This window comes from Streptococcus sp. CCH8-H5 (assembly GCF_001556505.1).
Lineage (GTDB): Bacteria > Bacillota > Bacilli > Lactobacillales > Streptococcaceae > Streptococcus.
Map to the genome: position 1 here is coordinate 57,672 of NZ_LSIZ01000139.1, position 44,493 is coordinate 102,164.

Below are 44,493 nucleotides of genomic sequence, written 5' to 3' on the forward strand. Positions count from 1 at the left end.
CAGCATTACGCCTCACATCATCAGGTAGATTGACAGGACCATGAATCTGAGCATCACTGATATTTTTGAAGCCAAACTCAGGAGTGCTAGAACGTCCTAAAATAATAAAGCCCAATTCCTCAAGTTTCTTAACATAATTATCCGTTTCCTTAGCCCGATAACTTGTAAATAGGCGAGAACCCGCTGTTGACGACTCACCAGCTTGCTCCTGACCTAAATCCTTTAGGAAAATTGGGACACCAGCAAAAGGTTTATCTGAAAAGTCTCTAGTTTCTGCTTCTTCTAAAGCTTTCTCGTAACGTTGACTGACGATAGCATTGATTTTAGTATTCGTCTTCTCCGCTTCACTTATAGTATCCTTTACTAGTTCTGGGGGACTGACCGTCTTATTTCGCACGGCCTCAGCCATTGCCGTTGCATCTGACCACTCATTTACTGACATCTTATTTTCTCCCTGTTTCTATTACTTCCTAAATTATACTAAAAAAAACGAAACGCCTGAAACGTTCCGCCTTCAATCATGATATTTAGTCTTGCCAAGTTTCTTGGTTTTCTTTAAATTTTTTCAAGAGTTGAAGTCCGTCTGCTGTGATGTAGCCTTGCACTTTAGCCACTTTGATCAACTCAGTGTAGTTTGAAAGAGTGACCAATTTCACGCCAGCATCAGCGAAGTTTTTCTCAGCTTTTGGCAATTCGTAAGTGAAGATAGCCACAACACCGATAACATCAGCCCCTTCACGCTCTGCAGCTGCTACAGCATCAAGCACTGATCCACCAGTTGAAATCAAGTCTTCAACAACAACCATTTTTTCACCTTTAACCACACGACCTTCGATTTGGTTACCAGCACCGTGATCTTTTGGTTTGCTACGGATATAGGCAAATGGAAGGTTCATCTTGTCAGCGATGATAGCACCGTGAGGAATACCAGCAGTTGCAGTACCAGCAATCACTTCTACTTCAGGAAATTCTTCCTTAATTTTTTCCACAAAACCATTTTCGATAAGTGTACGAGTTTCTGGGTAAGACAAAGTAATACGGTTGTCTGTGTAGATTGGTGATTTGATTCCTGATGCCCATGTAAATGGTTCTTCAGGTTTAAGGTAAACAGCCTTGATATCAAGCAAGTCAGATGCGATTTGTGATGCTAATGTCATAATTATTATCCTCCGTAAAGCGTTTTCTACTCTTTATTATAACCTAATTCAGTCTATTTTCCTATGAAATAAGGTCTTTTTGAAAATTTATTGACCGATCCATTGAGCCTTGATGTCGTGATAAGCTGCTACTGGATCATCAGCTTGTGTAATTGGACGACCAACAACAATGTAATCTGAACCAATTTGGCGAGCATCGGCAGGTGTCATGACACGTTTTTGGTCACCAACCGCTGCTCCTGCTGGACGAATACCAGGTGTCAAACAAACGAAATCTTCATTTGTTGCGTCTTTGATTTTTGCGACTTCGTGTGCTGAGCAAACAACACCGTCAAGGCCTGCTTCAGCAGTCTTTTTAGCATAATGAACCACTGATTCTTGAAGAGTCGTTTGGATATTTTGGAAATCATGCATCTGCTCTTCAGAGGTAGAGGTCAACTGAGTTACAGCAATCAAGATTGGACCATCACCCAAGCCTTCACGCGCAGCCTTCATCATTTCCACACCACCAGCCGCATGCACATTTGTCATATCAACACCAAGGTTAGACAAAACACGCATTGCAGATTTGACAGTATTTGGAATATCGTGAAGCTTAAGGTCAAGGAAAACACTATGGCCAAGATCTTTAACATAGCGAACAATCTCTGGACCAGCCGCATAGTAAAGTTCCATACCAATCTTCACATAGAGCTTTTCATCAGCAGGAAACTTAGCAAGGAATGCCTTCACATCCTCAAAAGTCGGGAAATCAAGGGCAATAACAGGACGATTTTCTCTCATTTCTTATATCCTTTCACACAAAAAACCTCCGCCAGTCAGCGAAGGTTGCACGAAAACAGGGCAGTCCCTACCCTTTAGTGATGCCGTAGCATCTCAGTACACCTTTCTCGCCTCTCTGGACTCGATTAAAGGTTCAGTTCAATTTGTTCTATTATAGCGCTTTTAAAAGGGAATGTCAAAGGGGGATAACACCCAAATATCTATTCAAGCATCTTTATAAGCTCTTCATTTTGTTTGTCATAATAGTTAAAATAGCTTGAATCAATACCCAAACAATCAACAAGAAGCAATCGCAGGTTTTCAGAAAGTTGTTTTAACTTCTTACGACTTAATAATCGCGTATCAATTTCGGACAAACCGTGAGCAACTTTATTTCGTTCACCATTCAAACCTAAAATGCCATTAATCGCTGTCTGAAGCTGAGAATCATATTCATAGAACTCAAGGATATTCAAGTAAGATAACAAATTAAGTGTAGATTGTACTGAAAAAATACGTTCTTCAGTGTCTTCAATACCCCTAGATTTTTTCATTTTCTTATCGATATCGTCTAAAATGGCTTCACAATCAGGAAATTCAGGATTAAGTTTTGGCAGATTGCCATCAAATACAATTAAGCCCTCATGATCTTTTTTGATGGTTTCTTCGATGACAAATTCAGCTAGTGATTTTGCCTTAATTAAGACATCAGCAATATGCTCACGTTCTTTTAAAACATCAATCATCAAATAGTAATTCAAAGCCTTCTTTTGGGAGTCATCGAGAGGAAACGATAGGATATCTGAAAGAATAGACTGATTTTTGAAAACTCGTGAAAAATCGTATAGTTTCTCACGAATATAAGCAATTCTCTTTTTAGAAAGTAATTTATTATATTCTTTTCGATTGATTATGGCTTCTGCTGCTTGATAATCAAAGGAAGCAATTAAACTTCTAAGATGACGTTTGACTAATGCTTGCGTGAACTTCTCAGATTTATCTTTAATACTTCGGTCAACAAAATCTAGACTATTATCTTGATTTTCCACAATAAGAGCATCTATCTCAGTGTCGGTCAGAGGCTTGTATTCTCTGTTTGCTCCTTTTTTAGGAGTAGCAACCTGAATAGCTTGAGTATTATAGTCATTGATACGGTTAAGGGCAAAGAAAGCTGAAATAATTTGTGGTGTACCTGATGATAAGTTTAAGATGATTTCGTCATCGTCATTAGTATACTTCTGAACAATCAGCCCCATAACTTCATACATTTTATCGAAAAGATGGACTTCGTCGTTATTCAAGGTTGTAGAGTCAATTTCAATGATAGGATTATAGCCTTCGATTGAGAGCAAAACCTTATTTATCAAATCTTGTTTGACTAACATTTCTTGACTATATACAAGGACAATCTTGTCAGGTCTATAATTTCTTGCGATATGAAGTAAAGCTGCATCGTGATTATTACTTATAGGATCGGTTGTTCCTACAGCAGAGGTTAAAATTTAAAATTTTGATCACCTCTTTAGTTCAACTTAGTCAATAATTTCTTATTCAAATCCTGATAAAACTTAAAATCACTCTGGCTAAAATGGTATTGTTCTCTCACTAGAGTTTTTAAGGTTTTCATAGCTATACCTAATTGTTTAACTGCATCTGAATCCAAAGGACTTAAGCTGTGGGCAACCTTATTTCTAGAAGAATTCATCTCAATAATTGGAGCAATTGTTCTTCTAAGTTCAAATTCTCTTTTGGTTTTCAAGAGATTACTATAATCATAGAGATTGAGGTAGTATCTCTGATAATCTTCGCTATAATTATCAATTAAACCGTGGTATCTTTTTTCAATATAGTCTTCCAAAATAAACTCAGTTAAGTTTTTAATTCGTATAAAACTCTCACTAACGTTCCCACGTGCTCTTTGCAGTTCAATGGTCAAATAGGCACTAAGAATTTTTTGTTCTTCTTCCTTCAATTTTTTATGACGTAACCCTTTTGGAACATCTTGCTTAGACAGACAGTTGACAACATCACGGATTTCTTCTCGAACACTTTTTAAGTTTGAAGCATCTGATAATTGGTCTAGAATGTCTAGTGCCGCCTTATAGTCAAACTTCTCAATAAAATCTCGAGCTGTTTTCTTCAAGAGAGCCTGATTAAATTTCTCAGCATTATCTTCAATCGTTCGGTCAATAAAATTGACTTTATTATCCTCATTGACTTCGATGAGTTCATCAATGTTCTCATCATTATCATGACCGATGTTCACGTTTGAAGCATGTTCGGGACTCGAAACTTGAACCGCTTTGACATTGATACCATTTAGACGGTTAATCACAAATAAAGCAGATTTGATTTGCGGTGTCGCACTAGAAAGATTCAAGATAAATTCATCTTCTTTAGTATAATATTCTTGCAAAATATCAGAGAATCGTTGAAACATCACATCAAAAATATGAACCTCATTATCACTAATAATGGAATCATGTATTGTGAGTTCAGGCTTGTAGTCAGGAGCAATAGAAAACAGGGCTTTTTCAATATTACCTTGTTTTTCTGCAGTATGTTCCGAAAAAATCAATATAACTTTTTCGGGACGATATTTTCTTGCAATATGAATTAAGGCGCCATCATGAAAATTTCTAAAAGGGTCTGTGTCTCCTACAGCTGATATAAGTACTCTCATTTATCCATCTCCTTAATCAAAAAATTAGCTTTCCCCATTTCATAAAAAGACTCGTGGTTCTTTATTAATGAATGATTACCAGAGGGAATCTTAACCGTTTTAAGAGGTGCTTTTGTGAGCTTAAGAACTCCTTTTTCAACCATTTTAGTTTTCATTCGACTGTATCGTCTTTGCAAAATACCATCAGCCTGTTCAAATAGGGTCTTTGTCCAAGCACCGCTCCCTGCACCTAAATAAATTGGGTATTGTAGATTGGCTTGAATCTTATCATCAGGAAATTCAGATAGGAAAAATGCTTTATAGTCTTTATAAAACGTTTGTGCTCTCTTACCTAATTCTTCAATCAATCTTCCAGCTTCATCAGTGGTTGTTGTAATCTCAAATTCAATTTTTGTTAATGGAGAAATTGATTCTCTGTACAAAGGAAGTGGTTTAGCTTTGTTGTTTTTCGCTGAATAATCCCATTTCTGCACCAAGATAAGACTCTTATTATCAAAAGGCTTACTATCACTTACACGGATTGCGTTAAACAAATCATCGTATTCTTTACCCTTTTTTGGTCCCCAAGGGATAAGGTTTTTATTCTCTTTTGGAAATCTTCCAAAGTCATTTACAGCATTTTCATTATTCCATTTAGGTGTAGTATTCATTAAAATAGTACGAATAGCACCTTTTAATGAGCTACCAGGAATATAGGGATTACCAAAAGCATCACGAATAAACTTATTAACTTCATTAATAGCTCCGGCCGAATTAGGGTTTCTGTCCGATTCTAAACCTGTTTCAGAGATACTATAGCCACCAAATGAACGCTCTGCAATTCGGTTATCATTTAAAAAAGAAATAAGACGATTATTACGTGAGTTTGGACGAGTTTGAATCAGAAATGCTTCAAACTTTTCAGCAAGCCTCTTCTCCACCATTTTATTATAGAATTTCCTCATGTCAGGAAAGTAAAACTTCTTATTTTCATAGATAAATTCTCTAGAGGTATACTTCTCTCCATTACCAATATGAATTGGACCAAGTGTCAGGAGGCTTAATCTAAATGTTCTATAGTCATTTTTCATTTTTATACCTCCAATTTAAAGAAGAGTGGTTTAGCATAATTTAAAACAGCATGCGGGAAATCAAGTGGTCTCACATCAACAATCTGACCTTCAAATGTTTTACTAAAAGTTGAACCAGAAGCAAATTTGTAAAGATCTTGCTTACGATAATTCTCATTGGTAGCATGACTAAATGCAAAACCACTTGATTTAGTTAATAAGTACTGACCATCTTCCATTGCTTCTTCAAGGTCAGTATCTACAGGAAGTGCTGTCGTAAGGGTCATCACTTTATCGGAATGATTCTTAGTCAGTCTATCTGACAATTCAAGTGGGATCTTTTGAATATCTAACTCAAAACGACCATAACCACTTGAACGCTTCCCGCCAAGACCTGAGTACTGAAGACTAGTCATTAACTCATTAAGCAAATCAGATTCGTTTGCGATGACGTAAAGCGACGTATCGTTTGAAAATCGGGTGGTTGCAACCTGATAAAGATTACCATCTGTATGTGGTTGATTTTTTGTCACAGTATCAATAACAGCATGTTCTTCATTTTCAAATAAATCGCCATTGAGATAATCATCAACATTTTTTAGAGCAAGAAATTGCAGTTTCTTAGACAATTTTGCTTGACGTCGAACCTCTTTCACATCAAGTGATTGATCAATTTGGTCATGTTTGGGATAACCAATAGGCTTCGGCAAAAAGGGACCAAATTGAAATGGAAAGGCATCTGAGAGCGTGAAATCGTCTTGGTTTGCTTCGACCAGAAATGCATTAAGTTTCCCCATTTTTAGGGCTTCTAACACTAGGGCTGAAAAGATACGGTCTGCTGAGAATGTTAATTTTGAGCTATCAAGAGTGCCCGAACCAAAATGAGCATTCTGAAAGGTCATGATATACATTTTATAGGTCATATTAGACCTCCGCAGTCAAAAGTTCATTCAATGTGTCAACATCATACTTTCCAAATACGGTAGTAGCTTTGAGGTTTTCAAAAGCAACCTTACCGTAACCTCGAGATCCAGACCCTCCAAGATAATCGAGTTCAAGAAGTTTTAACCCATCTCGAATCACTTTGAAATCTTCCTCAACCTGGTTTTCATTTTCGTCTGTAATCTCATAAATTAACTCGAAATCAAATGTACTGTTACGAATAGCACGTTCAATTTGTCTTGGATTGGCTTCAGCAGTGATTCGATCAATTGTATTTTCAAATTTTACTTCTGTATAACTCCTTACCCCAAGAGAGTCTAGCTCATCAGCGTTTGATAAGAAGGCATCACGAAAAATCAAGCGTCCCATTTTGAATCGTTGATCTTTACTATTTCCAAATAAACGGCTAAGGACATCACTATCGTCGCTTGGTTTCTCAGCTACCTTTTCATTATAAACTTTGGCAAGAAGCGTTCTCATTTTTCCTTTGAGACTTGAACCAGGTATGATTGGTAGGTTGGTAATCGGGTCTTTAATAACCGGTGAATCCATAGCACCAATTGCCGCAAAAGCTGTGCTTCCACCAATATGGAGGCCTGTCTCTAAACGAATTTGAGCTGAAAATTTAATCTTAGCGAATGTCATTAATCTTTACCTCCATAAAACTTGAAATAGGCTACTAGTGCTTCCATATATCTACAAAATCTTTGAAGCGTCTCTCTATCTTTGATTTCCTTAAGAGCATCAAGAATTTGAGCTTTTTCTACCAAATCTTTTACTGCAATCTCTCTACCTGCTTGGTAGACAAATTGTACTCTTAAATAAGCGATACGATCAAGGAGAGCATCATATTTTTTGACCTTACTCTCATCAAAAAGTGTACTAGTTAAGCTCAGCAAGTTTCTTAGTTTACTTGTTGTAAGAAAGAAGGCATCTGGATTCTTTCTGTTCCTAGTATTTCTTTCTAGTTTTAGAATTGCTTTTTCTGCAATATCAACGTAATTCTCATCAGTCAAGATTGTCATATCCTAATCCTTTCTAATCTCATAGATATAGAGAAGCAAGGCTAACTCTGCTTCTTTTCTATCCTTATCATCCTTATTTGTGTACCAAGAATAGAATAAATTCTTAAATGTTTTAAATTTATCCCTGTCTGTTTCACGCGTCAATTCTTCAAGTCGTGTTAAATAATAAGCTAAACGTGCCATATTCATACGATCATGATTTCGAAGCAATTCAATCAGTTTATATATGAAATTCTTACCTCGTTCATCTTGGTGATTAAAGAAATAGCGAATTTGCTCTAACTTATCGTCGTAAATATTAGTGATAAACTGGTCAAATTTAAAGGTATAGTCGGAACTAAAGAGAGAAATACTATCTTTCTCATTGCTTTTGGCTGCTTCTTCTAACTCCCCTGTTTGATGTGCCATCAAGCTAATAGGGGTCTTATCAGCAAACAAACCTATACCAGCTGAGAGTGTTAGCTTTCCATTTGTCCATTTAATGAAGTTCTGACGGAGTTCAACAGTAAATGCAATAATATCTTGCCAAGAACCAATGGCAAAAACATCGTCCCCGCCGGCATAGATGATAGTGAGCTTTTTATCACTAGCAAATTGGTTAATATAAACCTTGAAGAAAAGACTCATGCTTCGAGAAAAAGTGGCTGATCGTGATAAGGTACTATATTGCCCATTTCCCTGTTGAGAGAAGCCGGCCATAAAGGCTGCTCCCAAATCATCTACGTCAAGACGAACAACAGCTAAACGTTTGATACCTAAACCATTTTCATTTTTAGACAAGGCAGCATAATTGTATATTTCATCACACTGGTAATCTCCAACGAAAACATGAGTTGCCTTAACCGTACCAGCCTTGTAGTCATTTTTGACATAAACACGGGAAAACTCTTCATCGCTTAGCTCTTCAAATGCAAGGCCTTTAAGACATGCGTTCGGTCCAATAGGAAGCCCCTCATTTTCAGTAATAATGAAATGATGATGGGCAATCTCTTTAGAAAATTGATACAAGCCTTGACAAATGTCGCACACTTTCTGCTCATGATAAGAAACTAAATTCTCAACGGAATGACAAATCTCGCACTCTCTTTCAGAAGATTTACCGCCCCTGTTCAACAACATAAGGGTTTGATAATCATACCTTGAGATTTTTTTCTCAGAAATCATGCGACTAGCCTTTTGGTAGACCTGTCTATAGCTTTCAGGTGAGTTCAGTTCGCTCATGACATCCTTAGCTGCGAAACTTCCCCAACCAAAGGCAACATATAATCTAGTTTGGAAATTAGCCAATAAAAATTGATTGAATTCTTTTTCAAATTGAACAAGTGTTTCTACCGTTTTTTCAGTATTGGCAAGGATAAAGTAAGCATGTCCCCCACCGACATAGAGCAAGTTAGCCCGATTAAGGCCTTGTTTATCAAGTAAACTATCTGCTATATACTCGCTCATAAAGTCAAGATACAAAGATCTAGCCTTCAATTGTTTAGCAGCACCACTCGTAGCTATATTATAGATAAAGTCTTGGATACCTGATAAGTCAAAGCTAGCAAGGAGAAAAGCTTCTTCCTCATAAAAAGCTGATGCTTTAGTAAACAAGTCCTCCTTATAGTTATGACGACCTTTGTCTTCTAAGTAATCATAGATAGCTAACGCAAAAGCTGCCGTCAGACGGCTATGTTCAGCAAGTGAAATATCAGCGATTTCTTTAGTGTTGGTTGAAGAAGGTACAAAAGAGAGGGTCGCTTCAAATAAATTTAACAAAGAATCAATTTGTGCTTGGTTAAACTCAAATTCTGTCAATTCATTTTTGATACGAGTCGCAATCGCCGCATAATCACCTTTTGAGAAAGGTTCATAGGTTGCCGACGCAAAATTAGGTTCAGATTTCAAGTTTAGAACCGTAGGTTTAAAGTAGCGTTTATCCGTTTGAGCTCCAAAAACGTTAAAAATATCAGCCTGGTTTGTATAGGTATCCCAAATCCTAGCTGATGCTTCCTCATCGCTCTCCTCGTTTGACTGTCTTCTGTCGACACCAGAGGCGATGTTATCAGCGATATAAGTTATGTAAGCTAGATGGTCATTTCCAAGTTTGTCACTTTGGTAGTTAGCCATGTGATATCTAATTTGATCTGAAATGACCTGATTATCAGCAATCTCATCAAACCAATCCGCGCCGACCAAGGCGTGTTTTTTTCGTTCTCCTGTCGCCCTTTGAATGACCTTACCGATATCATGCAAAAGTGCTCCGTAAAATAAATCAATCTTTTCTTTCTTCAAGCTTTATCCCTCCCATACCGAGACTCGTTTTCATGCCAAGACCTGAATATTCACCGAATGTTAGAAGCATTCTGACATAAGCTTTTAGAGTTTGAGCACCTTGTACTTTAAAGGTTAGCCTTCCTCTAAAGGCTGGAATTCTTTGCCCATGCACCCTGAAATAACTCGTCTCCAAGCGATAATTCGTAATGCTGCTGTGTTCAGATAGGTAATCTAAGGTATCCTCTTCAATTTCAGGCTGATTTTCAACTAACCTTCCATACTTTTGCATTAAACTTTGAAAAATCAAACGCATAGACGGGAAGATGACGTAGGAACCTTGAGATTTGAAACCTGTCGGAGTTTCGAAAATGATTGAAAAGTAAGTTTGATTGTCCTCACTATTGAAAATCTCCAACAGTTTATCTGCTCCCAACTCTTGAATCTCAACTTTTTCGACACTGAGTTTAGGCAAGTCGTTTAAGGACACCTCTTTAATCTTTAATAAGGTCATAAACACTTTATCCTCGAGGTCATCTGTAAGTAAATGCACGACCCACTGTGTGTCTTCTCTTCCTTGGATTACCTTGGTTGCATAGGGATTGGTTTGCTGCTGATGCAGATAATCAACATAGTCACTATCCAACTGTTCCATCAAGAAGCCATGAAATTTAACAGCTAAATCTTGTGCAGGATGGTCGATCCTTTTAAAAGTAAATACTAATTTTTTCATTCGACTCCTTCATCTTTGTATGAAAAAAACCCAATAGCTGAAAGTACTTTTCACCTCATTGGGGCGCCCTTAATGTGCTTTTAGTCTAACACTTTCTGGAAGCGGTGTCAAGACTGTTTTCGAAATTTTCAAAAAAGTCCCCTCTCGAGGTAGATAGGGTTATATCAAATTGCAAAATATGGCATCGTCCTAGTTGCAGCAGTGTTTCCGTCCCCTCGCGAGGTGTATAGGTTTGTATCTAAAGATCCTAACAATCCACACGGTGATTCAAACATCGAGTTTCCGTCCCCTCTCGAGGTATATAGGTTTATATCCCAGTTGGCGGAGGTAAAAATGATGGATCTTTAAATGGGTTTCCGTCCCCTCTCGAGGTATATAGATTTATATCAAAAGGTATGTACATCGGTGTCACTGGTGAACTCGCTAAGTTTCTGTCCCCTCGCGAGGTGGATAGGTTTATATCGGTCATCAACAAAAGGATTGACGGAGATAAGTTTTAGTTTCCGTCCCCTCTAGGGGTAGGTAGGTTTATATCAAAAAAATAGTTTGCGAAGATAAGAGCATGCGTATGTTCCCGTCCCCTCGCGAAGTAGATAGGTTTATATCGAACTATGAAATATAAAGTAATCGTCTATTTCGAGTTTCCGTCCCCTCTCGAGGCAGATAGGTTTATATCTCGTTGCTTACCACGACGCTGAAAATGCACTTATGGGGTTTCCGTCCCCTCTCGAGGTAAATAGTTTTATATCCCAATGACTAAAAAACAGAAAGCCTTGTGGTTGCAAGTTACCGTCCCCTCCCGAGGTAGATAGGTTTATATCCGCTAGAAATAACATCCAAGGAGATTATAACATGAGTTACCGTCCCCTAGCGAGGTAAAAAGGTTTATATGAAATAACTGTGCAACTCTGCTTTATCTAGGTACAAAGTTACCGTCCTCTCGCGAGGTGAATAGGTTTATATCCTCATTCCGTGACATTGACCAATTCGTGCCAAAGTTACCGTCCCCTTGCGAGGTATATAGGTTTATATCTGAAACAAAAGAAACAGCTGAAGCTCGTCGCGCAAAGTTACCGTCCCCTCTAGAGGTATATAGATTTATATCCTAACAATAATATTAAAAAATTTGCGAAATTTGGTTTTCCGTCCCCTTTCGAGGAATATGGGGTTATATCAAATCATATAATGTTGCCCTAATTAATGTCTACCCTCCGTTTCCGTCCCCTCGCGAGGTGAATAGGTTTATATCTTATCGCTACTACTCTGTAGACCCTAATGCTAGCACTGTTTCCGTCCCCTCTCGAGGTGAATTGGGTTATATCCGCACGCGAGGCTAAAGAAAACGGTGCGTTCTTCTAGTTACCGTCCCCTCTCGAGGTAGGTAGGTTTGTATCAAATCTCTTTAAATCGCTAACAAAATCTTTTTAAAGTTCCCGTCTCCTCGCGAAGTATATAGGTTTATATCATGTCATTCCAAAACCTAATTTCACTTACTGGTCGGTTACCGTCCTCTCTCGAGGTATATAAGTTTATATCAAAACGCAACAAGACAAGAGGATGATGATTTGACAGAGTTTCCGTCCCCTCGCGAGGTGGATAGGTTTATATCACCCAGACGAAAACTGGGATAGGACGATTGAACATGAACGTTTCCGTCCCCTCTCAAGGTAGATAGGTTTATATCCAGGTTTAATCAGCGTAACAGGAATTAATCTAGACTTGTTACCGTCCCCTCTCGAGGTATATAGGTTTATATCAGTAGATGACTTCATCATCTCAGGGGACATCGCAGAGTTTCCGTCCCCTCTCGAGGTAAATAGGTTTATATCAAACATTCATGGAGGAAGAAATAAATGACAACGAGTTTTCGTCCTCTCTCGAGGTGGATAGGTTTATATCTGATTTAAATAAATTAAATAAAGATAAAGATGGCATATTTCCGTCCCCTATCGAGGTATATAGGTTTATAACCTAATCATCTTAGGTATTAAGTACCTAAACAAATGATATGTTTCCGTCCCCTCTCGAAGTATATAGGTTTATATCGAGAAATCCACAAGAATATTATTAATTTTAACGGAAAGTTTCCGTCCCCTCCCGAGGTAGATAGGTTTATATCACTTAGACCGTGCAGAGACGAATAGAAAGGTGCAGGCGTTTCCGTCCCCTCTCGAGGTTGATAGGTTAATATCCATTCCAGAGTTCCAAGGAGGCATCCCGGATATTCCGTTTCCGTCCCCTCTCGAGGTATATAGGTTTATATCACAAAACTTTATGAATTTACTTTGACTCCCAGTCAAAAGTTTCCGTCCCCTCTCGAGGTAGATAGGTTTATATCGCAAGAATGATTATGGCAAGTATTTGTTACGGTTTCCGTCCCCTCTCGAGGTAGATAGGTTTATATCAAAGTCTCCATGATGTTGACCAATAATAACCATCAAGTTTCCGTCCCCTCTCGAGGTAGATAGGTTTATATCGATGGATAGGCTTCGTTAGGCGGTTTCCATAGCCGACTGTTTCCGTCCCCTCTCGAGGTATATAGGTTTATATCCCCATATCTTGTGCTCTAGACAGTTACTAGAGACACAAGATGTAGGACCTACTGGAAACACTACCTATATTGTACCATATGATTGAAGGCCTATAAAGGCTTAGAAGAAGAGAATGTCATCTAATTTTTCGGCACTATGGTAGGGGCTAAAACTAGTCACCTCTTCTTTAGTTGTCACATATACGATTATGCTGTCTTCTTCATCAGCCCTGTAGAAGCCCTCGATATCCTTAAGGAAAGACTGATAATCATTTCTTGACAAATCGACCTCGAAACAGGATTTTTGCACCCTCACGCCATAACCCTCAAGTAATTTGGAGAGTTTAAGTCTACGTTTGTTACTTCGAATATCATAAATAATCAGACAAAACATGGTTTTTTGTTTGGCAAACTCACGCTCTTCTTCGCTGAGATTAAAGTAAAGTCCCATTAATGCCCTCCTGTGTAACTTGTCTCATACAGACTAGGGTCAAGTTCTCTAAAAGCCCTAATCAAACTCTTGATTTGCCTATCTGCTGTATAAAGAAAAGAATAGCGTTTTTTGTCTAATTCGATATACTGATGGACTTCTAATATTCTTGAACGTAGTGCTCTTGCAAAGATTTCTCTGCCTTCATCGGTGAGTATGAAGTCTTGATCCTTATTTTCAAAATGACTTAAAAGAAGTTTACCGTTTCGAATCAACTCCATAAGCGTATTATCGACGATGATAGGTCTCCATTCTTCCATTAAATCACTAGCCAAGGTCGCATGATGCTGATGATGCTTGTGAATTACCCCAAATCCCAAGCTTAGCCCGTTTTTCTTAATCAACCCCATAAAGCAAGAATATAAGATACTATAGCCAAAATTGAGGGCACTGTTAAAACAATCCTCCGAAGGCCGTCTACTCCTACCATTAAAATGAAAATCATTAGGAACCAGTAAATTCAGATAGTAAAAATAGGATTTCGCAAGGCGACCTTCGTAACCCATAATTTCTGTAATGGAATAAGCTTTCTGAATATCATTGACGCTATCTTCAAACCTAGAATAATCTAAGGTATCCAGTAGTCCATCCGTATCAAACTCTCTAAGCAAGGCAATTTGATGCCTCACCTTGGTCGTAGCGATACTTCTCGCAACCTCTAAACGGAAATCCTCTTCAAAATAAGCCTTGGCTTGCAACTCTTGCTTTTGAAATTCGTCCTGCCTGTGGGATTCAATACTAGAAATAAATTGACCAACATTTGAGAAATAGTAAACATTCACCTTGTTCTTTGACAAAGCTTTGATGAGTTGAGTGGTCAGTTGTGCATTACCAAAAAGTAACACATTATTAACGAGTGAAATGGACACTTCTTTGACAATCTCTTTATTATCATTTTTAATGATAATTCTTTGTTCGGATAAGGACAGGTAATAATTGGACCTTTGAATATATAAATCGCTCATAAGCTACCTCTGGGTATTTTATGGCATATATTATATCACCGCAATTCTAATCGTCAATATATTCTAATGTTTTATCTAAAAAATGAAGCCCTAACGATAGGACTTCATTTTTATTTATTGTAAAGAGATTGCTTTCCTTATTTCCCCAACAAGTCTGTTCTAACTTCTTTGCGCAAGTCTTCGAGTGTTGTGATGCTGTACTTGTCCATGACCTCAGGGAGACGGTCAATGATTTTAGGGCAGGCATATGGATCTGCGAAGTTGGCTGTTCCGACACCGATGGCTGAGGCACCAGCGATAAACATTTCGATGGCAGCTTCGGCACTGTCGACGCCCCCCATACCGATGATTGGAAGGTCTGATGCTAGAGCAACTTGGCGGATGAGTTTAAGGGCTACTGGGAAGACAGCTGGCCCTGACATACCACCTTGACCGTTGGCAATAATTGGTTTGCGTGTCGCCAAATCATAACGTGTACCAACCAAGGTGTTAATCATGGTAAAGCCTGTCGCACCGGCATCTTCGACTGCCTTGGCGACACTTGTGATGTCAGCCACGCTTGGTGTCAGTTTGACATAGACGGGCACATCAGAGTGAGAAACACTGGCTTTTACGGCTGCATAGGCAAGCTCTGGGACTTGTCCGATGAGAAGGCCATTATTGCCATGGTCCACGTTTGGACAGGAAATGTTAAGCTCGATTGCCTTGACGTTACTTGCCTTGGAAATCTTGTGAGAGACTTCCGCATATTCTTCGTTAGAAAATCCAGCCACATTGGCAATGATTGGCAAGTTAGGATAATGTTCCTGCAACCAAGGGAGTTTTTCAGACAAGACAGCATCAACACCTGGATTTTGCAGTCCGATGGCATTAAGCATGCCTGATGGTGTCTCCGCCACACGTGGCGTAGGATTCCCAAAACGTGGGTTGGCAGTCGTTGCCTTAATCATGATTGACCCTAGTTTGTCCAAATCATAGTACTTGGCATACTCTTGACCAAAACCAAAGCAACCAGAAGCTGGAATAATTGGATTCTTCAAATCGAGCCCTGGAAGGCTAATAGCTAAACGATTTTCTGATTTCATTTCTGACATGGTAACCTCCTAGACGATGACTTTTCCAGTAGGAAAGACTGGCCCCTCCTCGCAGACACGAAGATTTTTGGCATCTGATTCTCCTTTAACGTGAACCACACAGGCATAGCATGCACCCATACCACAAGCCATACGAGCTTCCATAGAAACATAGGCGTGGGGATGATTTTCAAACTTGCTATCAACATATTTGAGCATACCTGGAGCTCCGCAACTGTAGACGGCATCTGGTGTCCAGTCCAAGTTATCAATGACTGTCGAAACGTAACCCTTGATACCGTATGAACCGTCATCAGTCGTCACATAAACATCACCACAGGCCCTGAGTTTATCCTCCAAAATAACGGCATCTTTATTGGCAAAACCAATCACAGAAACGACTTTCACTCCCTTAGCCTTCAACTGTTTAGCCGTCTCAACCAAAGGTGGCACCCCGATACCACCACCAACAAGGAGAGTTTTCTGCCCAGCCTCAATAACGGAAATATCAAAACCATTTCCCTGAGGGCCCATGGTATCAATAGTTTGACCAGCTACCATCTTAGAGAGGATAGCTGTCCCCTCACGCTCCACACGATAGACAATGGTCGCCTCTTTCTTGTCGTAGTCAATCTCTGAGATGGAAATCGGACGACGGAGGAGTTTGCTTGGGTCTGGCACTTTAAGGTGGACAAACTGACCAACCCGCATATCCGCAACCATCTCTCCCTTAAGCACCATCTCGAAAATACGAGGTGCAATCTCACGCTGACTAACAATGGTTAAATCTTCAACTAAAATCATGACAACCCTTTCTATACTACAAAATGTCATCAAAAAAACCTCGCCACATGGCAAGGTCGCACAAAAAATCACAGGAGAACCCTGTTTTTTCACCAGTCCGACCTTTTAAGCCTCTCTGGACTCATTTAAAGGTTATTTTGTGATTATTATAACCGTTTTCAAGACGGATGTCAAAGGAGAAAAGAAAAAACCAAAGCTTATAAAATTAAGCTAAGGTCTCTCCAGCCTATAACTAGGCCCTCTGTTTGATACGTTCTCTATCATCTCATAGGGGAAAGGGAAAATAAATTGTCAACATTCCTAACAAGAGGTGCTAGAGTTCTTGAACAAGAGCCCTAAAAAACATTATTTAAACAATCTGTCGTAAACCATAGTATGAGCCAACTGCTGACCATCGCCACCCAACAAATCAACCAAGGCATAAGCAAAAGCTAATGCTGTTCCGGCACCACGGCTAGTGACAATATTGCCATCTACGACAACTAAGTCAGTTTGATGCTCGCCAGATGCAATTTGTTCCTCTACGCCAGGGAAACATGTGAATTTACGCCCTTCAAGAAGACCAGCACGCTCGAGAACAATTGGTGCAGCACAGATAGCAGCAATATATTTTCCTACTTTAGCAGCCTCTTGAAGAGAGGCAATCAATGTTTCGTTGTCGCGTAGATTAGTTGATCCAGGCATACCTCCAGGAAGGACCACCAAGTCATAATCCACAAAATCGCCATCAAATACGCCATCCATAGCGACTTGGATTCCATGTGAGCCAGTCACTGACGCACTTTCAAGTCCAAGCATGCTACAGTCAAATCCTGCTCGGCGGAAGACATCCACTGGGCTCAAGGCTTCGATTTCTTCAAATCCGTCCGCAAATACTACTGCTACTTTTGTCATGATATACCTCCAAGTTACTTATCGCATGATTCTATTACGCCTTAAATTATAGCAGTTTTAGAAGCAGGAAACAAACTATAAAAACGGACTTTCAGCATGAAAAAAGACAGCACAAGGACTGTCTTTGTCATTTTATCTAAGCAAACTTGCTAGGATCCACAAGAGATAAATATGGGCTGGGTAGAAAATATAGAAGAAATTCTTATTACCACTACCACGCTCACCATTATAGAAATACATAGGAATCGCAGCAAAAACCATCATCCACTGCACACCTGTCGGATCAAAGAGATGGGCAATCACTGAAATAACAGCTAAGACAATGATTTGAGCGATGCGATTGGTTCGGAAGATATAGAATAGCAAACCAAGAATAACCATCACAAAGCCACCCTCAACCATGATAATACTTGGAACTAGTGACAAGATAAAGGCAACAATCTGCACAAGGACTGGGTTTGCATGTGGCGTTTCAAATATGCCTGCAAGAATTACAACTGGAATAGATGAAAGAATCGGCAAGAGAAAGACACCAATCCCTTGAATTAACTCCTTGTTCGATTTATCGCGAAGCCCCTTAGCCAACAAATCCCAAGAACATATAAAAATCCCTGTAATAAAGAAGGTTGAGAAGGCATTATTGGTTAAACCGATACTACCATTATGAAAAATACTACCAATGATGGCGTTGCCAATGGTCATAAACCAACTCATGTAAAGCAACCGCCTGAGAAAAGCCATACGATCGTGTGTATAGTGAAAACTATCAGCAGCAAGAAAGAGGAAAATCGGGAAAGCCAGGCGTCCCAACATCGTCAACCACATGGGTGCTCCCATACTCCCGAACATCTGATAGATTTGGTCCAAAAACATAAGTGCAACAGCTAGGTATTTTAAATTAGTCGCATTGCATATCTTTTTTATATCGTTCATTTAATGCTCCTTTAATTTTCAGCATATTAAATGATACCACAAGTTAGATGTAAATTCAAAAGAATGTATGAAGAATTTTAATATGATTTTTAGCTACTTATGTCATACAATTTTTCATGATAATTTATACGACATTAAAATAATAAGTCTAGATTCTCGACCCGCCCCAAGCATTTCTACAGGCTTTATGCTATAATGGTTAAGCGTTTTATGCTTTATCACAACTAAAAAAACGATTATTAACAAAATATAGAAAGGAAGTACACCATGTCTTTTGACGGCTTTTTTCTTCATCATATGACCACTGAGCTACGTGAGCAGGTGCTTTACGGGCGTATCCAGAAAGTTAATCAGCCTTTTGAACGTGAGTTGGTCCTGACCATTCGTAACAATCGTCAGAATTACAAGCTTCTGCTTTCGGCTCACCCTGTCTTTGGGCGTATTCAGACGACCAAGGCTGACTTGCCAAATCCACAGAATCCAAATACCTATACCATGATTATGCGGAAATACCTTCAGGGAGCGGTTATCGAGGATATCCAGCAGGTAGAAAATGACCGTGTTCTTGAGATTTCCGTGTCAAACAAAAACGAAATCGGTGACAGCGTCAAGGTTACTCTTATCATGGAAATTATGGGGAAACACTCCAATATTATCCTGATTGACAAAAACGAGAGCAAAATCATCGAGTCTATCAAGCATGTTGGTTTCTCACAAAATAGTTACCGTACTATTCTGCCTGGTTCTACCTATATCGCTCCACCTAAGACAGACGCCAAGAATCCATTTGACATTGCAGACGAAAAGCTCTTTGAAATCCTACAAACCGAGGATTTGTCAGCTAGAAACCTTCAAAAACTTTTCCAAGGTTTGGGGCGCGACACGGCCAATGAATTATCAGCTTTACTTGAGACTGATAAGCTCAAGAATTTCCGTGCCTTCTTCAATCGTGAAGTAGAGCCAAACTTAACGGCTAAGGCATTTTCAGCTGTAAAATTTGCTGATAGCCAGGACCAACCTGAGTTCGAAACCTTGTCAGCGCTATTGGACTACTACTATTTGGACAAGGCGGCGCGTGACCGTGTGGCTCAACAGGCTAGTGATTTGATCCACCGTGTGCAAAATGAGCTGGAAAAAAACAAGAAGAAACTTGTTAAACAGGAAAAAGAGCTTGCGGCGACTGAAAATGCTGAGGAGTTCCGTCAAAGAGGAGAACTGTTGACCACCTACCTCAGCATGGTGCCAAATGACAAGGATAGTGTCGAGCTAGACAACTACTACACTGGTGAAAAGATTACAATTCCCCTAAATGTGGCTCTGACTCCTAACCAAAATGCACAACGTTACTTCAAGAAATACCAGAAACTCAAGGAAGCTGTTAAGCACTTGACTGGATTGATTGAGGAAACCAAACAGACCATTGATTATTTAGAAAGTGTTGAATTCAGTCTTTCTCAAGCCAATATGGATGAAATCGAAGATATTCGTGAGGAGCTTGTTCAGGCTGGGTTTATGAAGCGTCGTTCAACCGATAAACGTCACAAACGTAAGAAACCTGAACAATATCTGGCTTCTGATGGCAAGACAATTATCATGGTTGGTCGTAATAACCTGCAAAATGAGGAGTTGACCTTCAAGATGGCTAAAAAAGGGGAGCTCTGGTTCCACGCCAAGGATATCCCGGGTAGTCACGTAGTTATCAAGGACAATCTTAACCCAACTGACGAGGTCAAGACCGATGCGGCTGAATTGGCTGCCTACTATTCTAAGGCTCGTCTGTCAAACTTGGTTCAAGTGGATATGATTGATGTGAAGAAACTCAACAAACCAACGGCAGGTAAGCCTGGATTTGTAACTTATACGGGACAAAAGACCTTACGTGTCACACCGACTGAAGAAAAAATTGATAGTATGCGGATGAAGTAGTCTGCTTTACAAAATCAAACTCTCTTGTTATAGAAACGAGAGAGTTTTTCTATGTCTTCATTAGAGCAATTTCTTTTGTTGATGAATGAGATTTTCTTCTGGTTTTCATTACATTTTTCCGACGACTGTGCTAAACTATAAGGGTAATTACCTATATTAAAGGAGACTTTCAGGATGAAGGCTCTTATGTCATATACGAGTTCTGTTTTAGAATGGTTAGGGCGCTATGTGGGGCTCTTAGTCTTTGGACTATTATTTGTAACTGCTTTGTTCATTCGCACGACCATGATGACGGGATACTTTGAGTGGGCAGAGATTAGTAGCGTTCCTTGGTACGTTTATGTTTCAGGTGGGGCCATTCTGCTTTTGACCCTTCTCTGGCCTAAAATCTTAAAGGAACTGACAACAAAGCAGATTTTCGTCTTTTTTTCCGTTTGCTTTGTGAGTTTTGGCCTACTTTTGATTTTTCTGACCAGTTTTGCTGGTCGAGACGATGCAGGTACTGTCTTTAAAGGAGCAGTCCAGTTCAATGCTGGCAACTTCTCCTTAATAAAACCAGGAGCCTACTTCTACCGCTATCCGCATCAGTTGGGTTTGCTTAGTTTTGAACGCTTGGTTCTCTATCTAATTCCTTTACCAGTTATCTCTGTTTTCTATGTATTGAATCTTGGCATGGTCATTGGTATGAACTATGCTACATGGAAAATCACGGATGAACTATTTTCGAGGCCTTTAGTTAGTCGTTTGGCTGTCATCATGAGCTTTGGTTTCTTGCCTCTAGTCTTTAACATTATGTTTGCCTATGGACTTATGTATGGGTTGTTCTTTTCTAGTTTTGCTATTCTCTTCTTTCTACGTTACTTAAGACGTGGTAAGGCTAGGAATGCGATTCTTTCGGTGGTCATGCTATCTTTGGCCTACTGGGTAAGGAGCAACAACATCATTCTCATTATTGCTCTATCTGGTATTCTAATACTCTTAACGCTTAGAGAAAAACGGTATCGCTATTTGCTTTTAGTCTTAGCTTTCTTTGCCTTTCCTATGAGTTTGCATAAGGCGACGACCAGTTACTACGAGATTACCACCCACCAAAAAATTCCTGGAACACCTCAGATTGCTTGGTTGGCTATGGGCTTACAGGACAAACCCGATTCTAAACGAATGCCAGGATGGTATACCGGCTATGTCCGTGACATATACGCCAAGAAAAAGGGAAATATCGAAAAGATTGAGAAAAGTGCCAATCACCTTTTTGATAAGCGTGTTCAATATCTCTTAGCACATCCCGATGAAGCCAGTTGGTTTTTCAGCACCAAGTTTATCAGTTCTTGGACAGAGGGAAGCTTCCAGTCCATCTGGAATGGCCCAAGTAAAGACAAGTTTCAGCCTTTGTGGAATAGGTTTGCGACCTCTATCTATCACGATGGGACCCTACATCTCTTTTTCGTGACCTATATGCAAGGCTATCTCCTAGTCCTATATCTTGGTGGTGTGTTCTACTACGCTTTCACTTATAAACGAATGGGAGATGGAGCAACACTAGGCCTCTATGCCTTCCTCTATCTCCTTGGTGGCATCCTCTTTCACCTCATATCAGAGACTAAGAGCCAGTACACCCTACCCTATATTTACATACAAATTCCAATGATTGCGGCGGGCTACAACCATATGACACAAATACTTAGCCGCTATCTTAAAAATAGGCGAAAGTCATCCTAAGATGGCTTTTTGTCATTGTTTCACAATTACAATCTTGCTATAATAAGTCTATGAAAAATTCGTCAGTTGATCTTTTACGAGGCCCTATTTTGCGGTCTCTTTTAATCTTTGCTTTACCTATTTTAATATCTAACATTTTCCAGCAACTCTACAATACAGCCGATGTCATGATTGTGGGACGCTTTCTAGGGCCAGATGCTTTGGCTGCTGTTGGAGCTTCTTCTGCTATTTTTGATTTGGTTATCGGCTTTGCCTTAGGTGTTGGAAATGGTATGGGGGTTGTTATCGCACGTTATTATGGTGCGCAAGACTATAGGAAACTTCGTCAGTCTGTGGCGGCCACAGTTGTCATCGGTCTGGGCCTAAGTGCCTTGGTTATGATTCTAGGACATTTCGGACTCTATCCTTTACTAAGATTTTTAGGAACACCTGCTTCTATCATTGGGCAGTCCTACCAGTATATTTCTATGATTGTCTCCTGTGTTGGGGTTACTTTGGGTTATAATCTGTGTGCAGGTCTCCTCAGAGCGGTTGGTGATAGTCTGACAGCCCTTTATTTTCTGATATTTTCAGCTCTGGTCAATATCGTTTTAGACCTTTTCTTTATTACTCAACTCCATCTTGGTGTTCAATCAGCAGGTTTAGCAACTATTATTTCTCAAGGGATTTCCGCAATTCTCTGTCTTTACTATATTAAGAAAAAAGTGACCTTCCTTCTACCAAGCAAGTCAGATTTTGTTCTTGGTTCAAGTCTTTATTTGGACCTTTTTGGACAAGGAATGGCCATGGGACTCATGAACTCCATTGTTTCTATTGGGACTGTGACCTTACAGTATGCCATTAACGGCTTTGGTCCTCTCATCATTAGTGCTCAAGTGGCGGCAAGACGGATTATGTCCTTTGCTGTTCTCCCTTTGACTTCACTTGCTGCCGGGGTGACTACTTTCACCTCTCAGAACTTCGGTGCCAAACAGTTTAAGCGCATAGTAGCTGGGTTAAAGCAATCTTGTCTTGTTTCTATAACTTGGTCTGTCATTGCTTGTGCCCTCCTCTATGTAGCAAGCCCCTTCTTGGCTGGTCTTATCTCCGGTTCAGATAATGCTGTGATTATTGATAATGCTAGTCGCTACCTTCGTATCAGTTCTCTCTTTTATCCTATTTTAGGAATGCTCTTCATCTTTAGAAATAGCCTACAAGGTCTAGGTAAGAAACTGACACCTTTAACCTCTAGTTTCATTGAACTTTTCGGAAAAATTCTCTTTGTTCTTTTGGTCATTCCTTCTATGGGCTACCTTGGCGTTATCCTATGCGAGCCCTTGATTTGGATTCCAATGACCATTCAGCTCTATTTTGCCTTAAGAAAACATATTAAACGCTTGTTTGTCAGTTAAACTTTTTTGAACATAGAAAAACGACCATAACGGTCGTTTTTAGTTTAATTTAATCCCCATTCATCAGAAATCTGTTTCATAATAGCTTCTTGGGAGACAATCCCAAAGCCCAGCATGTAAGTTGAGTAATCAGCATAGATGACCTTGTTATTTTGAACAGCCTTAAGGCTAGTCCATACAGGTGTATTCTTAAGTTTATTATCTAGGAGTTCTTGAGAATCCGCTTGAACAATTAGGAGGTCCGGATTAATGTCTTTTAGTTTATCTGGATCGATAACTTGGAACATATCATCTGGATTGAAGGTTTCAGCACGATTGAAATGATAAGTATCATAAAGATAACCAAAATGCCCGTAAGCGTAATAACGGATGTCATTGTCTGTCACGCGCAGATACATGAGTTTTTGATTGCCAAACTTAGCTTTGACATTCTCTGCGAAAACAGCCTCCCTAGCATCCACTCTATCCAGATCCTTCTTCATCTCATCACGTTTATCGAAGATTTCTGCTACCTTTAATGAGGTTTCGTGATAGTCCCAGTTTTCATCAGTGTTGATCTGGTAGCCAACAGTTGGTGCAATTTCAGACAGCTCCTCGTAGAGGTCTTCCTGCTCGCCGGTCATAAGGATTAAATCAGGTTTTAACTCAGCAATCTTATCCAAATCTGGATTTCCCTGCCAACCAACTGAAACCACTTTTGCATCCTTGTATTCTTTCTTAAAGAGGGTTGAAAATTCTTGACTATCAGCTTGACCAGTTGTTGCACCTACAGGAGTGATATCTAAAGGATTCAAGATTTCACCATAGAGGTTGTCGAGGATAACGATACGTTTAGGAACTTTTTTCAACTCTGTCGTACCAAAATCATGAACAATCGTTTTCTCCTTAAAAGTTTGACTTGTATTATTTGACTCTGCATTATGTCCAGACGTCATGTCTGGCAAGTAATATAGTAAAAGACCAGATATGATGGCCAGAATGGCTAATAAATAAAGAAGATTTATTTTTTTCATGGCAACTCCTCGATAAGATCGGATAAAATCGTTACTTTAAAGTTATCTTAAAACTTCTTTAATGTCAATCTATGACTAAGATTTTTTGGAAGGAATTGAATGTTTTTGATTTCTAAGATCTATTAAAGGAAATCAACTATAACCTTTGAGTAAAAAAACAGCAATTTCTTTTTCAGAGGACATCTTGTACGCCATTAAATGTCAGATTATATCATCCTCTTTGAATTTTAAATATTTAAGTAAGAGATCTATTTTTTGATGCCTTCTTCTTTGTAGGTTACGCCTTATTTTATCAATTGTTTTTGGGGTTCTGTAAATGGCAAATGATGCTCTGCAGACTGAAATGGATTTTACTAGATTAGCGCTACGAATTTAAACGTCCCTAACTAGTATTTTTTCGGTGAGATATGTATTAAAATACACTGAAAACTCATTTAAAAATAACTTGAAAAAGCCTTAAATAATATTGACAACCTTTTCACTCGGCCTAAGCATGGCAATCAAACCAAACCGTAACTAACTCTTCGTTTACGTTAAAAACTTAATTATTGCACCCCGTGATTTACACTCCAAAAGCTCAATTTTGGGGTGTTTTTGGCTGTATATTTGAGACGTATATTATAAAAATATTACTATTCATGCTTATCCATATGGCCAGTTCTATCTATCTTCACTATGATATAATAGTTAGTAACATTGGAGGGAAATTATGTTAAATCAGCTTTCATTTAAGGGACAATGGCGACAGTACCAACGGCGTGTTCTCGATAAAGCCGAAAGCTTTATGGATGATGGAAAGATTCACTTGGTGGCTGCTCCTGGTTCTGGTAAAACAACCTTAGGAATTGAATTTATACAGCGTTTTGGTAATCCAACTTTAATTTTAGTTCCGACAGTTACCATCCGTCAACAATGGGTAGATCGGATTAAACAAGCTTTTTTAAGTGATGACAATCTAGTAGAACAACTCATTTCACAGGATTTAAAAAGGCCTAAAATGATTACGGTTGCGACCTATCAGGCACTGCACAGTGCTATGAACCAAGTCGTGGGCGATAGTCTTATTGAGGACACAGATGATGAGTCACAACAAGAGCATTTCGATTTTCAAGGTTTCGATATTCGAAAAACTTTTGGGGACCAAGATTTAGGGACTCTTTGTCTGGATGAATGCCATCATTTAAGAAATGAATGGTGGAAGAGTTTAGAGAGTTTTCATAAAGCTTTTCCAAATATAAAGATGATCTCTTTGACAGCAACACCCCCATACGAGGGAGAACCTGCACTTTGGGAACGTTATATTAGCATGTGTGGTGAGATTGATGAAGAAATTACAGTGCCTGAACTGGTTAAGGAAGGGACGCTCTGTCCTCACCAGGACTATGTCTACTTCGCCTTTCCAACAAAGGAAGAACGTGCACAATTGGACCAGTTTGATAAGCAGAAACTTAACTTTCTAACTAAATTGTCTAGAGATATAAACTTTTCGAACACTATTCAGTCTAGTCCAGCACTAAGTAGCCAAATTGGCTATGATGACCTATTGGCTAATCCTAAATACCTTTCCGCTACCCTGATTTTCTTACGGTCTAAAGAATTGCCTTTTCCTCAACGTTTTCAAGAACTTCTCTCTGCAAAAACCTTGCCAACTTTTACTCTTGAGTGGTTTGAAACCTTGCTTAATGGCGTGATTTTTCAGGTCCCAAATTGGTATGGATTTACCGAGGAAGCCTTTAATCAGCTAAAAAGTGATTTGAAAGCAAATGGTCTTATCGAGAGAAATCAAGTTAAACTTATCCGGAATAAGAAGCAAGATGTCCTGCTTAATCAATCATTGGGAAAACTCAATGCTGTTAGAGATATTTTTAAGGCAGAATACCAGTCTCTAGGAAATAATCTCCGTCAACTTGTTTTGACAGACTTTATACGTAAGGATTTTCAAATTTATCTAGGCGATAACAGTGCACAATTTACCCAACTAGGTGTGTTATCTTACTTTGAATCTATTCGTAGAGAAATGATTGAACAGTCTTGGACAGTACCTGTGGCTGTATTGACAGGAAGTTTAGTGATTATTCCAACTTCAGCTAAAGAACATCTAGAGCGACTCATTCCTAATTCTCGTTTATCCTATGATGTTATTGGACAATTGAGCCAAGAAGACTATCTTAAGGTGAGAGTTTCTGGTTCTCACCATGATCTAGTGACTGCCCTTACTCAGCTTTTCCAAGAAGGGCTTATTCAGGTGATTATTGGGACCAAGTCTTTATTGGGCGAAGGTTGGGATGCCCCTTGTGTTAACTCCCTTATTTTAGCTAGTTTTGTTGGAAGCTTCATGCTAAGTAATCAGATGCGAGGCCGTGCCATCCGTGTCTGGCCAGACAATCCTAATAAAACGAGTAATATCTGGCATTTGGTCTCTATTAATTTATCACCTAGGAGATGGTTTGATTTTCAAGATGAGGAAGAAAAATATGATGAGACATTAGAGCTGCAGTTGTATGCACTTAGTCCTGACTTAGATTTGTTAGATCGGCGTATGACACAGTTTCTGGGCCTCGATTATCAAGAGCCTACTATCGAATCTGGTATTGATCGCCTTGACCTCAATCAAATAACTTTTAGCCGAAAGGGTCTAGAAAAACTTAATCAAAATGCCATTACACTATCTCAAAAACGTCAGGAGCTTAAAGACCGTTGGCAACAAGCCCTCCCGCTATACGAAGAAATGGAAGTGGTCAACCAAGTTGAGGTCGACAAACAATTTCTACCGTTGGTATACCTTAATGATTGGATGAAGGCCTTTCTTATTTCCCAAGCCCTTGCTGCCACTTTTTTTATTATTGATTTGGGAAGATATCTGATTGTTGGGAAGCCTTTTGATCAAAGCTTACCTATATTCTTACTTGTGCTACTTGTACTAGCTATCTTTTGGGGAAGATATTTTATCTATAAGAGCCCCTATAAACGTTTGGAAATTTTTGGCAAAGCTATCCATCAAGCCCTGCTGGATTCAGGTCAGATTGAGACTAAAGAATCTGCTCCTAGAGTGGTAAAAGACAGTAAACAAGCGATTTATAACGCCATCTATCTCAAGGGTACTAGCATGAGGGAAAAAGAAATCTTTGCTCAGACTATGACTGAATTTTTCGCTCCTATCGAAAATCAACGCTATATTTTAAAGGCTTGTCACAAAGTGAAGGACCAAACCGAATTTTTTGCCGTTCCAAGTATATTTGAAAAGCGAAAGGCAGATGCAGAGTCTTTCCTCCGACATATACAAAAAAGCCTAGGAAAATATGATCTTATTTATACGCGAAGTGCTCAAGGACGTCCTATTCTCCTAGAAGCCCGCATCAAGGCACTTGGAAATAAGCAAGAACGAACAGTTACACATAAAAAAGTCATGTCAACTTTAGAATGATAAATAGCCCTAACCACTTTAACCGTTTTTATCATGATATAATAAACCAAAGCGAATATATTGGAGAATTCTATGACACTCACACATATTTTTTTCGACCTAGATGGTACCCTCGTTGATAGTTCCGAGGGCATCCACAATGGTTTTGTTCAAACTTTTGAAAGACTAGGCCTTCCTGTTCCTAGTGATCAGAAAATTCGTACCTTTATGGGACCACCTCTCGAGGTAACCTTTAAAGAAGAGGTTAGTGAAGAAGGTGCTGCCAAAGCTGTCAAGATCTATCGTGACTATTATGAAACCAAAGGACAATTGGAAGCTCACCTCTATGATGGCATTAAGGAAGTTCTTGAACAACTTAGTAAAGACACTAACAAGAAAATCTTTATCACAACTTCAAAAAATGAACCCATTGCCCTAGAAATGTGCCAACACCTTGGGATTACTGAATATTTTGAAGGTATTTATGGATCTACCCCTGCTGCTTTTCATAAGGCTGATGTCTTGCAGCGTGCCATTACTGAAAATCAAGCCCCTAAAGACCAGTCCGTCATTGTTGGTGATACCAAGTTTGATTTGATTGGTGGAAAAACAGTTGGCATCAAAACAATAGCGGTGACCTGGGGATTCGGGGCTAACGAAACCCTATTAGCAGAAAATCCAGATTTTGTAACTGAGACTCCCCAAGAACTTTGGGATATTTTGAAATAATAATTGATACATGAAAAGAGCATGACTAGACAATCATGCTTTTTTTCTATTGAATCTAGATTACATCTGAACAATGATATCCAGACAAAGCTCCAAAGCCTTATCAAAAGCCTCTGATCCCCAAGCTCTTTGATCGTAATTGCCAATATCTGCAAGGGAATCTGCCGTAAAGAGTAGTAATCCCCAAATAGCTCCTCGAAGTTGAGCAACTGCTGCAAGTGCAGAACATTCCATCTCTACAACACTACAGCCCTCTTCAATGCGATAGGAAACCTTATCTGGCGTTTCACTATAAAAACCATCTGTCGACCAGGTCATGACCTCTTCATAGGGGATTTTCTTTTGTTTTAAAGTTTTCTCAATAGCTTCCAGAGCTTGTTTATTCATGTCTATATAGCGGAATGGAGCTACATAGTGGTAACTCGCTCCTTCATCCCTCAACGCTCTAGTAGGAATCAAAAAAACATTTTCCTTCATGTTTACCAAAACGCCACAAGTTCCAGTTGAAATGATTTGCTTTACACCATAACCAATTAGCCATTCCATAAATTGTGCAGCTGCAGCTGAGCCAACTGGAGCTTGAGCCAAGCAAATATCCTTCCCGTTGTAAGTCATGACATAAACAGGATAGGTTTTGGTGGCAGAAACAAATTCGCCAACTTTTTCCGCTCCAACAGAGTCCGCATAGCGTTCGATTTCTTCTTCTAAAAAGGCGTAAATACACCTAGCCGGCAAGTCCAAATCTAAGTCCTCATGTGTCGGCATAATCACAGTCTGAGGACTATCATCAAACTCTAAAATTGGAATTTCATGTTTGTGTATCATCTGTTGCCTCCTAAGTTTTAAGAATTATTATATCAAAAAATAACCACTGTAATATGATTTCATAGGAACTACTTCCCAAGAATCACAAAGAAAAACCAATTAAACAATGTACATAACTGAAAAGAAAGGACATAAATCTGCTTTAGTCAGAAATATGTCCTTTTTGTGTTTTATTTTAAGAAATATCATTCCAGTCGGCGTTTATTTCCACAAACCACCTAAAATCTGTTTTTCCAACAAATTTAAGTCTTCTTCTCTTATGTCACTATTGTCGCTAACGATATAGAGTTGGGCAAAGTAGGCCAATAAGGGACCTATACAAATACGAACCATTTGAGGAACTGTGATTTCAGGATTCACTCGTGAATCTGCTATCAATTCCTTATGGAGTACTAATAATTTATCCTGAAGAGTATTCCAAATATAAAGTTGTTCTTTTCTCAGTTTCTTATTTGAAAAAATTTCCTGAAGAATAATTTTCATCAAAGCACGATTCGTTTTGAGATAGGCCATACGATTTTGGACCAGATAATGCACCTTTTCTTCAGTCGTTTCTAAGGCTAAAAGTTCTTCAAAAAAACGACCGAAAAGTCCTGGAACAACAGGGTGCAAAATAGCCGTTAATAAATCTTCTTTAGTCTTGAAATATTTGAAGAGCGTTGCTTGGCTAAGTCCCGCATGTTTGGCAATTTGTAAGGTGGAGGTCCCATTGTAACTCTTAGTAGAAATCAAATCGACCGCCGCCTGCATGATTTTTTTCTTTCCCTTGGGATAGTCTGCACCCTTTAGATAAGCTTCAAACGACTCAAAAACACTCTCACTCATTTTCATCCTCGTATATTTATATTTTATACTTTACGGTAACGACGCAAGCCGACAATATTGAGAACTGTCAAAGCGACAAGGTAGACTAGTAGAACACCAATATTTGGTAAAATATCTCCAAGTCCACGTCCGTAAAGAATAATCTGACTCATCGCATCACCTGAGTAGGTCAAAGGCAAGAATTTCCCTAGCGTTTTTGCCCAGTCTCCCATTGAATCAAGTGGAATGATTCCTGAGAAAAAGAGTTGCGGCATAATCACAAGAGGAATAAATTGCATCATCTGGAATTCTGATTTTGCCAAGGTAGACAAGAGAATTCCGAAGGCTAGTGCCACCAGAGCCAGTACCACATTAACTATTATAACATTTAACAGGCTTCCGACAACTTCAATGTTCAACAACCAGATGGCTGCTAGAACGACTACTCCTGTCTGCAGTATGGCAATAAGGCCGTAAGACAACATATAGCCGTAAACGATTTCCGAACGTTTGACTGGGGTTGCCAACAAACGATCTAGGGTTCCGCTAGTACGTTCTTTCAAGAGTGCCATCCCTGAAATCAAAAAAACAAAGAAGAAAACGACGAACCCAAGCAAAACAGGAATCATTTTAGCAAAGAAGCCGGTGTCCTCGTTACCATATTCATAAGATTCCTTAATTTCAGGAGAATTTACCTTTAGTTGTAATTGTGGAAGGGATTGCTTCACACGGGCTAATAATTGATTGGTGTCTTCACTGGCAATACTGGTGCGTAATACTTGTCGGGTCACCGAAGTTTTAGAGGCATCTGTATTAGCATAGGCTACATGATATTCCCCATCCTTATAAGAGATAACTGCATCTACTTTTTCATCGTTTAAAGCCTCTTTGGCTTTATCCAAGTCTTTGTAGGATTTGACACTGACATGTTCTAAGTCGTCCATCTTACTTACCAAACTACTTGGCACATCTTGTGTCGCTAGCTTAACAGTCACCGTTGTACTAGCCGAAAACATGAGGTTCATCAGCCACATAATAAAGACTGGTGCCACAAACATTAGGGCCAGTGTCCGTTTGTCACGTAGCAATTCTTTGATGACTTTTTTTGCAATGGCAATTGTTCTCATTTCATTCTCCTTCTGCTTTCAAAAAGACTTCTTCAATACTTGAAACACCATAAGATTCTTTTAGCTTGGATGGTGTATCAAAGGCAATGATTTTTCCACCTAATAGTAGTCCGACCTTATCTGTCAGCTCTGCTTCATCCATGACATGGGTTGTAACCAAGATTCCTACACCATTGTCTCTGAGCGCCATCAACTCTTTCCAAATTTTCTTTCGAAGAGAAGGGTCAATCCCAACTGTCGGTTCGTCCAATATCAAGAGTTGAGGATTTCCTAAAAGTGCTATGGCTAGTGACAAACGTCTTTTCATCCCTCCTGAATAACCAGATACAGCCTTGTTTAAGTGATCTGTCAAATCTACCACTTGAGCTACATGGGCAATTTCAGATGACAAGTCTTTCTTAGAAAGTCCTTTGAGCTTACCGAAAAATTGCAAATTTTCCTGACCTGATAAGGCATCATATAAGGCATCTGACTGAGCCATGTAGCCAATATCTCCTAGAATATGACGATTGGGCATGGTATTTTCTAAGACTAAAGCAATACCGCTATCTGGCTTTTCCATTCCTAACATGGTTTTAATCATGGTTGATTTACCAGCACCTGAGGGACCGATTAGACCAATGATTTCCCCAGACTGTAATTCAAAACCAACGTGGTTTAACACCAGTTGTTTACCAAAAGATTTTTGTAAATCTTGTAAATGTAGCAATGTTTTCATATGCATCCTCCTTAGTGAGTGTTTACTCACTTTTGATTACAAACGACATTATAGTGAGTGAACACTCACTTGTCAAGCGATATATTGAATTTTTTTTTAAATAAAAACACTGGATGATAGCATCCAATGTTTATGACAAAAACTTCTGATGTTAAGAATCTATTCACGATACTCTGAAATAATCTCTCCTATCCACTTTTTAAAAGGATCATGAGTAGGAGGATTCTTAAAAATAACAAATAAATAGAATTTATAACTTTTCTTCATCTCCTCATCTTTAATCTTCATCTTCTATTACTTGATTCTCGTCTTCATAAAAAACGACTTTCCCATCTTTTACTTTAAAAGAATAACTGATTGAATCTTGATTCTCATCCTTGGTATTGGAATAAAAGAAATTATATTTACCATTCGGGAGATCACTAGCATCTAACTTTTTAGCCGCATCTTTCATATCTTGTTCTTTGACTGATGCATTATCATCAATAAAAATAGTCATATAAACCAACTCTTGATCAATCAAGGTTTGGTATGGAATTTGATAATAACCAGCAAAGTCCTTCTTACCTTCCTTAAGATTTTCGGAGGCAATAGTATCCAATATTTTTTCCTTTTCATCATGACTGAAATAAGATAGAAAACTAAAAAACCTAATAGGAAGACCGAGATTTTGTTTCTTCAATTGTTTATCAATTTTATTCTCAACTTTTTTGACAGATTTCTGTTCCAAAAATACTTCCTTATAGTGTAAAAATTGAATACTGTCATGAGAATCAGATGACCTATTTTCAGGAATAGCCCTATTATTCTCTTCCAATTTTATTGTTTGCCCATCGTAGGTGTTCTCAGAATAGGTATAAGATACGTAGTAAGTTGGACTTTCTAGTGGAGTCCAATGTAAGTCAGTGATGGTAACTTTGCCATGAAGACCCACTTTGTTACAATCTTCGATGATGATTCGCTTAATTTTTATGTAATCATTAGGCATCATCACCTTGCAACCGCTCAAAACCAAAACTGATAGCAGCAAGGGAATCAAGAATAGAATGCGATAGATTTTCTTTTTCATAGCTCTACCTCCTATAGTGTATAACTAGGGATAGAATAATAATTAAGACTTATCATTCCTCAACCTAGTTATTTTTTCGACCTTTCATCTTTAATCTTCATCTTCTAGTACTAGATTCTCATCTTCATAAAAAACGACTTTCCCGTCTTTAACTTTAAAATTGTAATCGACTGAATTATTTGGTCCATCTTCAAAATTAGATTGATAAAAACTATATTCACCATTTGGAAGGTCCCTGGCATCCAACTTTTTAGCAGCTTCTTTCATATCTTGTGATTTAACTGATGCATCATCATCGATATAAATGACCATCTCAATCAACTCTTGATCAATCAAGGTTTGGTATGGAATTTGATAGTAACCTGCAAAATCCTTCTTACCTTCTTTGAGATTGTCTGAGGCTAAGGTATCCAGATTTTTCTCCTTTTCATCATGACTGAAGTTAGATAGAAAACTAAATGAACTAATAGGAAGACCGAGTTTTTGTTTCTTCAATTGTTTTTCAATTTTCTTTTCAACCTTTTGGACAGATTTCTGCTTCAAAAACGATTCCTTATATTCTGGAACATTGCCATAAGAGTCACTTGACCTGTCTTCATAAATAGCCGTATTCTGCTCTAAAACTACTTTCTGGTCATCGTAAGTTTTCTCAGAATAGGTATAAGTCACGTGGTAAGTTGGTATTTCTAAGGCTGTCCAATACAATTTAGTAATAGTAACCTTACCATGCAGACCTACTTTATTACAGTTCTCGACAATAACCCCTCTGACCTTGTTATAATCACTAGACTTCATCTTTCTGAACCCCATCAAAAACAAGGCTGTAAATATTATGAGAAACAAAAGTAAACAATGATTGATTTTCTTTTTCATAGCACTACCCCCTATAAACTAGAGTAAACAAAAGAAAAACAAGCGACTGTTAAAATCCATTTTCTGAATATATGTATAACATTACTCAATTAATGTAAACGATTACATTATCTTATCTTTATTTTAACATTCTTTACATGAAATGTCAGATAAAATTGGATTCGTTCTTTTACTTCTCTTCTTTGCCAACCCAATCATTGTATTAAAAAAATCTAGTAGACAGCTTCTACTAGAATCTTTTGTATTCTTATCAACTCATTTCCCCCACAAGAAAGCAATCAAAGGCTTATCAACCAAAGCTGTTTCATGGAGTTTACTGTGTTGGCCGTTAGGACCTGTGATTTCCTTTTCTTGGTAGGATTTGACATGACCTTTAAGCAGATAGGCTAGGGATTGACTGGATAGATTGGTCACGCGCTCATCACTCTCTTTACCTGTATTGCCATAGATGTTGAGGACTTCAACTTGTCCTTGAGGATAGTTGTCTCCAAGAGACAAGAGCTCCTCATATGACTCGGTCATGCTAGTTGGTTTTCCTTCGCCATCTAGAGAGTTATTTTCCGGTTCATTCATGCCGATGATCCCGTTAAAGTGACCAGCGATATCCACTTGTTTGACCAGCTTAGGTAGAGTCTTATCACTGCCGTGTTGGAGCATATAGTAGACGATGGCCATATTGCCGTATGAGTGACCAACCATATTCATCTCAGTAATTCCGTAGTTATCTTGGAGAGCTTTGACGACAGCGTGGGCATAGTCTCCCTGGTCCTGAGTGCTAGCACCTCGATTCTTGTCAAAATTGACTAGGACAATTGGATTGATGGCATCTTTGGGAATAGAGCCGTCCAGAGTAACTTGCCCATCCTTATCCACCTTGGCATCAATGATAGTTTTAGTCACACCAGCGTCTATTGCTGCATTGGCCATATGTCTTTCCGCACGACTGCTTGAGCCCCAACCATGGAAAAAAATGGTCGGACGGCTTGATTGAATAAATGTTTTTCTTGCTTCTGCTTTTACGGCCTGCGTTTGGTTTTGGGAAATAAAATAACAACCACCTACACAAACAAGACCAAGCGTTGCTAAAAGACTGAAAATAAGAGCTTTTTTCTTCATAATTACCTTTCCGATTTGCTTTATAAAAGAGCAAGATGTTCCTAAACTCTTTTACTAGCAATACTAATTTTGAGCTAGTTCATCTTACATATTTTCTTTGATGAAACGATTCATCTCTTTAAATGGAATCACATCCAACTTATCGTAAAGTTCTGCAAATGGGAAGTTTGAACCAAGGAAGAGAACTGTGTCTGCTTCAAAGACCACTTCGTTGGCTGGTTTCCAACCAACACGGTATGCAGAACCTGTCAACCCTTCGTAGTTCCATTCGAAAACTTCAAAGTTTTTACCAGTTGTGATGATTGGCGCTTTAATCATGCGTGACAATTCAGTGATGATATCACCAGCACCAACTCCACCGAAACCAGCATAGATCACTGGGCGTTCCGCATTGTTCAAGATTTCAACAGCTTTGTTGATTTCCACTTTGTTCAAAGCAGGAGCGACGAAGCGACGTTCGTAAGAACCTGATCCGTAGTATGAGTTTTCGTCGATTTCTTGGAAACCGAAATTTACTGGAATTTCAACGACAGCTGGATCTTTTTTAGAAACAGCAGCACGGCAAGCTTCGTTAATCACTTTTGGCAATTGTTCTGTGTAATCGACACGTTTGTTGTAAACAGCGATACCGTTGTACATTGGGTTTCGGTTGAGCTCTTGGAAATCATCAATGTTAAGCTCGTCTTGAAAATAAATTTATTCTGACTATTCTCATGAAAACGATTAAAGTACTAATTTATCACAAAGAGAGTCACATGTATAAGAATCTGCTCAGAGATGCTCAATCCCTATTACATAACAGATGCTGAATTTGAGAAATTCTCACAAACTATCTTATAATAGGATATTTTATTATAATTTGCAAGCACCTCTAAGGCTTGTAGCTGTAGGAAATCGAACAAAAAGAGGCTGGGACAAAAGTCCTAGCCTCTTAATTGTTTTTGGATTGTCGAGCAAGACGCAGTGGTTGAGTAGGCTCTACTACGCTAATTTCATTAGCTTTTACAGCCCTACTCAACTGTGCGGAGGTGAGACGACAAAATCGAATTCTAACGAATTACCGATTTCTGTCCCACTCTCTTTTTGTTTCATTTAATCAATTTTCGCAACATTGAGAAGCAGAGAGCTAGTCAAAACAGACAAAGAACTAAGGGCCATGGCAAGACCTGCTAGTTCTGGATTGAGGGTCAATCCCAGTCCTACAAACACTCCTGCAGCAATTGGAAGCCCAAGGATATTGTAGATAGAGGCCCAGAAGAGATTGAGTAAGATCCTACGGAAGGTCTTTTGACTCATGTCAAAGGCGCGCACAACGCCAAGCAAATCATTTTGCGTGAGCACGATTCCACCGGACTCGATCGCAATATCCGTTCCAGATCCCATAGCGATCCCCACATCTGCGATCGAGAGAGCTGGAGCATCATTGATCCCATCTCCAACAAACGCGACCTTGCTAGCTTCTTGCAGTTTTTGGATGGCGCTAGCTTTTTCTTGAGGAAGGACATCAGCAATGACGGTGTCAATTCCCACTTGCTTAGCAATAGCTTGGGCCACCCGTTCATTATCCCCCGTTAACATGACCGTTTTCAAGCCCCGTTCTTTGAGCTTTTTGATCGCTTCTTTTGAGCTGGCCTTCGGAGCATCTTGAATGGCAATCAAGCCAATCACTTGCCCATCCACAGCCAAATTGATCACTGTTTTGGCCTGCTCTTGCAACTCTACCATCCGTTTTTCAAGCTCCGGATCCATCGCTGTCCCGTCATGAAGTTTACCATTTCCCAAGGTCACCAACTGCTGGTCGATCTGACCTTGGACCCCTTTTCCTTCAATCGCTTGGAAGTTTTCCACAGGGGATAACACCAAACCTTTTTCTTCTGCTTGGGATAACACCGCTTGGGCTAGTGGATGTTCTGAAAAAGTTTCAAGACTAGCAGCCAGTGTCAAGACACGCGCTTCATCTCCTACAACATCGGTTACAAGTGGTTGACCAATAGTAATAGTCCCTGTCTTATCAAACACAACGGTTTGAATCTTTTGCACTTCTTGAAGAACTGTTCCATTTTTAATCAGAACCCCCATCTTGGCACTACGGCCGGTTCCGACCATCAGGGCTGTTGGGGTTGCTAAACCAAGGGCACAAGGACAGGCAATAATGAGGACAGAGACTGCATAGAGCATGGCCTCTTGAAGCGACGCGCCCAGAAGCACGGACCAAACCCAGAAAGTCGCAATGGCCAAAATCGTCACCACTGGAACAAAGATACCTGAAATCTTATCCGTCAAATCTTGAATGGGAGCACGACTGGATTGGGCCATTTTGACAAAGTCCACAATTTGAGATAAGAGGGTCTCACTACCGACTTTTTCAGCCTTAAAGAGAATGGTCCCATTGCTGTTGATAGTGGAGCCGATAACTGCATCACCAACTGATTTTTCTACAGGCAAGCTTTCACCTGTCACCATCGACTCATCAATGGTCGTACTTCCTTCTACAATCGTCCCATCAACCGCAATCTTTTCCCCAGGACGGACCCGAATCAAGTCATCAATTTGGATATCTTCTGCCGCCACCTCGACATAGTTCCCATCACGGAGAACTTGAGCCGTTTTTGCCTGCAAATCCAACAACTTTTCCACAGCCTCGGAGGCATTGTTACGCATCCGTTCTTCAAAGATTTGCCCTAAGAGGATAAAGAAGATGATAAAACCCGCAGCCTCAAAGTATACTGGCTGACCAGTAAAAAGGGCAAATACACTATAGACATAGGCTACCAGGGTTCCAAGAGCTACCAAGGTATCCATATTGGAATGGTGCTTCTTAAATGAGGCCCAGGCACTCTTGATAAAAGGTACTCCTGCTACCAACATGATCGGCGTTGTCGCTAGAAAAGTTCCCCAGCGACTGACTGGATGGGATACAAATCCTGCCCACATCCCGATCATCAAGATCAATAAAGGAAGGGTAAAGATACTAGTAATCCAAAAGCGACCCCGTAAACTTAAGACACGACGGCGTTTTTCCACAACCGTGTAGGAACCCTTTTGCATCTTCATTCCACATGAAAACTCAAAGTCCCCTGTTTCTGTCGGGGTAAAGGATATCACCTTATCCACACCGACTTCCAAAGGCTCTAAAATTCCCTGATCTTCAAACAAAATTTCCTTGTAACAGCCGGAAGGATTGACCCGATGGAAGGTGATTTCAGCAGGGATCCCTTTTTGAAGTTGAAATTCTTTGGGACTATAGCCCTTTTCTGCTGTAATACGGATCTTTTGCACTCCGTTTTCCACAACTGCTTTTTGTTTTTCTACCATACCTACTCCTTTATTCCACAATCATTTGACCATGCATCATGTTCATTCCACATGAATACCCATATTCGCCCGCTTTTTCTGGCGTAATTTCAATGACATGTTTTTCACCTAAAGGCAAATCTTCATGAACGCCAAAATCTGGAAAGATCACTTGAGCCAGACATGAAGATGGATCCTTGCGATTAAAGATGATCCGGGCTGGAACATTCTTTTTCAGGACAATGGTTTCAGGCGAATAGCCCCCCATGACTTCGACTTCAATTTCTTGATAACCTGATTTCTGACGAGCGTGGCCGCTTACCTTTTCATGCTCTGCAAAGAACCACCAAGCAATAAAAGCAACCACAAGTAAACAAACAATACTAATCACCAATCCAAACATGGAATTACCTTCTTTCTATTACATACAATTGCAAGGGACTGTTTCGACAGCCTCTGCTTTCTTTTCTTCCAGGACCTGCTGCAGCTGATTAAGATCTGCAAGCGTAAAGTCACTCGCCTGAATCAAGTTTTCAAGCACCTGTACAATTCTTTTTGAGCAAACCTTGTCTTTCACCTCCTCAACCACCAAGTCTAAACTCTGGTCCTGCGTCAACAATGCCGAGTAAACAAAGGCTTTGCCTGTTTTTTCTCTAGTCAAGCACCCCTTTTCCACCAAGCGGAGCAAGAGGGTCTTGATGGTCGACTTCGACCAGTCAAAGGGCTCGGACAAGACGGCGATCAAATCCGTGCTGGTCTGCTTGCCTTCCATCCAGATAATCTTCATGATGCGCCATTCCGCATTGGAAATTTGCATGACCTCTCCTTTTTAAATCTACATTTGTAAACCTTACAATGTTATTCTACTCCTAAGGTTTACATTTGTCAACCAAAAGTTTTAAAAAAAAACAAATCTTTCTTTGAAGATTTGTCTGGTTGGGCTTTTTCCACTCCCTATTTTTATCTCCCTAAATTGTCAAATTAAGTTAGATTTTTCATGTAACTCAGAAAAACTTGGTATGGTGTTTGATAATTCAAAGACTTCCTAGGAAGTCTATTTCTTTTATCAGCTGGAGGTGATAAATAATTTTGAGAAATATTCGTAAAATCCATTTGTTTAGGTAGTCCATTTCGTCTTAATAAGCCATTAGAATGTTCATTGAGACCTCGTTGCTCAGGACATCCTGTATCCGCAAAGAAAATATCAATGTCATGTGCATTCGAAATAGATTTCCAATTAGAAAATTCTTTTCCGCAATCAAAAGTGATCGACTTAATTCGTTACTCTATCACAATCATAGCCTTAATAGACTTGCGTTCATCCATATCTTTATAGGCTTGATTAATATCTTCCAATTTATAACTTGTCGTAAAGACTCGGCCTGGATTGATGTCGCCATCAAGAACAGCTTTTAACAAAACTTGTTTATCATAGGTTGTGACAGAGGCTGGTCCGCCACCAATCGTTGTATTTTGTCCAAAGGTTGATCCAATGGCACGATTTTCATAGTGTGGAACACCAACAAATCCCATGCGACCACCATTATGAAGCACGCCAAGAGCTTGATCTACCGCTGCTTCTGTACCGACACATTCGAGAGCTGCATCTGCTCCTCCCCCGAGGATTTCACGAACTTTGGCAATTCCTTTTTCGCCACGTTCAGCAACAACTGCTGTCGCTCCTGACTCCAAAGCCATTTTTTGACGATCTTCATGACGACTCATAAGGACAATTTGTGAAGCACCACGCATCTTAGCTGCGATGACAGCACATTGACCAACAGCCCCATCTCCGATAACGACCACCTTATCACCTTTTTGCACATTAGCCACACGCGCTGCATGGTAACCCGTCGGCATGACATCAGCCAGTGTCAAAAATGACTTGAGCATGCCTTCACTATAATCAGAAACTTGCCCAGGAATTTTGACAAGGGCCCAGTTGGCAAAGTGGAAACGGATATACTCAGCCTGCACGCCCCCAGACCAGTTATTACCTGGGTGGTTGTCACAAGAGCCATCAAAACCAGCACGACAGGCATCACACTGTCCACAACCATGTGTGAAAGGGGCAATGACAAAGTCACCTGGTTTTACTGTAGTAACTTCCTCGCCAACTTCTTCGACAATTCCGATAGCCTCATGACCGCTATTTCTATGTCCTTCTTCCATTTCCGGATTACGGTAACTCCAAAGGTCCGATCCACAAACGCAAGTACGTACTATCTTGATAATGGCATCATCTGCCTCTTGAATGCTTGGACGTTTGATTTCCTCAATGCCGACCTGCCCAGCTTTGGTATAAACTGCTGATTTCATTTAATAACCTCTATTCTTTCGTTACTGATAGTATATACTTTTTAACAAGAAATCACTCACATCAAACACTCCCTATTACGGATCATATTTAGTTACTTAATCATATTTTTTTCCATACTTCTTTTCAAGCATTTTCTTAACTAGATATGGCATCTTGACATTCTCTCGACCTTTTTTAGCAATCAATTTTTTGACGAAATCAGGCATCTGAATATCTTCTTCCTCTTCTAAAATCTGTCCTGTGTTTGAAGGAGCTTCCAACTCATCAAAAGTCTCTAGTTGAGGATGATAGTAACGATAGTCACCGTCTATATGAGACTGAATGGTTGAAAGAAGGGCTTTAATCAAACGAGAATCGCTATTTGGCATAGGAGGACGGTGATAGGTCACACCAAGCTCATGACAAAGCTCCTTACACTCCACATCATTATCAAAAAGAACCTCAATATGCTCACTAATAAAAGCTATCGGGACAAAAATGTAGTGGTCAGGGTGTTCCTTCTCATCATGAAGGTATTCTAAGACATCAGGTTTAATCCAAGGAATACCAATATCACTTTCACTCTGCCATGTATTGGTATACTGGTCTTCTTCAAGTCCTAAAATTTCCACAATCAAGCGAGTATTATCATAAATCTGATCGATATAAGGATCGCCAAAATCAAGGGCCAAAACTGGGACACTATGAGCTGAAAAAATCACCTTATAGCTGTCATCTCTAATTTGATCTAAAATATTTCGAATCTCATCAGCCCAGTAGTGAAGAAGTGAAGGTTCTTGGTACCAATCCTTGATAATTTGGAACCTAATCTGCTCACTTTCTAAAAATTTCTCATATCCCATGACAGAATAGTAAGAATAATGAGGCTCTAAAATCAAGCACAAACATTCTTCAATTCCATCATTCTCCATCTCTTTGATTACATCAGTGATAAAAGGGCGGGAAAATTTATTAGCAAAGTATACTGATGCGTGTTCTCCAAGAGCAGAAGCAACCAGATCCACTTCTTCTCTAGTTATCCTTTGGAGTGGAGTTCCGCCAATTCGTACGTAATTGTCATATAAAGTCTGAATTTCATGTGGTTCAGGACGAACACCACGTCGGATATTCGTGAAAAATTCCGCTACTCCTTCATAGGTAATCTCTTCTGGTGACCCAAAGGTCATCATCAACACAGCTCTCTTACTCATAAATACTCCTTGTTTCACGTTTATTCTATTTTAGCATGAAAAGGCTTACTTTAGGGAACTTAGTATCAAAATAACTCTTAAAGGTAGACTTTAAGAGTTTAAAAACAAACCTTAATGATGGTTTTGCTGCTCACTTTCTGCTTCCAGCTCTTCGATATTTCGCTTGTGGGCGCGGTGAGTTGCTAGGTCTTCATCCACTTCGATGGTGACATTTTGAAAGCCACAGTCTTTAACCAAGGTGCGGATAGACTCTTTACAGACCTCCATATGCTTGACATGCTCCAGACAAACATGGACAATAGCATTCTTCTCTAAGCCGTCCATGGTCCAGAGATTGAGCTGATTGATACTAGCGACATTGTCCAATTCAGCCAAATCCGTCTTTATCTTCTGGATGTTCACCCCTTCTGGTACAGCATCCAGGAAAATCTTGAGCGTGCTCCAAAAACGTGGAATGGCTTTTGATAGAATAAAGAAGGAAATGGCAAGGGATAGGAGCGGATCCAGGATATACCAGTCAGTAAATCGGAGAACAATGGCCATCAAGATGACGGCCAACCAACCCAAGGTGTCTTCCAAAAAGTGCAGGCTGAGAATGGATTCATTCTTGGTTTGCCCCTTGCGAATGACCAGACTCGCCAGCACATTGACACTGATAGCAATAATTCCCAACCAAAGAAGCCCTTCGTCATTGATGGGCTGTGGGTGGAAAAGCTTGCTTACATTTTCTAAAATCACCATACCAGACCCTGTCATCAGAATCACAGCGGTCACCATGGCACCTAAAAGGCTAAAACGCTTGTAGCCCAAGGTGTAATGGCTGTCTTCTTTCCGATTGGAAATGCTCTCTAGAAAAGCTGAGATGCCAATGGCGATTGCATCTCCAAAGTCATGGACCGAATCAGCGAGAACTGCACTAGAACCAAAAATTCCACCCGCAATAAATTCAACAATGGCAAAGCTTAGATTTAATAAAAAAGCCAACCAAACCGCATATTTTGTCTTCATTATATTTCTTCCTTTGTTATAATAGATTCATGAACATCATGTTCATTATCTATTATCCAATACTATCAACAGAAAGGATAGGGGCAAACCGTTCGCTGTGTACGTTACTGAACAGTTTGTTCATAGTGTCCATATGACTGCACAAGATCGTCGCATTACCAAGACTAGAAAAGCCATCTATCAAGCTTTCTTGCGCTTACTTAACCAAAAAGATTATGAGACCATCACCGTTCAGGAGATTATTGACTTGGCTGATGTAGGACGTTCGACCTTTTACAGCCATTATGAGAGCAAAGAGTTACTACTGGATGAGCTCTGCCAAAAACTCTTTCACCATTTGTTTGAGCGTGCTCAACACCTCTCTCCACAAGACTACCTAGCACATATCTTTCAACATTTTAAGAAAAATCAAGACCATGTAACCAGTCTCTTACTCTCCAAAAATGATTATTTTATCCGGCAACTGCGAAAAGAGCTAGAACATGATGTCTATCCAATGGTTGCCGAGGAGCTGATTCAATCGCACCCAACCATCCCTCACTCCTATCTCAAGCATCTGGTCGTCAGCCATTTCATTGAAACCCTCAGCTGGTGGTTGAAAAAAGGCAAGTCCTATAGCGAGCAGGAAGCTGTCCAGTTTTATTTGGAGATACTGAAAGTTGGTTCAAACTAGAAAGAAGTTTTTTTAATGACCCTCACTCAATTTTATTTTCTCTTTCCAGCCTTATTCATGCTTCACGAACTTGAGGAAATCATATGGATGCCCTCCTTTGTCAAAAAACTATCAGCACAGTTTCCAGATATTCGATTCCTTTCTTATTACACTCCTTTTACTTTCAATGCCATTGTCTTGGAGCAGTTTCTGATCCTGCTTCTATCACTTTTTCTTAGCTATCAGTTTAGCAACTATACTATTTACGCAACCATTGTAATTGCTTATATCTACCATATTTTCGGACATCTGATTCAGACAATTGTCCTTCGAAAATATGTTCCTGGTTTGTTAACGGGCAGTTTAACGAGCTTGTTCTCCATCGCATTTCTCAAAATTGAAATTTCAGTCAAACTCTATGGTTTCTCTTTTTTGACTTTACTGGTTATCGTTTTAAATCTTCTAGTATCATTTATGATTCTTCATAAAATCAGTCATAAAAAATAGCACTCAGACAATCATATCTTAGAAAGGAAACATCTATGTCACTTTATCTAATCTTTAGCATCATCACAGTCTTCTTAGCGCTTGCTTTTGTCCTGCTTCATTTGTTGGCCTCCCTTTCTGAAGTTAAAAAAGGAAATCACACTCTAGGAAATCAATTTCTCCTCATCGGAAGTAGCCTTGCGACTTTGTCTCTCTTCCTCTACTTCTTTTTCTCGATTGTCGCACTATCTCTTTGGATGATTGGTTGTGGGGTAATTTGCTACGGAGCCTATTGGAATGGCAAGCACAAAGAAAACTTCAATCCAGCCCACCATGTCATTCGGATTGGCATCGCTCTGATTCTTACCATTTTGTTAGCCCTCATATAAGAAAAGAGGCTGGGACAAAAGTCCTAGCCTCTTATTTGTTTTTGTATTGTCGAGCAAGACGCAGTGGTTGAGTGGGCTCTACTACGCTGATTACATCAGCTTTTACAGCCCTACTCAACTGTGCGGAGGTGGGACGACGAAATCGAAT

Annotated in this window: 39 protein-coding genes and 2 pseudogenes (1 of these 41 cut by a window edge); 8 read left to right on the plus strand and 33 right to left on the minus strand. The window is 39.5% G+C overall.

What is annotated here, in order from left to right:
• From AX663_RS09205 to AX663_RS09285, 17 genes are all read right to left on the minus strand, one after another.
• Positions 1–442, minus strand: the beginning of a protein-coding gene (locus AX663_RS09205) for an amidase (protein WP_060973293.1). The gene continues 1,010 nt to the left of window position 1, outside the view; only the first 442 of its 1,452 coding nucleotides appear in the window; the start codon lies at positions 440–442; its stop codon lies beyond the left edge, outside the window.
• 85 nt (positions 443–527) lie between these two features.
• Complete coding sequence (pyrE, locus tag AX663_RS09210; RefSeq protein ID WP_004182503.1) at positions 528–1,157, minus strand: orotate phosphoribosyltransferase; 630 nt, start codon at positions 1,155–1,157, stop codon at positions 528–530.
• Between the two features lie 87 nt (positions 1,158–1,244).
• A complete protein-coding gene (pyrF, locus tag AX663_RS09215; RefSeq protein WP_060973294.1) occupies positions 1,245–1,940 on the minus strand; it encodes an orotidine-5'-phosphate decarboxylase in 696 nt (231 codons plus the stop codon).
• 200 nt (positions 1,941–2,140) lie between these two features.
• On the minus strand, positions 2,141–3,304 hold the full coding sequence (gene csm6, locus AX663_RS09220; protein ID WP_231724229.1) for a type III-A CRISPR-associated CARF protein Csm6: 1,164 nt from the start codon (positions 3,302–3,304) through the stop codon (positions 2,141–2,143).
• A 137-nt stretch (positions 3,305–3,441) separates the two neighbouring features.
• Positions 3,442–4,602 carry a type III-A CRISPR-associated CARF protein Csm6 gene (gene csm6 / locus AX663_RS09225; RefSeq protein ID WP_082759664.1) on the minus strand — a complete coding sequence of 387 codons (1,161 nt, stop codon included), beginning with the start codon at positions 4,600–4,602 and terminating at the stop codon, positions 3,442–3,444.
• Positions 4,599–5,672 (minus strand): type III-A CRISPR-associated RAMP protein Csm5, encoded by a 1,074-nt coding sequence (gene csm5, locus AX663_RS09230; protein ID WP_060973295.1) that lies wholly within the window; start codon positions 5,670–5,672, stop codon positions 4,599–4,601. The genes csm6 (AX663_RS09225) and csm5 overlap by 4 nt, the downstream gene beginning before the upstream one ends.
• A 2-nt stretch (positions 5,673–5,674) precedes the next feature.
• The gene (gene csm4 / locus AX663_RS09235) at positions 5,675–6,574 is read right to left on the minus strand and encodes a type III-A CRISPR-associated RAMP protein Csm4 (RefSeq protein ID WP_060973296.1); all 900 of its coding nucleotides are present in this window, start codon (positions 6,572–6,574) and stop codon (positions 5,675–5,677) included.
• 1 nt (position 6,575) lies between these two features.
• Entirely contained in the window at positions 6,576–7,238 is a 663-nt protein-coding gene (csm3, locus tag AX663_RS09240; protein WP_060973297.1) for a type III-A CRISPR-associated RAMP protein Csm3, read from the minus strand.
• Positions 7,238–7,618 (minus strand): type III-A CRISPR-associated protein Csm2, encoded by a 381-nt coding sequence (csm2, locus tag AX663_RS09245; RefSeq protein WP_060973298.1) that lies wholly within the window; start codon positions 7,616–7,618, stop codon positions 7,238–7,240. The genes csm3 and csm2 overlap by 1 nt, the downstream gene beginning before the upstream one ends.
• A gap of 3 nt (positions 7,619–7,621) precedes the next feature.
• Positions 7,622–9,892: a type III-A CRISPR-associated protein Cas10/Csm1 gene (gene cas10, locus AX663_RS09250; RefSeq protein ID WP_060973299.1), complete on the minus strand. Its 2,271-nt coding sequence runs from the start codon at positions 9,890–9,892 to the stop codon at positions 7,622–7,624.
• Positions 9,873–10,604 carry a CRISPR-associated endoribonuclease Cas6 gene (gene cas6, locus AX663_RS09255; protein WP_060973300.1) on the minus strand — a complete coding sequence of 244 codons (732 nt, stop codon included), beginning with the start codon at positions 10,602–10,604 and terminating at the stop codon, positions 9,873–9,875. The genes cas10 and cas6 overlap by 20 nt, the downstream gene beginning before the upstream one ends.
• Positions 10,605–13,255: 2,651 nt before the next feature.
• Positions 13,256–13,585 (minus strand): CRISPR-associated endonuclease Cas2, encoded by a 330-nt coding sequence (gene cas2, locus AX663_RS09260; protein ID WP_060973301.1) that lies wholly within the window; start codon positions 13,583–13,585, stop codon positions 13,256–13,258.
• Complete coding sequence (gene cas1 / locus AX663_RS09265) at positions 13,585–14,589, minus strand: CRISPR-associated endonuclease Cas1 (protein ID WP_060973302.1); 1,005 nt, start codon at positions 14,587–14,589, stop codon at positions 13,585–13,587. The genes cas2 and cas1 overlap by 1 nt, the downstream gene beginning before the upstream one ends.
• A 137-nt stretch (positions 14,590–14,726) precedes the next feature.
• Positions 14,727–15,683: a dihydroorotate dehydrogenase gene (locus AX663_RS09270; protein WP_197414221.1), complete on the minus strand. Its 957-nt coding sequence runs from the start codon at positions 15,681–15,683 to the stop codon at positions 14,727–14,729.
• 9 nt (positions 15,684–15,692) lie between these two features.
• Entirely contained in the window at positions 15,693–16,466 is a 774-nt protein-coding gene (locus AX663_RS09275) for a dihydroorotate dehydrogenase electron transfer subunit (protein WP_060973303.1), read from the minus strand.
• A gap of 345 nt (positions 16,467–16,811) precedes the next feature.
• On the minus strand, positions 16,812–17,360 hold the full coding sequence (locus AX663_RS09280; RefSeq protein ID WP_060973304.1) for a DJ-1 family glyoxalase III: 549 nt from the start codon (positions 17,358–17,360) through the stop codon (positions 16,812–16,814).
• A 132-nt stretch (positions 17,361–17,492) separates the two neighbouring features.
• Positions 17,493–18,293, minus strand: coding sequence for a TraX family protein (locus AX663_RS09285; RefSeq protein ID WP_060973305.1), 801 nt, complete (start codon positions 18,291–18,293; stop codon positions 17,493–17,495).
• Positions 18,294–18,560: 267 nt separating this feature from the next.
• Here AX663_RS09285 and AX663_RS09290 point away from each other — a divergent pair, with 267 nt between their 5' ends.
• The 3 genes from AX663_RS09290 to AX663_RS09300 all read left to right on the plus strand — a co-directional run bounded on the left by AX663_RS09290 (position 18,561) and on the right by AX663_RS09300 (position 23,329).
• Complete coding sequence (locus AX663_RS09290) at positions 18,561–20,219, plus strand: Rqc2 family fibronectin-binding protein (protein WP_060973306.1); 1,659 nt, start codon at positions 18,561–18,563, stop codon at positions 20,217–20,219.
• A gap of 186 nt (positions 20,220–20,405) precedes the next feature.
• The gene (locus tag AX663_RS09295) at positions 20,406–21,938 is read left to right on the plus strand and encodes a glycosyltransferase family 39 protein (protein WP_231724230.1); all 1,533 of its coding nucleotides are present in this window, start codon (positions 20,406–20,408) and stop codon (positions 21,936–21,938) included.
• A gap of 50 nt (positions 21,939–21,988) precedes the next feature.
• Positions 21,989–23,329 (plus strand): MATE family efflux transporter, encoded by a 1,341-nt coding sequence (locus AX663_RS09300; RefSeq protein ID WP_014634518.1) that lies wholly within the window; start codon positions 21,989–21,991, stop codon positions 23,327–23,329.
• A 44-nt stretch (positions 23,330–23,373) separates the two neighbouring features.
• Here the strand turns inward: AX663_RS09300 and AX663_RS09305 are convergent, their stop codons facing one another.
• A complete protein-coding gene (locus tag AX663_RS09305) occupies positions 23,374–24,342 on the minus strand; it encodes an ABC transporter substrate-binding protein (RefSeq protein ID WP_060973308.1) in 969 nt (322 codons plus the stop codon).
• 709 nt (positions 24,343–25,051) lie between these two features.
• Between AX663_RS09305 and AX663_RS09310 the strand changes: the two genes are divergently transcribed.
• Positions 25,052–27,766: a DEAD/DEAH box helicase family protein gene (locus tag AX663_RS09310; RefSeq protein WP_060973309.1), complete on the plus strand. Its 2,715-nt coding sequence runs from the start codon at positions 25,052–25,054 to the stop codon at positions 27,764–27,766.
• A 72-nt stretch (positions 27,767–27,838) separates the two neighbouring features.
• A complete protein-coding gene (locus AX663_RS09315; RefSeq protein WP_037599901.1) occupies positions 27,839–28,474 on the plus strand; it encodes an HAD hydrolase-like protein in 636 nt (211 codons plus the stop codon).
• Between the two features lie 60 nt (positions 28,475–28,534).
• On the opposite strand, the gene AX663_RS09320 is transcribed toward AX663_RS09315, so the two are convergent.
• The 15 genes and pseudogenes from AX663_RS09320 to AX663_RS09385 form a co-directional block, all read right to left on the minus strand.
• On the minus strand, positions 28,535–29,299 hold the full coding sequence (locus AX663_RS09320) for a nucleoside phosphorylase (protein ID WP_060973310.1): 765 nt from the start codon (positions 29,297–29,299) through the stop codon (positions 28,535–28,537).
• Positions 29,300–29,500: 201 nt separating this feature from the next.
• Positions 29,501–30,124, minus strand: coding sequence for a TetR/AcrR family transcriptional regulator (locus tag AX663_RS09325; RefSeq protein WP_037599905.1), 624 nt, complete (start codon positions 30,122–30,124; stop codon positions 29,501–29,503).
• A 23-nt stretch (positions 30,125–30,147) separates the two neighbouring features.
• A complete protein-coding gene (locus AX663_RS09330; protein WP_060973311.1) occupies positions 30,148–31,230 on the minus strand; it encodes an ABC transporter permease in 1,083 nt (360 codons plus the stop codon).
• A 1-nt stretch (position 31,231) separates the two neighbouring features.
• Positions 31,232–31,948 carry an ABC transporter ATP-binding protein gene (locus tag AX663_RS09335; protein ID WP_060973312.1) on the minus strand — a complete coding sequence of 239 codons (717 nt, stop codon included), beginning with the start codon at positions 31,946–31,948 and terminating at the stop codon, positions 31,232–31,234.
• Positions 31,949–32,225: 277 nt separating this feature from the next.
• Positions 32,226–33,017 (minus strand): hypothetical protein, encoded by a 792-nt coding sequence (locus AX663_RS10975; RefSeq protein ID WP_231724231.1) that lies wholly within the window; start codon positions 33,015–33,017, stop codon positions 32,226–32,228.
• Between the two features lie 90 nt (positions 33,018–33,107).
• A complete protein-coding gene (locus tag AX663_RS10980; protein WP_142236526.1) occupies positions 33,108–33,890 on the minus strand; it encodes a hypothetical protein in 783 nt (260 codons plus the stop codon).
• Positions 33,891–34,145: 255 nt separating this feature from the next.
• Positions 34,146–35,006, minus strand: a complete 861-nt coding sequence (locus AX663_RS09350) for an alpha/beta hydrolase (protein ID WP_060973313.1) — start codon at positions 35,004–35,006, stop codon at positions 34,146–34,148.
• Between the two features lie 96 nt (positions 35,007–35,102).
• Positions 35,103–35,690: pseudogene (locus AX663_RS09355) on the minus strand (pyruvate oxidase); the annotation flags it as partial.
• Between the two features lie 408 nt (positions 35,691–36,098).
• Positions 36,099–38,321 (minus strand): heavy metal translocating P-type ATPase, encoded by a 2,223-nt coding sequence (locus AX663_RS09360; RefSeq protein WP_060973315.1) that lies wholly within the window; start codon positions 38,319–38,321, stop codon positions 36,099–36,101.
• Between the two features lie 10 nt (positions 38,322–38,331).
• Positions 38,332–38,703: a cupredoxin domain-containing protein gene (locus AX663_RS09365; RefSeq protein ID WP_060973316.1), complete on the minus strand. Its 372-nt coding sequence runs from the start codon at positions 38,701–38,703 to the stop codon at positions 38,332–38,334.
• 18 nt (positions 38,704–38,721) lie between these two features.
• Positions 38,722–39,117, minus strand: a complete 396-nt coding sequence (locus AX663_RS09370; RefSeq protein ID WP_060973317.1) for a CopY/TcrY family copper transport repressor — start codon at positions 39,115–39,117, stop codon at positions 38,722–38,724.
• Between the two features lie 164 nt (positions 39,118–39,281).
• A pseudogene (locus tag AX663_RS10495) lies at positions 39,282–39,575 on the minus strand (IS30 family transposase); the annotation flags it as partial.
• A gap of 6 nt (positions 39,576–39,581) precedes the next feature.
• Positions 39,582–40,619, minus strand: a complete 1,038-nt coding sequence (locus tag AX663_RS09375; RefSeq protein WP_060973318.1) for a zinc-binding dehydrogenase — start codon at positions 40,617–40,619, stop codon at positions 39,582–39,584.
• Positions 40,620–40,715: 96 nt separating this feature from the next.
• Positions 40,716–41,810, minus strand: a complete 1,095-nt coding sequence (hemH, locus tag AX663_RS09380) for a ferrochelatase (RefSeq protein WP_060973319.1) — start codon at positions 41,808–41,810, stop codon at positions 40,716–40,718.
• Between the two features lie 111 nt (positions 41,811–41,921).
• Entirely contained in the window at positions 41,922–42,818 is an 897-nt protein-coding gene (locus tag AX663_RS09385; RefSeq protein ID WP_060973320.1) for a cation diffusion facilitator family transporter, read from the minus strand.
• A 133-nt stretch (positions 42,819–42,951) separates the two neighbouring features.
• Between AX663_RS09385 and AX663_RS09390 the strand changes: the two genes are divergently transcribed.
• From AX663_RS09390 to AX663_RS09400, 3 genes are read left to right on the plus strand one after another with little or no spacing between them, the layout of a single operon-like run.
• Complete coding sequence (locus tag AX663_RS09390; protein WP_224111184.1) at positions 42,952–43,491, plus strand: TetR/AcrR family transcriptional regulator; 540 nt, start codon at positions 42,952–42,954, stop codon at positions 43,489–43,491.
• A 15-nt stretch (positions 43,492–43,506) separates the two neighbouring features.
• The gene (locus AX663_RS09395; RefSeq protein ID WP_037599926.1) at positions 43,507–43,977 is read left to right on the plus strand and encodes an HXXEE domain-containing protein; all 471 of its coding nucleotides are present in this window, start codon (positions 43,507–43,509) and stop codon (positions 43,975–43,977) included.
• 35 nt (positions 43,978–44,012) lie between these two features.
• A complete protein-coding gene (locus AX663_RS09400; RefSeq protein ID WP_060973321.1) occupies positions 44,013–44,345 on the plus strand; it encodes a hypothetical protein in 333 nt (110 codons plus the stop codon).
• Positions 44,346–44,493 lie beyond the last annotated feature (148 nt).

What these genes read in the sequence shown, in the direction of transcription:
- pyrE (WP_004182503.1), bottom strand. Translation starts at nt 1,157, where the DNA reads ATGACATTAGCATCACAAATCGCATCTGACTTGCTTGATATCAAGGCT.
- pyrF (WP_060973294.1), bottom strand. Translation starts at nt 1,940, where the DNA reads ATGAGAGAAAATCGTCCTGTTATTGCCCTTGATTTCCCGACTTTTGAG.
- csm6 (WP_231724229.1), bottom strand. Translation starts at nt 3,304, where the DNA reads ATGTTAGTCAAACAAGATTTGATAAATAAGGTTTTGCTCTCAATCGAA.
- csm6 (WP_082759664.1), bottom strand. Translation starts at nt 4,602, where the DNA reads ATGAGAGTACTTATATCAGCTGTAGGAGACACAGACCCTTTTAGAAAT.
- csm5 (WP_060973295.1), bottom strand. Translation starts at nt 5,672, where the DNA reads ATGAAAAATGACTATAGAACATTTAGATTAAGCCTCCTGACACTTGGT.
- csm4 (WP_060973296.1), bottom strand. Translation starts at nt 6,574, where the DNA reads ATGACCTATAAAATGTATATCATGACCTTTCAGAATGCTCATTTTGGT.
- csm3 (WP_060973297.1), bottom strand. Translation starts at nt 7,238, where the DNA reads ATGACATTCGCTAAGATTAAATTTTCAGCTCAAATTCGTTTAGAGACA.
- csm2 (WP_060973298.1), bottom strand. Translation starts at nt 7,618, where the DNA reads ATGACAATCTTGACTGATGAGAATTACGTTGATATTGCAGAAAAAGCA.
- cas6 (WP_060973300.1), bottom strand. Translation starts at nt 10,604, where the DNA reads ATGAAAAAATTAGTATTTACTTTTAAAAGGATCGACCATCCTGCACAA.
- cas2 (WP_060973301.1), bottom strand. Translation starts at nt 13,585, where the DNA reads ATGGGACTTTACTTTAATCTCAGCGAAGAAGAGCGTGAGTTTGCCAAA.
- cas1 (WP_060973302.1), bottom strand. Translation starts at nt 14,589, where the DNA reads ATGAGCGATTTATATATTCAAAGGTCCAATTATTACCTGTCCTTATCC.
- AX663_RS09270 (WP_197414221.1), bottom strand. Translation starts at nt 15,683, where the DNA reads ATGTCAGAAATGAAATCAGAAAATCGTTTAGCTATTAGCCTTCCAGGG.
- AX663_RS09275 (WP_060973303.1), bottom strand. Translation starts at nt 16,466, where the DNA reads ATGATTTTAGTTGAAGATTTAACCATTGTTAGTCAGCGTGAGATTGCA.
- AX663_RS09280 (WP_060973304.1), bottom strand. Translation starts at nt 17,360, where the DNA reads ATGACAAAAGTAGCAGTAGTATTTGCGGACGGATTTGAAGAAATCGAA.
- AX663_RS09285 (WP_060973305.1), bottom strand. Translation starts at nt 18,293, where the DNA reads ATGAACGATATAAAAAAGATATGCAATGCGACTAATTTAAAATACCTA.
- AX663_RS09290 (WP_060973306.1), top strand. Translation starts at nt 18,561, where the DNA reads ATGTCTTTTGACGGCTTTTTTCTTCATCATATGACCACTGAGCTACGT.
- AX663_RS09295 (WP_231724230.1), top strand. Translation starts at nt 20,406, where the DNA reads ATGTCATATACGAGTTCTGTTTTAGAATGGTTAGGGCGCTATGTGGGG.
- AX663_RS09300 (WP_014634518.1), top strand. Translation starts at nt 21,989, where the DNA reads ATGAAAAATTCGTCAGTTGATCTTTTACGAGGCCCTATTTTGCGGTCT.
- AX663_RS09305 (WP_060973308.1), bottom strand. Translation starts at nt 24,342, where the DNA reads ATGAAAAAAATAAATCTTCTTTATTTATTAGCCATTCTGGCCATCATA.
- AX663_RS09310 (WP_060973309.1), top strand. Translation starts at nt 25,052, where the DNA reads ATGTTAAATCAGCTTTCATTTAAGGGACAATGGCGACAGTACCAACGG.
- AX663_RS09315 (WP_037599901.1), top strand. Translation starts at nt 27,839, where the DNA reads ATGACACTCACACATATTTTTTTCGACCTAGATGGTACCCTCGTTGAT.
- AX663_RS09320 (WP_060973310.1), bottom strand. Translation starts at nt 29,299, where the DNA reads ATGATACACAAACATGAAATTCCAATTTTAGAGTTTGATGATAGTCCT.
- AX663_RS09325 (WP_037599905.1), bottom strand. Translation starts at nt 30,124, where the DNA reads ATGAGTGAGAGTGTTTTTGAGTCGTTTGAAGCTTATCTAAAGGGTGCA.
- AX663_RS09330 (WP_060973311.1), bottom strand. Translation starts at nt 31,230, where the DNA reads ATGAGAACAATTGCCATTGCAAAAAAAGTCATCAAAGAATTGCTACGT.
- AX663_RS09335 (WP_060973312.1), bottom strand. Translation starts at nt 31,948, where the DNA reads ATGAAAACATTGCTACATTTACAAGATTTACAAAAATCTTTTGGTAAA.
- AX663_RS10975 (WP_231724231.1), bottom strand. Translation starts at nt 33,017, where the DNA reads ATGAAAAAGAAAATCTATCGCATTCTATTCTTGATTCCCTTGCTGCTA.
- AX663_RS10980 (WP_142236526.1), bottom strand. Translation starts at nt 33,890, where the DNA reads ATGAAAAAGAAAATCAATCATTGTTTACTTTTGTTTCTCATAATATTT.
- AX663_RS09350 (WP_060973313.1), bottom strand. Translation starts at nt 35,006, where the DNA reads ATGAAGAAAAAAGCTCTTATTTTCAGTCTTTTAGCAACGCTTGGTCTT.
- AX663_RS09360 (WP_060973315.1), bottom strand. Translation starts at nt 38,321, where the DNA reads ATGGTAGAAAAACAAAAAGCAGTTGTGGAAAACGGAGTGCAAAAGATC.
- AX663_RS09365 (WP_060973316.1), bottom strand. Translation starts at nt 38,703, where the DNA reads ATGTTTGGATTGGTGATTAGTATTGTTTGTTTACTTGTGGTTGCTTTT.
- AX663_RS09370 (WP_060973317.1), bottom strand. Translation starts at nt 39,117, where the DNA reads ATGCAAATTTCCAATGCGGAATGGCGCATCATGAAGATTATCTGGATG.
- AX663_RS09375 (WP_060973318.1), bottom strand. Translation starts at nt 40,619, where the DNA reads ATGAAATCAGCAGTTTATACCAAAGCTGGGCAGGTCGGCATTGAGGAA.
- hemH (WP_060973319.1), bottom strand. Translation starts at nt 41,810, where the DNA reads ATGAGTAAGAGAGCTGTGTTGATGATGACCTTTGGGTCACCAGAAGAG.
- AX663_RS09385 (WP_060973320.1), bottom strand. Translation starts at nt 42,818, where the DNA reads ATGAAGACAAAATATGCGGTTTGGTTGGCTTTTTTATTAAATCTAAGC.
- AX663_RS09390 (WP_224111184.1), top strand. Translation starts at nt 42,952, where the DNA reads ATGACTGCACAAGATCGTCGCATTACCAAGACTAGAAAAGCCATCTAT.
- AX663_RS09395 (WP_037599926.1), top strand. Translation starts at nt 43,507, where the DNA reads ATGACCCTCACTCAATTTTATTTTCTCTTTCCAGCCTTATTCATGCTT.
- AX663_RS09400 (WP_060973321.1), top strand. Translation starts at nt 44,013, where the DNA reads ATGTCACTTTATCTAATCTTTAGCATCATCACAGTCTTCTTAGCGCTT.